Below are 55,569 nucleotides of genomic sequence, written 5' to 3'. Positions count from 1 at the left end.
GCGATCAGCTTCTTCATGTCCTTCTGGCCCAAAGCAATGACTCCGCCGTAAAGGATGGAAACGATGGAGATGGTGATCATCAGCGGCGCAAAGTACTCGCTGGCCGCGGGGGTCAGGGGCAGGCAAAAGCGCAGAAAGCCGTAGGTGCCCATTTTGAGCAGGATGGAAGCCAGGAGCACCGAGCCCGCGGTGGGTGCTTCCACGTGGGCCGCCGGAAGCCAGGTGTGGAACGGAAACATCGGCACCTTGATGGCAAAGGCCAGGGCCATGGCCAGGAAGGTCCAGAACTGGAAGTTGAAAGCGTATTCATGGGTCATCAGTTCCGGAATGGAGAAGGTCCCGGTGTTCACGAAAAAGGCCACGATGGCCGCCAGAAACAGCGTGCTGCCGGCCAGGGTGTAGATGAAGAACTTCAAGGATGCGTAGCGCTTGTTCGGCCCGCCCCAGACCGCGATGAGCAGGAACATGGGGATGAGCATGGCCTCCCAGAAAATGTAGAACAGCACGAAGTCCAGGGCCGAGAAGATGCCCACGCAGGCCCCGATCATCAGCAGCAGGCAGAAGTGAAACTCCTTGACCCGTTTGCCGATGTACGACCAGGAGCACAGCACGCAAAGGGGCAGGAGCAGCACGGTCAAAAAGATCATCAGGATGCTGATCCCGTCCACGCCCACATGGTAGTTCATGTTCCAGGCCGGTACCCAGGGCATGATCTCCACGAACTGGAAGTTCGCGGTGGAAAGATCAAACCGGAACAGCGGCGCGGCCAAGCCCATCTCGATCAGACCCACGACCAGTGTGTACAGGCGGACGGTCCGCTCGTCGCGCAGAAAGAACAGCCCGACGGCGGCCAGCAGGGGGAAGAAGATCAGGGCGCTGAGAACGGGGAACCCGGATTCAGTCATGTCGCGGCACCTTGGTTTAGGGGATTTATGGGAAGCATGGGAAGCATGTGTCCTTTAGAAGAGATACCAGACCAGCAGGGCGATGCCCGAGGCCAGGGCGATGGCCAGAACCAGGTAGTCCTGGAGGCGGCCGGTCTGGGCCGAGGTCAGGATGCCGCCGGTTTCCCGGGTGCCTTGGGCGCTGTTGTCCAGGACGAAGTCAATGCCCATCTTGTCGAACCAGGAAGTGATCCGGCCCAGGAACAGCAGTCCGACCAGGCCCACGCGCTCGTAGACCTCGCTCCAGAAGGCGTCGATCACGGCCAGGGGGCGACTGACCAAGGCCAGGAAGGCGCGGCCCAGGTAGATGTACAGGGTCTCGAAGTCCAGGTTGCGCTGGGCATGGGGCTTGAGCACCCCGCGCATGACCATGAACCCCAGGCCGGTGAAGCCCAGCAGCATCAAGGTCATCAGCACCTTCCAGGACGACCAGGGCTGGAAGTCGTACGCGCCGGGATAGGGCAGGAAGCGGTACAGCAGGTCCGGATACAGGCCCTGGGCGATGCAGAGCACGGCCGCCGCGCCCATGGCGATGTACATGTTCACCGGAATGGGCCTCAGCGGCTTGTCGTAGGTCGGCTTGCCGCCCCAGAAGGCGAAGTAGGGCAGTTTCAAACCCACGGAAAGAAAGGTGCCCACGGCGGCCACTTCCATGAGCATACCCAGGAGCACTTGGTGGTCGTTGAAGGCCCCGGCGATGGTCATGGTCTTGGATACAAAGCCGTTGAAGATGGGCATCCCGGAGATGGATAGGCCCGCGACCACGTAGGCCAACATGACCAGGGGCAGGCGGCCGGCCAGTCCGCCAAGTTCGTTCAGCTTGGCCGTTCCGGCGGAATACAGCACCGCGCCCACGCTCATGAACAGCAGCCCCTTATAGAGGATGTGGGCGTAGGCATGGGCGCAGGTGCCGTTCAGCGTCATGGCCGTGCCGATGCCGATGCCCGCGACCNNGTCGCCCACGACCTGGTAGCGGAGCAGGATTCCGGCCAGCATCATCAGCCCGCCGATGGTGTGGATCACGAAGTAGCGGATGCCCGCGCCCACGGCCCTGGGGTTCTCCTTGGAGTTGAACCAGATCAGCAGGGTCGAGGCCACGCTCATGATTTCCCAGAAGATGAACAGCGTCAGGTAGTCCCCGGCAAAGACGCAGCCAAAGGCCCCGCCCACGTAGACCGCCGCGGCCACGTGGTGGCGGATCTCCTTGAGGTGAAAGGCGTAGATAAAGCCGATCAGGGCCTGGATGGCGAAGACGTTGGCAAAGATCAGGGACAGCCCGTCCAGGCGGCCCAGGGAGAGCTCCAGCCCCAGGTAGCGCAGGTGCAGATGATCGCCCGGAGTGGCCGAGAACACGGCGATGATGGCCAATATCGGGGCTAAAGGCAGCAGCCAGCGCCACCAGGTCACTGTGGTCCGGGCCAGGAGCAAAAGGACCAGGCCCAGGCCGAAGAAGGCGATGGTCGGGTGGAAGAAACCCGTTGCAATATTAGTCATGGATGTCCTCGGGAGCGCCGATCAACGGAGCGACGATGCGTTTCATCACAAAGGCCATGGCCACGGCCAGAACGAACCCGAATCCGGCCCAAAAGCCCGGATACACTTCCCAAGCCACGTGCGGGTCATAGGGGCCGATGAAGAAATTCAGGCCGACAAGGACCGCGAGAACCGCGAAAAAAAGCAGCTTGAACAGCCCGGACAGGGAGCGCAGGGTCGCGATCAGTTTGTTTTCGTGAAGCGTGGTATGGTCTTGCATAAGCGACTCCTAGAACTGGGCCATGGCCTTGATGAAGCCCATGAAGGTGTCCGGGTACAGGCCCAGGAAGATGGAGATCAGGGCGGTGAGGAACAGGGGCACGACCATGGTCAGGGGGGCTTCCTTGTAGTCTTCCAGCCGGACGCCCGGGGCCGGGGCCTCGAAAAAGGCCTTGTAGATGATCGGGCCGAAATAGCTGGCATTGAGCACGGTGCTGGCCATCAGGGCGATCAGGATCACGATCTGCCCGGCGTCCAGGGCCCCGTTGGCCAGGTACCATTTGGTCACGAAGCCGCTGACCGGAGGCGCGCCGATCATGCTCAGGGCAGCCAGGGAAAAGGCCCCGAAGGTCCAGGGCATCCGTCGACCCATGCCCGAAAGCAGGCTGATCTTCTTGACGTGCGTGGCCACGTAGATCGCCCCGGCGCCAAAAAACAGCGTGATCTTGGCAAAGGCGTGGTGGGCGATGTGCGTGGTGCCGCCCATCACGGCCATGGGTGTGAGCAGGGCCACGCCCAGGATCACGTAGGACAGCTGGCTGACCGTGGAATAGGCCAGCCGGGCCTTGAGGTCGTCCTTGGTCAGGGCGATGCACGAGGCCACGACAATGGTGAACGCGGCCAGGTAGGCCGTGGGAATGCCCAGGTAGAGCACGTCCATGGTTTCCAGGCCAAAGGCTGAGAGAATGATCCGACAGACGCAGAACACCCCGGCCTTGACCACGGCCACGGCGTGCAGCAGGGCCGAGACCGGCGTGGGCGCGACCATGGCCGAGGGCAGCCAGTTGTGCAGGGGCATGATCGCGGCCTTGGCCAGACCGGCGATGAACAGCACGTAGGTCACGGTCACCGCGACGGGGTTGGCGTCCGCGGGGAAGATGCCGTGGACCACGTCGGTCAGGTTGAAGTCCAGGCTGCCGGCCAGCACGTAGGTCATGATCATGGCCGGGAGCAGAAACAGCTTGGAGGTACCCATCAGGTAGACCAGGTACTTGCGGGCCCCGGCAAAGGATGTGTCGTCCTGGTGGTGGGCCACCAGCGGGTAGGTGAACAAGGTGATGACTTCGTAGAACAGGTACAGCGTGAAGATGTTCGCGCTGAAGGCCACGCCCAGGGCCCCGAAAATGGCCACCGCGAAGCAGAAGTAGTAGCGGGTCTGGGCGTGTTCGTTCAGCGAACGCATGTACCCGATGTTGTAGCTGGTGGCCAAGATCCAGAGAAACGAGGCCACCAGGGCGAAGATCAGGGACAGGCCGTCCACACCGAACTTGACCGTGACCCCGGGGATCAGGGTGAACAGGGTGTAGGTCCAGATCTTGCCGTCCAGCACGTCCGGCACAAAGGACAGCACCGTGGCGAAGGTCAGAATGCCCGCGGCAAAGGACACCGCCTCCCGGTTGTTGGGGTTGTGTCGGGCCAGGACGATGCCCAGGGGCGCGACCAGGGTGATGAGCAGAGGGATGAGGATTTTGGCGCTGACCAATATCTCGGGCATGGCTTAGCCTCGCAGGGTGCGCAGGCGCGCGCTTTCAATGTGGCCGTAGCGCTTGGCCACGACAATGATGATCGCCAGAACCAGGGCGGCTTCGGCCGCGGCCAGACCCATCACGAACAGGGCCGCGGCATGGCCCACGGTGCCCGAGGCGTCGGTGAGCTGGCCCGAGGCCACGATGCTCAGGCCCGCTCCGTTGAGCATCAGCTCCACGCTGATCAGCATGCCCACCAAGCTGCGCCGCCAGATCACGCCGAACAGGCCCAAGGCCAGCAAAAGCAAACTGACCAGTTGAAACATGGTAAGCGCCGTCATTGGCCTTGTCTCCTTTCAAAGGCCAGAAGCACCGCTCCGGCCATGGCTACGGTCAGGACCACGGAAATCAATTCAAAGGCCAGAAAGTAGGGTTCGATGAACGTCCGGCCCAGGTCCATGAGCACGATCTCCGTGGGATGTTCATGGGAAGCCAGAGGCTGCCAGCGTAGCACCCGGGCGATGAGCATGGTCGGAGCCAGGGCCGCGACCACGCATCCAGCGCCCACCCACCAGGGCCGACCCGACTGCTCCTCCCCGCCCACCGGCGGCTTGGTGAGCATGATCGCGAAAAAAATCATAATGCTCACCGCGGCCACGTAGATCAGAATCTGCATCAAGGCCATGAACGGTGCAGCCATCAGCAGGTAGCAGCCCGCCACCCCGAACAGCGTCAGCACCAGGCCGACGAGGGCACGGACCAGGTTGCGGCTGAAGACAGCCAGCAGGCCGCCGAACAAAATGATCAGCACGTAGACGCCGAAGGCGACGTAGGCGAGAATTTCCATCACTTCTCCACCTTCTCTGTTTTTGGGTCTGTTTTGGAGTCTGTTTTGTGGTCAGGCCTGTTATCTGGATCGTCATCTGTTTTGGGAACTGGCTTGGGACTGGCCCCGGACAGGCCTTCAGCCTGCCCGCGCAACCGGGCCAGCAGGTCGAACTGAAAATCCTTGCGATCAAAGCCAGCCTGATAGATTTCATTGGAAAAACGCAACGAATCCGCCGGGCAGCTTTCCACGCAGGTTCCGCACAGGCTGCACAAGGAAAAGTCGTAGGTAAAGGAGGCTGGATTCTTGGGCGCGGAGGGCTTCTTAACCTTTTCGCCCCGGGCTTCGGCTTCTTCCATGGCTTTCTTCTGTTCCGGGGTCGGTTTGGGAGCCTTTTGCTTGACCACGGTCAGACAGGCGCTGGGACAGTTCATGGCGCACATGCCGCAGGAAATACACTTGGGTATCTCGGGTGCATCATCCTTGCCGGTCAGTTCAACATGGCCGTGATAGGTCCGCAGATTGGCGTCGTCCACGGTGGCCCGAGGATAATGCACCGTCACCTGGGGCCGGACAAAAGCCCGGAAGGTAACGCCCAAACCTATCGCCAGGCTCCACAGGCCTTGCAGCGCCTTTCCGAATTCACGAATCATGGTCATCAGGTCACCATCTCAGTTTGCCATCAAAGTTTGCCATCAAAGCTTGCCATCAAAGCTTTACAAGCACGAGGGTCACGACCAAGTTGATCAGGGCCAGGGGCAGGAGCCATTTCCAGCTCAGGTTCAAAAGCTGGTCGAAACGCACCCGGGGGTAGGTCCAGCGGAACCACATCATCACCAGCAACAGCAGATAGACCTTGGCCAAAAACCACCAGACGCCCGGGGCAGCCGGACCGTTCCAGCCGCCCAGGAACAAGGCCGTGGCCACGGCGCAGACCACGATCATGTTCGCGTACTCGGCCAGGAAGAAGATACCGAAGCCCATGCCTGAGTATTCAGTATGGAAGCCCGCGGTCAGCTCGCTTTCCGCCTCGGGCAGGTCGAAGGGAGCTCGGTTGGTCTCGGCCAGGGCGCAGACGAAGTAGATGAAAAAAGCCACTGGCTGGACCATGATGTTCCACTGCCACGGCCAGGCACCCTGCCCGGAAACTATGGTTGACAGATTCAGCGAGCCGTACTGGAAGGCAATGGCCAGCACGGCCAGCAGCAGAGGAATCTCGTAGGCCACGGACTGGGCCACTGCTCGGGCCGCGCCCAGGAGCGACCACTTGTTCTCCGAACTCCACCCGGCCAGGCACAGGGCCAGGACGTTGATTCCGGCGAAGGCCAGAATCAGCAACAACCCCAAGTCCAGTTCCATGGCCGTGAGGATCGGGCCGAAGGGAATGGGCAGGAACAGGACGAAGACCGGGGCGAAGGAGATGATCGGCGCGGTCCAGAACAGCCATTTGTCCGCTCCCCGTGGGGTGATCAACTGCTTGCCCACCAGCTTCAGGGCGTCGGCCAGGGGCTGGAGCAGGCCGTGAGGTCCGACCTCGAAGGGCCCGGGCCGACGCTGAATGTGCCCGGCTACTTTCCGCTCCAGGTAAACCAGGACCAGGCCGTTGAGGCCCACGAACCCGGCCAGCAGGGCCAAGGCCAGGAAGATGGTGAACAGTTCAAGAGGCATGCCGAAAGGAGGAGTCATGGGATCACCTGTCGATTTCCGGAATGACCATATCCAGGCTGCCCAGAATGGCCACGGCGTCGGCCAGCAAGGTGCCCCTGGTCACTTCGGCGAAGAGACTCAGATTGGAAAAACCCGGCGCGCGCAGCTTGACCCGGTAGGGCGTAGCGCTGCCGTCACTGACCAGATGTACGCCGATCTTGCCGCGCGCGCCCTCCACCGCGAAATATACTTCACCCTTGGGCGCTTTCCATTTGGGTTTAGGTGCGTTTTTGACCCAGAAATCACCGTCAGGCAGCATGTCCAGGGCCTGTTCAATGATGTCCAGGCTCTGCTCGATTTCAGCCATGCGCACATTGTACCGGGCCATGCCGTCGCAGTCGTCGTCAGTGGGGATGCTGAAGTTCAGCTCGGGATAGACGGAGTAGGGCTCGGCCCTGCGCACATCGTAAGCCACGCCGGAGCCGCGCAGGGTGGGACCGGTGGCCCCGTAGCGCCGACACATCTCCACGGAGATGTGTCCCACGCCCTCCAGGCGATGACGCAGGATCATGTTGCCCGTGACCAGATCGCGGTACATGGGCAGCCTGGAGCGCAGATGGAGCACGAAGTCCCGGATCATACGCTGGGCCGTATCGTCCAGGTCCGCCGCCACCCCGCCGAGGCGGTAATAACTGTAGGTCAGCCGGGATCCGGTGGGCCGCTGCAGGATGTCCAGGATTCGTTCCCGATCGTCAAATCCGTACATGATCGGGGTGAACGCCCCCAGATCCAGCAGGAAGGCCCCCCACCAGAGCAAGTGGGAACTGATCCGGTTCAACTCGCAGGTGATCACCCTGATGAACTCGGCTCGACGGGGCACCTCGATCCCGCCCAGCTTTTCCACGGCCCCGGCCCAGGCCCAGTTCCAAGCCAGGGCATGCAGATAGTCCACCCGGCCCATGTTGGGCATGTACTGGTAGTACGTCTGCTCCTCGCCCATTTTCTCGTGCATCCGGTGCAGATACCCCAGCACCGGCTCGGTGCGCAGAATATACTCGCCGTCCAATTCGAAAATGACCCGCAGCACGCCGTGGGTGGCCGGGTGCTGCGGCCCCATGTTCAGGATCATGGTATCCGGCGAGCCGCCCTTTTCGAAATGATTGGTGTAGAAATCCCCACCGAGATGGAATCGCCCTGGAGACGCGGAACTGGTCATGGCAAGCCTTTGTGTTGGTATGCGCTGTTCAGATTCGTTGGAGTCGACGCGGAGGACAAAAGCGCCTCACGTGGCGGAAACCTCGTCGCTCTCGTGGCCGTCCGCCGATCCCGTAACGTCGGAAGGCGTGCCTGGGGCTTCGCTCTCCTCCGCGGCCGCGAGAAACGCGGCCACATCTCCGGCTTGCGGCCCTCCTTCGCCGTCGGGTACCAAGTCCGTCAGGCTCTTGAGAGCCTTGTCGCCCTTACGCAACGGATGAAACTCAGCGTCCTCGGCGGCCAGCAGCAAGGGCGTCATGTTCTCATGTCCGGCGAAGGTCACGCCGAAGAAATCCCGGCATTCCCGCTCATGCCACGAGGCTCCCTGATAAATGTCCGAGATCGTCGGCAGTTCCGGGGCATCCTTGGGTATCAACACCCGGAGGGCGATCCTGCCCGGTGCGTCGAAATGATCGAAATGGTACACGCCGAGAAACCCTTCCGAAACCTCCACCACGGAGACGTCCTCCAGAAAGTAGGCCTTTCCAAGAAGCTTGGCCGCCGCGGGTCGCAACTCTTCCGGAGCAAGGTATGCGGCAAGAGTCAGGCCGGACACGTTCGGGGAGCATTCTTCCAGACGCAAGACCGGCACGTCGCGCAACGCATCAAGGGTCATCGGACACCTCCCTCGACGACGGCCGCGCCCACGGGCTTGGCCACCGGCCACCAGCGCTTGCCGGTAATTTTTTCCTGAATCAGGAACAGCCCTTCCAGCAGGGCCTCGGGCCGGGGCGGGCATCCCGGAACGTAAACGTCCACCGGGATGATCCGATCAACCCCTTCGACAACGTTATACTGGCCCTTGAAGTTGAACGGCCCGCCGGAGATGGAACAGTTCCCCAAGGCCATGACCCATTTCGGCCCAGGCATCTGTTCGTACAACCGGACCACTGCGGGGGCCATTTTCTTGGTCACCGTCCCGGCCACGATCATCAGGTCGGACTGCCTCGGGGAGGGACGGAACACCTCCGCGCCGTAGCGGGCTATGTCGAACCGGGCCATGCCCACGGCCATCATCTCAATGGCGCAACAGGCCAGACCGAAGGTCATCGGCCAGAGGGACATGGACCGACAGACGTCGAAAATCTTTTCCAGGGGGGCGATCCGGATCGGCGCTTGGTCTTGGCCCAGATCGGCTCGCTTCAGAGAGAAATCCGTCTCGGCCATGAGAACACTCCTTTGCGCCAGAAATAGATAATGGAAATTCCGAGAATAAACAGGAAGATGAACAGCTTTATCAACGGCAGGAAACCCTCGGAGTGTGGATAGTAGGTGGCCACCGGAAACAAATAGAGGATGTCCACCTCAAAGGCGAGAAAGATCAAAGCATAGAAGTAGTAGTTGACCCCGAAGCGGGTCCAGGCGCTGCCCTGCGGCGTGATCCCGCATTCATAGGGCATCGTGATATCCCCGCCTTTGAACCGGGGAGCGATCAGGCGGGAGATGAGCAGGGGCCCCGCGGCAAACAGAACGCCCGCCAAGAGAAAAACGATCAAAGCCAAGTGAAACCAAGTGAATACCATGGGGTTACCACCTTTGGGCAGGGATCAAAAAAAATGAAAAACGTCTTTTCCAGAAAGGTGAAAAAGAGGACTACCTCAAGAAGAAAAGAAAAATAACACAAAAAAACAAACTTTTACGACAGCAGCTTTTAGGCATACATCATTATGTTTGTTATATTTTCCCTGCCTTCATACCAGCTAACAACAATTTGTCAACAAGGCGTGATTATTTTGTCTTGTTGACTTTTTGACACAAGACGGCATCCGGAAAAACACGGATAAGGGAGACGTACAAGGATTTTTCGGACGGAAGAGGCGGTGTTGGAGGAAAAGCGAAAGGAGGAATATCTTTGATCAGGATCGTGTGAGACGGGCTGTTTTGATCGAACTTATCCAAGCGGCCAGAGTGCTTAAAACCAAGACCAGAGGCCAATACCACGTCGGTTCGAAAACCATTTGCTTGACTCCGATCACTGCAGCGAACAAGGCGAAGAGGGTCAAGGCGGACCAAATCGTCAGTTGCAACTCCCAGCCAGAGAGCATGGCTGGGGATTGGCCGCGACGATCAAGGCCGAAAAGGCGGTAAGCCGCAAAGGCACATATCCAGAGGCAGATGATTATGGCCCAGAGCACGTCGCCGGGGTAATGCGAGCCATGGAATACCCGACCGACCCCCACCATGCTTCCCCAGGCCAATGCCAGCAGCAGCACCGACCATGCGAGGGATCGTCGCGAAGCGCACCAAAGGCATACGGCCATTGGGAGCAAAAACATCGCGGTGGTGGTGTGCCCCGACGTGAAGCTGCCCTTGCTCATCGCCTCGGAAAAACCGTACGGCCCGATCAGCCAGATTGAGGAATAGTCCTGGTCTCCGCGAAGAACGTCCTGGGGCCGAGCCCGTCCAAAAAAGGCCTTCAGGCCGCGATTGGTCACGAGAAAGAGCAGCATGCACGCCAAATAGTATCCGGCAAAGAGCCGGATGCCGGAGGCCTTTGGCCCCCAGAACGGCGTCAAGGCGCTAAAATAGACGGCCAAAACCAGAATGAGCGTCGCGTAGGTCAGATCCTGAGCGCCGGGCGATTCTCCCTGAAACAGAGATCGCGCGGCCACGTCGTTCCACCATTGCAGCAAAATGGATTCACGGGACAGCTCCAGGCCCCAGGCCGTCACGGCCAGATCTCCCCGAAAAAGAGGGATGCTGAGCAGCCCCCCGATCAGCGCACTTGCCCCGACCCACCACCAAAGCGGTGAGGACGTGAGTTGCCCCCAAAGCTTGGGCCGATTCGAAGCGACCTCTCGGGTATTAACCATGATCGATGGGAAAAGACCTAACGGCCTCGCAAGAAATCAAACGGATTGTCGGGCATCACATGCCAAAGCAGACGTCCCCCGGCCAGAAAGCCAAACAAGAGATTTCCCATCCATGCGCCCAGAAAGGGAGAAAGAAAACCACGTTCCCCCAGGGAGACCCCGAGTACGAAGAGCACGTAATACACGAAAACAATGGCCAGCCCCAGGGCGATGTTCAGGTAGACGCTGTCGAAAATGGTATACAGCGCCAGAGCGATGAGGGCCATCATCAGCAGGGAGAAGGCATAGGACCACTTCATATGCCAGGCCGTACGCAGCCGTTCCACGTTGGAACCGGTGCCCTCCAGGTAAGAAATGATCCGCCCCAGCTCGAACAGTGAAAGCGCGGCGGCCTCGAATCGGGTTTGCAAGACGCCGAAGACCTCAAGATCCTGAGAGATATCCAGCCTCAAGGATGCTTCTTCCCTAACCTCAAAGGTAAGCGTTTCGTAGATCCGAGGTTCGTGCAGCTCCCAGCCCGTACCCAGAATGTCGAACCGACTCGCGACGATAATCCGTTGCAGCGTATTGCCCTCGCCGTAGACATAAACCGTGATGTCCCGGCCACGGCGTTGCTCCGGATACGCCCCGTCGACGCTGACCACGTAGGTGCCACTCAGAAACCAGATATCGCGCAATTCCACTTGCCCAGCCTCTTCCTTTCGCACCTGCTCCGCCCAGATGCGGTCCATGGCCCGCTGACCGGCCACGCCTAGGGCCTGAGCCAGGAAAAGTTGCGCGAAACACCAGACCAAACCGTATACGGCATAGAAACGAACCAACGCCGTATAGGAAACCCCGCCGGACTGAAGGGCGAGCAGTTCCCGGTGGCGAACCAGCAGTCCGATCTGGACGATCAGGGAGACCAGGAAGGCCGCCGGCAGGATCTGCGAAAGAATCAGCGGCAATTTAGCCAGAAAAAAACCGGCCATGGTGCCCACGCCCACACCGGCCTGGACAAAAACGTCCAGGTTTTCCACCAGGTCCTGAAGCAGGTAGATGCAGATCCCGACCCCGAGACACAACCCGTTCAGAAAAAGATTCTGAACAAGCAGATAGCGTTGCAGCGTGCTCAATCGATAGGCGGTCAAGCGACGGAAAACGTCGCTGACGAAAGGGGCGATGGAAGGCCGCGTCGGAGGAGGGAGCTTGACGTTTCGAGAAGACATATGTTCACCCACGGCTAATCAGCCTTCTTCAGAAACCAGATCTGAAGATGCGCGATCCACTCGCCGATACGTAATCCCCGCTCTTGGGCGGCGAACCAAATCCCCAGGCCGGCTACGGCCCCGAAGAGCAGCATCTGCCCCCACAGCGGCAGGTAGGCGGGCACGATGCCGAGTTCCGCGATGACGATGCCCGTGGAGAACATGCCGTAGAACACGAAAAATACGGCCATGATCAGAATCATGGCGTACTGGCGCTTCAAGCCTTCGAAGGCCTGGGCCAGGGGAATGGCCAGCAGCCCGAGAATCAGGCAGGCCATGGGCACGACCCAGCGTTTGTGGATTTCCACGGCCACCCGGTTGGCGAACTCTTCCCCACGGACCTCCACAAGATCGGGCATGGCGGACCATTCCCGAAGTTCGCTCCAGGACATCTCCTTAGGCCGGGCTTCACGCTGAGAAATTCCCATCAGCAACTGATCAAGATCTAAGCGCACCAGGTACGTGTCGAAACGCAGCTCAGTAATGGCATTTTTCTGCATGCGGTAGATCCGTCCGTGCTCCAGAGCGAACAGTATGCGGCCTTCCCTGGGCTCGGTAACCACGTAGCCCACGGGAGCAACGATCACCGCCGTGATTTCCGGACGGGTCTGGTCCTCCACGAAAACCTGACGCAGCCGCTGGTCCGCGTCCACGTTCTTGGCGTAGATGGTCAATCCGGGAAAATCTTTGTGAAAAATGCCCGGCTGGAGGACCATTTGGGTTTTGGAGTGGGCCAGGTCCAGGGCGGTGCGCCGGAAGTTGTCGAAGCCCCAGGAAATACCGCCCAGGCTGATCACCAGGGCCAGGACCGAGGCGGCGAGGGAGAAAATGATCGGTGCCGGAAGAATCTGGTACAGGCTGACGCCGCCGGATTTGAGGGCGATGAGTTCCCGATCGTTGCTCATCCGCAGGAACACCAGAAAGATGCTCAGCAGGCAGGCCACCGGGATGAGCATGAACAGAAAAAACGGACTCAGAAAGACGAACAGCCGGAGGATGTCCAGGGTGGACACCTGTTGGTGCAGAAACAGCTCGCGCAACTGGAGCAGCCGCCCGACCAGAAGCAGGGAGATCAGGGCGGACCAAGTCAGGAAGAAAAGAAAGCAGATTTCCTGGAATACCCGTTTCTGAAGCAAGGTCCAGCGATGGGGCAGATAGGCGGAAAGGTTCAAGACGACTCGCTCTCCCCACGGCCCACGGAAGGCGCTTCGGCTTGAAAAAAACGTTCCAAAAAACGCCCGTCGCCAGGCCCCAGGTTGAAGCGCATCCCGGCTTCAGCCAGCAGCGAGGCCAAGGAACGCCCGGGATGATCCCGACGCGTTTCGTCGATCCAGGCCACGGCGCGCTGGATCGGTTCGGTCATTTTGATGTCGTTCATTGCCATCCACCTGCTCGGTGTTCTCGCCAGGGCCGGATACAGAACCGGATCAGCAACGGCACTGGCTGTTTCTCGTCGGAAGGCAGAACCTACAACAAGCCCCCGGCGATGACAACGCGGAGTCCATGAAGGGTCAGGGGAAATCTGTCTTATCCGAATCCAAATCGCGATCGAAATCGGAATCGGAATGAAGAAAGCCTTGTATCACCTCGTGATTACGCCATCTATCTGGATATTGCGTTCGATTGCGATTACGATTTCGATTTCGATCGCGATTGTCAGATAGCAGGTGGGTGGGGGCGAGAACAAACCTGCCCGGCGTTGCCCGCAATCCCTCCTTGCCTGGATGTCCGCTCTTTGCTATTCGCGGGTTTCGTTTCATCGTTCCCCATATGGGACGGGCATCATGGAGGTGCGCCGCGACATGGACGGGACAACCAAAACCACTCAACAAGGAGCTTAACGTATGGCTAAGGGATCGCGTTTCGGCGTTTTGGCGGGACTTTTAGCGGCACTGGTGCTGTGCCTGACCCTCAGTGGACCGGCCTGGGCCGAAAAGACACTGGTCAACGGCATCGATTTCGGCTTTCCGCCCTTCGGCTTCGTGGACACCCAAGGCAACCCGGCTGGCTTTGACGTGGACTCCGTCAATTGGATCGCCGAACAGATGGGTTTCACCGTGCGGCACCAGCCCATGGACTGGGACGGAATCATCCCGGCCCTGAACACCAACCGCATCGACTTCATCGCCTCGGGCATGAGCATCACCGAAGAACGGATGAAGGTCGTCAACTTTACCATCCCTTACTACGAAGTCACCCAGGTTCTGGTGGCCAACGAAGCCGAGGAGACTTCATTTGAAGAGATGTTCACCACCGGCAAAAAAATCGGCGTGCAGCGGGGCACCAACACCCACACCCTGCTCATCGACAAGGCCAAGGAGCCGGGCATGAACTTCGAGATCGTGGCCTACGACTCCACGGACCTATCCATGCAGGACCTGCCCATCGGACGCATTCACGCCTCGGCCATGGACAGTTCCATTGCCCGTGAAATGAAGAAGGGCCGGGCCTTCAAGACCATCGGCACCTTCGATGTCCCCGCGGACGGCTACGGCTACGCTGTACGCAAGAACGACACCGAACTGCTGAACACGCTCAACGAAGGCCTGAAGAAGCTAATGGCTGATCCGTACTGGGTCGAGCTGAAGCAGAAATGGGAACTTGAGTAACATCCCCTGATATCACGTCAAGGCTTGGGGGCGGCTTGTAAGCCTCCCCCAAGCCTTTTTATCCCCAGAATCGACCACCGGACGGCCTCGTCGAACAAGCCCCCACTCTGATGGATTTCGCCAAAGTCATGCCCGTGCTCTGGGAATCCTTGCCCTATATCCTGGGCGGGATCACCTGGACCCTAACCCTTGTCTTCGGGGCCATGTTCCTCGGCCTGTGCCTCGGCATCCCGCTGGCCGTGGGTCAAGTGTACGGGTCAAAAACCATCCGTCGTCTGGCCGGCTTCTATGTCTGGCTGTTTCGTGGGGTGCCCATCCTGGTCCAGCTCTACCTGTTCTACTTCGGCATCCTGGCCTACCTCAGCCAGGTTCCCGCGCTATCCGGCCTGGGACTGGACAGCGCCTTTCTGGCGGCCCTGGTGGTGCTCAGTCTGACCAGCGCGGCTTATCAATCCCAAATTTTTCGCGGCTCCATCCAGTCCCTGCCCGAAGGCCAGCTCAAAGCGGCCCGTGCCCTGGGCATGACCGACGGCCAGGCCATCCGGAGCATTATCCTGCCTCAGGCCCTGCGGCTGTCCATCCCCGGCTGGTCCAACGAATACTCCATCCTGCTCAAGGACTCTGCTCTAGCCTTTGCCATCGGGGTGATGGAAATCATGTCCCGGACCCGGACCGTGGCCGCCCTGACCCATGAGCCGCTGCCCTTCGCCCTGGTGGCCGGAGTGCTCTTCTATATCCTGACCCACCTGGGCGTCCGGGCGCTGAAGACGCTGGAACGAAAGGTGCGGATTCCCGGTTACGCCCGGCAAGGAAGCATGTCATGACCACGCAGCAACCTGTTCTCCGCGTCGAAGGCATCCATAAGACCCTCGGCGATCAACTCGTCCTGGATGACGTCTCCCTGACCGTGAATCGGGGCGAGGTAAAAATCCTGATCGGCCCCTCGGGGTCCGGCAAGAGCACGCTGTTGCAGTGCCTGAACTTTCTGCACTACCCGGATCAGGGCCGGATTTGGCTGGACGGACGGGAATTCAAGGCCGCCGGTCGCAAGGATTTGTGCGCCTTTCGTCAGCAAGTGGGAATGATCTTCCAGGATTTCAATCTGTTCGACCACCTGACCGCGCTGGACAACGTGCGCATCGCCCTGATCAAGGTCAAAGGCGAAGCCAAGGCCAAGGCCACGCACCGCGCCAAGGAAGAATTGGCCCGGGTCGGCCTGGCGGACAAGATGGACCTGTATCCGGCCCAACTGTCCGGAGGTCAGAAACAACGCGTTTCCATGGCCCGTGCCCTGGCCATGGACCCCAAGGTACTGCTCCTGGACGAACCTACCAGCGCTCTGGACCCGGAACTCATCGGTGAGGTTCTGGCCGTGATCCGCTTCCTGGCTTCCGCCGGCATGACCATGATCATGGCCACCCACCAGATCGCCTTTTCCGCGACCATGGCCCACGAGTTTCTGTTCATGGAAAAGGGACGGATCGTGGAACGCGGCAGCCCGGCGCACCTGCTGGCCCCCGGGGCCTCGTCCCGGACCATGGCCTTTTGCGCCAAGATCAATGAACTCTCCGGTGACCTGGGCGCGGCAGAGCGCAGTTGCGCGTCTCCAAACGCAATCCCGGCCGGCAACCCAGAGGGCGGACGCGGCACGACATGAGCGACTACTGGCATTTTTTCTTGACCGACGTGGCCCCGGCCCTGAATCAGGGCCTTTGGGTCAGCGTGGCCGTAATCGTGCCCTCGGCCTTGCTGGGCTTGGCCCTCGGCGTCCTGGTGGGTTCGTTGCGGGTCTATGCCCCTGCTCCGGTCCGCTGGCTGAACGAAGCCTACGTGTCCGTTTTCCGAGGCACTCCGCTGGTGGTACAATTGTTCTTCTGGTACTTCGCCCTGCCCCATCTGCAGATCGGCGACGTACGTATAGTGCTTTCCCCCATGTCCGCGGCGATCCTGGGCTTCACTCTGTGCAGCGGGGCCTATCACTCCGAATACATCCGGGGCGCCCTGCTCTCCATCCGCCACGGACAGATCAAGGCCGCCCAGGCCCTGGGCATGACCAAGACCCAAACCGTACTCTGGGTGGTCCTGCCCCAGGCTCTGCGCCGGGCTTTGCCCGGGTGCGGCAACGAGATCATCTATCTGATCAAATACTCGTCCCTGGCCTCCATCATCACCCTCAATGAACTGACCGGTATCGGACGGACCATTGCCAAGCAGACCTGGCGCAACATCGAGGTCTTCGTAGCCCTGGGCCTGTATTATCTGCTGCTGGTCACCCTGGCCACCCTGCTCTTGCAGTATGTCGAGCGCAAAATGGAGTTGCCGGGATTCGAACAATCCAGGGGATAAGCGCCTATCCGTCCCGCCGCCAGGAATATCCTTGCCTTCCGCCCAAAACCAGGGGCACTAAACACTTCCCGGAGGTTTCATGCCCGAGGATCCGCTTCTCCGTTTGCCGCGACTCTATGCGGACATGGAAAACCAATACGCCAACATCGCCGCGACCATCGGCCTAACCTGCGCCGACTGTCCGGACAACTGCTGTACCAGCTATTTTCAACACCACACCCATGTGGAATGGGCTTATCTCTGGCAAGGGCTGGCAATACTCCCGGAAGCGCGATTGCGGGAGATCCGATCACGGGCCGCCCAATACGTGGACCAAGCCAGGGGGATGCTGGCCGAACAGCGAGCTCCGGACATCATGTGTCCCCTGAACGAGGACGGGCGGTGCATCCTGTACGCGCATCGGCTGATGATCTGTAGGCTGCACGGCGTGCCCAACGCCTTCACGTTGCCCAACGGGGTCGTTAAGGAGTTTCCCGGGTGTTTCCGAAGTCAAGAGTTGGCGGCAGGCAGCACTGGTTTGCCCAAGCTGGACCGGACGGACTTTTACCGTCTCCTGGCGGAATTGGAGATGGATTATCTGCGGAGCATGACCCAAAAACCCGCGAAAGTTCGATTAACCCTGGCCGAAATGATTCACCAGGGTCCGCCGATTTGAGGCACGGTGCGATGGTGGGATTTGCGAAGGAAGTGAATATGGAGACATCAAGGACGAGAAGTCCAGCACGCTCCGTACGGCTTCCGAGGACTGGAGGCTCCCCAACGGAACCTCAAGCATGCCCCTCAGAAGCCGTGCGGGCGAGGGTCAAGACTCAAGACTGGCCCCGGACACGGCCTGGACGATGTCTCCCTTGGCATTGTAGACCGACGTGGTTTCCATGGCCACGAGCTTGGAGATGACAGTAGGGTCTTGCAGCACTTGTCGCTGCAAGCGGGCTTTCCGGATGTTCTTCATGGACTCGGCCTGGGACTGTCCTTCCCGAGAAACGGTTTCAGCCGGCTGTGCTTTCGGGATTTCCATAACAGCGGGGTTGATCTTAGGCATTTCCATAATTCGCCTCCTTTTCCTTTTTTTCTGGGGTTTGTTACCTACTATATCGACCAAATCGCAAACATCTTTAGGGAGATTTAGCATTTTTTTCCCACCCGGCCATGGTGTTTTTTTATTTTGCACGAAAAATGCCAACCAAGTGCCGAACTGACAGTCAAACCTTTCCGGAGCTTCTCATGACCACGACTATTGAACACCGCCCCATCCAGACCCTTGAAGAATTTTACCACCTCATGAACCAGACGGCCCTTGTCCGACGCAAGGCCGCTCAAGACGCCCTGGCCGGACGGGAACCCGCGGAATCGGATATCGCCTCACTGCGTAACGCCCTGGAAAGTTTGAAGCAGATTCCGAACACTGACTCGGAAAAACCTTTCGAACGACTGCTGCGCATGGACGACGACAACGCGGTGACCGTTGACCTGGACTACGAAATCACGGAGCTGGCCAGGGACGTGATGTTCTTGGAATTGGGCGAGACGGCTCTGAAACTGGTCATCGAGGATCAGACTCCGGGCCTGCTTTCCCAGGCCGATCAATTAGCCCAACGACTGACCAAGGCCTTGGGCGCCGCGACCTTACGCTGCTTCATCACGGACCGCGACGGCACGGTGAACAACTACTGCGGCCGCTACCGCTCCTCGGTTCAGGCCGTGTACAATGCGGTCTTCCTGACCCGCTTCGCCCGAAGCCGCGCCACCTGGCCCATCGTGGTCACCTCCGGCCCGCTGTCCGGCCCCGGGCTCCTGGACGTCAGCGTCGTTCCGCCAAAGACCTACGTCATGGCCGCGTCCAAAGGCCGGGAATACATGGATCTGGCCGACGCTTACGGCAGCTTCCCGACCTCTGAGGATCAAAATCGCGTACTGCAAAATTTGCACAGCGATCTGGGCAGCCTGCTGGAACGCCCTGAAAACCGAAAATTCGGCCTGATCGGCTCAGGCCTGCAGGTAAAATTCGGCCAGCTCACCGTGGCCCGCCAGGACATTTCCGGGTCCGTCCCCGAGGCCGAATCCCTGGCCTTTCTGAGGACCGTCACGGCCCTGGTGGAACGCCACGACCCGGACGGCCACGCCCTGCGCATCGAGGACACCGGCCTGGATATTGAAATCATCCTGACTATCGGCTCCGGCGAAGAGCGCAAGGACTTCGACAAGGGCGACGGGGTGCTGTTTCTGGACCAAGCCCTGGGGCTGAACCTGGACAAAGGCCCGCATCTGGTCTGCGGAGACACCTTTTCCGACCTGCCCATGCTCCGGGCGACCCTGGAACGCTGCCCGGACACCCACGCCGTATTCGTGACCCGCAAGCAGGAACTGCACAAGGCCGTCCTCGAACTCTGCCCCAAGGCCAGCCTCGTGGCCGAGCCGGACATCCTGGTTCTGGCCCTGCACGCCCTGTCCAAGGTTTCCCAGTAAAACTGCCAAAAAAAGAACACCCTCATTTCCCAAAGGAGACCCACCCCATGGCCCTGAACAAGGAATTGCTGGACATCCTGGCCTGCCCCAAGTGCAAGGCCGACGTGACCCTGACCCCGGCCGAGGACGGCCTGACCTGCACGCCCTGCCGGGTCGTCTATCCCATCAAAGAGGAAATCCCGATCATGCTCATCGAAGAGGCCGTCCCGCTGGCGGACTGGGAAAAGGGCGTCCGCGAACAGAGCAAGGGGACGAATATTAGGTAAGCCTTCTTGCGTACATCTGACGACGAGCGGAGTTGCCTGGAAGACGCCATGAAGCATGTGACGCATCTACCTCCCGACATGCCTTCAGACGCAACGCATCACCCCTACGGAGGGAAACCATGACCAAACTTCCTTTTTGGATCGGATTCGGGGACATCCATGAACAAACCGGCAATGTCCGCCTGATCCCTGAATTGGGCGAGGCCGCCGCGGTCCTGGTCAGCGGCGACCTGACCAACCGGGGCAAGAAGCCCGCGGCGGAGCGCATCCTGGAGCAGATTCGAAAAATCAACCCCCGAATCTACGCTCAGATCGGCAACATGGACTATCCGGAAGTTGAGGATTTTCTCAACGCACAGGGCGTGAACATCCATGCCCGCGGACAGGACCTGGGTCACGGAGTCGGACTGATGGGTGTGGGCTACTCCAACCCCACGCCTTTCGGCACGCCGGGAGAGGTTTCCGACGACCAATTGGCTGTTTGGCTGGCTCAGGCCCATGAACCGGTCAAGGATCTGCCGCACCTGTTGCTGGTGGCCCACAACCCGCCCTTCGACACCGCAGCGGACAAGGTCGGCGGCAAGACCTCCGTGGGCAGCCGGGCCGTCCGGGCCTTCATCGAGAAGGTCCAGCCGGAGGTCTGCCTGACCGGGCACATTCACGAAGCCCGGGCCGAGGACCGCATCGGCAAGACCCAGGTAATTAACCCAGGCCCCTTGGCCGGAGGCGGCTACGCCCTGATCCGGCTGACCGCGACCGGACTGCGCGGCGAGTTGCGGATGATCGGCCAAAGGTCCTCATAGCGATACATCATGAAGCTGTACTCATGGAACGTCAACGGCTTCCGAGCCGTGCTGAACAAGGGCTTTTGGGACTGGTTCCATCAGGCCGACGCCGACGTTGTCGGCCTGCAGGAAATCAAGGCCACGCCGGACCAACTCGCCGACCAGGATCGGCAAGCCTCCGGCTACTTGGACTACTGGAACCCCAGTCAAACCAAGAAAGGCTATTCCGGGGTATCCTGCTTCACCAAGGTGAAGCCCTTGGACGTGGGCCTGGAACTGCCCCACGAGCGCTTCCACGGTGAAGGCCGGGTGATCCGCCTGGAGTTCCCGGACTTCCACTTCTTCAACATCTATTTTCCCAACGGCCAGATGAGCCCGGAGCGGCTGGACTACAAACTGGGCTTTTACGATGCATTCCTGGAACACGCCCAGGATTTACGCCGCTCCAAGCCCATCGTGGTCTGCGGGGACTTCAACACCGCGCATAAGGAAATCGACCTGAAAAACCCCAAGGCCAACTCCGACACCTCCGGCTTTCTGCCCATCGAACGCGCCTGGATCGATTCCTTCATCGCCGCCGGATACGTGGACACCTTCCGGATATTCACCGCCCTGCCGGATCAGTACACATGGTGGACCTACCGCTACGGCGCCCGAAGCCGCAACGCCGGGTGGCGCATCGACTACTTCTTCGTCTCCGAGGAACTCAAGCCCGCCGTCCGCCGCGCTTGGATCGAACCGGACGTCCAGGGATCGGACCATTGTCCGGTGGGGCTGGAGTTGGAGTTGTAGTCGCTCGGCCCCAAGCCACGCCATCACGCATTCAGACGGACGGAAACCAACCGCCCCTGTTCCAGCCGATACACCCGCTCCATGTATTCCAGCCCAGCCGGGCGATGGGTGATCAGCAGCACGGAGCGGCCTTGCATCAGGGGGCGCAGCTCCGTCCACAACTCGGCCTCGGTTGCGGCGTCCAGCCCTTCGGTGGGCTCGTCCAGGATCAGGATCGGGGCGTCCTTGAGCAGGGCCCGGGCCACGCTCAGCCGTCGGGCCTGACCGCCGGACAGTCTGGCCCCGAACTGACCGACCTGGGTATCCAGACGGTCCGGTAACGACGCAACGAATTCCTCCAGCCGGGCTCCGCGCAGTGCGTCCCAAAGTTCGGACTCCGCGGCCTGGGGACGCCCCAGGCGCAGGTTCTCGGCAATGGTGGCGTTGAACAGGAACACGTGCTGCGAAACCACGGCCATCCGGGCCCGGACCTCATCGCCGGACACGTTCCGCAGTTCCCGCCCGGCAAGTCGGATCTCGCCGTGGTCGTACTCCCAGAACCGCAGCAGAATCTGTTGCAGGGTGGTCTTGCCCGATCCGGCCGGTCCAACGATGCCGACCCGCCTGCCCTGGGGCAGATCCAGGTTCACGCCGCGCAGCATCGGCTCATCGCGGTCTGAAGTTCCTCCTGGATAGGTGAACCACAGATCGCGGACCACCAGATCTCCTCCCGACGGCAATGCTTGCGGCTCCATGGGCTCGATCACCGGAGGCCGGGCTTCGGTGATTTCCAATATCCGGCTTGCGGCCATCCGAATCTGTCCCCACATCCGCCACGCTCCGGGCAAAGGCATAACGGCCTCGAAGCAGACCAGGGCCAGAACCGCCAGCATGGGCAGCGTGGCCGGAGACCAGTCGCCCGCGCCAACCAGGGGGATGCCCAGCAGCAGGACCAGCCACATGGCCAGGCCCGAGGCCAGCCCCACCATGCCCTGGGCCATGCTCTCCAGCCGGGCCGTCCGGGTTTGCAGCCGGATCAGCCGGTCGTTTTCCCGCTGGACCAGTTCCCGGTATCTGGGTCCGGCACCGTAGACCAGCAACTCTTCCATGCCCCGCAAACCGTCCACCACCAGACAGCGCAGTCTGGCGGCCGCCTGCACCTGCTCCGCGCCGTCCTTTGCATCCCGATACAGGCAAAATGCCGGCAGCACGGCCCCGGCCAGCAGCCAGAGCCCGGCCACGCCCAGAGCCAGGGCCGGATCGAAGAACAGAAAAAAACCGAAGGACACCCCGGCCACGCATATCGCGGTCCCGGCGGGCAGGAGCAGGCGCAGATAGAAATTGTCCAGCAGGTCGATGTCCGCCCGCAACCGGCTGAACAAATCCGCGCTGTGCATCCCTCCTCGTCCGTTTTCCTTGCCCAGGCCGGCGGGCACGAGGGGAACCAGGCGCTCGAAAAACCGGACCCGCAGGTCAGCCAGGAGGCGCAAGGTGGCGTCGTGGCTGACCAGCCGCTCGAAATATCGCCCCACGCTGCGGACTATCGCCAGAGTCCGAATGGCTCCTGCAGGCAGGAAATAGTTGAACAATACTCCGCTGACCCCGGCCAGGGCCATGGAGGCCAGAAACCAGGCCGCCAGGGCCAGCAGGGCCATGTTGGCCAGCACCGTGACCACGGAACAGGCCAGTCCCAGAAGCAGCCAGGGCCATTTGGCCCGGGCCATAGTCAACAGGAGCCGAAAGACGCGCATCACCCACCGTCCCGGCGTGTTTCTGAAGGACACGCATCCTTCGGCCGCGTGAGCTCCACCACCACGTCCGCGAACTCCCGAACCCGCGGATCATGCGAGACTATGACCACTGTCCGTTTGCCTGAAAGTTCGCCCGAAACAACACCGGACGCTTTGCCCAACGCGGCCAGCACCATCTCGGCACCATGGTCGTCCAGGTGCGCCGTGGGCTCATCCAGAAGCAGCAACGGGACGGGTTTGCCCAGAGTTCTGGCCAAGACCCGAGTCAGGGCCAACCGCTGGCGCTGCCCGCCGGACAACCCGGCCCCGCCTTCGCCCACACGGGTTTGCCAGCCTTGGTCCATGGCGACCAGATCACGGTTCAAGCCGGTCAGCGCGGCGACCTTTTCCAGGGCGTCCCAGTCCATTGCCTCCGCCACCTCAGGCTGCCCATCCGATCCGGAAGAACCGCCCAGCAGCACGTTCTCCCACATCGTGGTCGGCGCGATATACGAATTCTGGGGCATCCAGGCCACGTGCCGCAGCCAGTGTTCCAAGTCCACTTCCGTCAGGTCCGTCCCGTTGACCAGAATGCGTCCGCCTTCCGGGCGGGCCGTGCCCAGAAGCAGCCGCAACAAAGACGTCTTGCCCACGCCACTGGGACCGATCAGGGCCACGCGGCTTCCGAATGGAACGTGCAGGGAAAACCCGCGCAGCACTGGTTGGTCCGGTGCATGGCTGAAGTCCAGATCCTGAATGTCCAGTTCCATGACGGACCATTCCGGGCAGCGCCTTGTCGGGCGTTCAGATACCTGAGGTCGCTCGGCCAGCAGAGCCGTCAGCCCCTCGGACGCGGCCATGGCCGAAAGCCGGGAGTGATAATGAACGCCCAGGGTACGCAGGGGAAGATAGAATTCCGGGGCCAGCAAGAGGATGAAGAACCCGGCCTGGAAGGCCATGCTCCCGGAGAGCAGCTTAAAACCGATGATCACGGCCACCACGGCCAGGCTGACCGTGGAGAAGAATTCCAGAACCAGAGCGGAGAGAAAGGCGATCCGCAGCACGGACAGGGTGGATTCCCGGTAGTCGTCGGTGATCTCGGCGATGATTCGGGCTTCCCGGCGAGTGGCGTTGAACAGCCGAAGCGTGGTCAGGCCTTGCAGACTGTCCAGAAACCGGGCGCTGAGCAGCGCCAGCCGCCGCCATTGGCGCTGGTTCAGCTTCTCGGCCCGGGAGCCGATCAGGAACATGAACAGGGGAATGAACGGCGCGGTGAACAGCAGGATCAACCCGCTGACAAAATCCATTGGGAAGACGAACGCCAGGACAGCCAGAGGCAGCAACGCGGCCAAGGCGGCCTGAGGCAGATACCGGGCGAAATAGGCCTCCAGCCCTTCGATCCCGTCCACCACATGATGGGCCAGATCGCCGCTGGAACGGCCACGCAGCCGTTCCGGACCCAAAGCCGCCAAGTGGTCCATGACCCGCATCCGGAGCTGCCCCTTGACCCGCATCGCGGCCTGAACCCCGAACTGCTCCCCGCCCCAGACCAGCCCGGCCCGGACCAGCATCAGCAGCGGCAGGGCCACCAGCGCCCCGAAAACGTCCTCCAACGCGGCCGCCTCAAACAGGACCTGATGCACCACCCAGGCCAGCAATCCGGCCTGAACAATCAGCAAAACCCCAGCCGCCGCCCCAAACCCGATCCCGGCCATCAGCAGCCCGCGCACCAACCGCGCATTCCCTAGCAACCAGTCCTTGGGGGCCGGATGGCTGGTCTTGGTGTGTGTTCTGGATGCGATCACGAGGGGTCAATTTTTGGACGGGGCCAGCAACGTGAACTGGCATCAAAGGACATGATCCAGTTCCGCAAGCAATTCACCAGATAGCGTTTATGGTTCAATCTCCCCATCCAGATTCAGTAAATTCAACTTTGGAGCTAGAATTAGCCGAGATACTGACGCTTTTCCACGCCTGACGCAATTCCATCGCGGCCATCCAATCCAACCAATCGTCTTCCAGGGAAAGATCAGCTTTCTCCCTCAACATCGCGCTGAATCGTTCAAAATCACAGCCATGCTTGCTTTCCATACCCTGTATTGTCGACTCACAGTCTCGAATCTTTTGCAGGACAAAATCCATGATGATATCCGCCTGGGCTGTTTTTCATCCTTACAACTCACGCCCCCGCCACCTGCCCGGGCAACAGCGGCGGCATGGGGCATTCCAGGGCGTCGCTCACGGCCCGCAGGATTTCGGCCTGGGCCATGGAAACCTGGCCGTCGGCCACGATGACCGTTGCGCAGGCCGTGATCAGGTCGCGCTTGGAGGTTTCGCGCAGGCGGATCAGCTTGTTCAGGGCCGCATCCAGGGCCTGAATGCCGCACTGCTCCCGGGAGCGCAGCCCCAGGCCGGGCAGGCGCAACTCATTGGCCCCGGCTTCGAAGGCCATGGCCGTGTCTTCGGGCCGAGCCCCCACATGGGCAAGGGCGGAGAGGATCAGCGAAATCTGGTCCACGACCTGGTGCAGGGCCGCGTGACCAAAAGCCGAGTTCCGACCCGGCACGAAGGAGGGCTCCAGGTGGCGGAGTACTGCTCGATGTAAGGCCCATTCAAACAGCCCGACCCGTCCGTCGGCCTGAATCATTCCCTGCAGCGCGGAGCGAAACGCCGGATACCGGTCAAAGGGCATCCGACGCAGGGCCGGGAAGCAGATATCCAGCAGTGGCAAGCGCAATTCTCTAGGCAGCTCCACACGAGCCAAGTCGGCCACCTTGCGCTCCAGGGCCGGACCGAAAATATTGTCCAACAACGCAAATTGCGCCTTGGCCACGCCCTGCTCCCGACTGAGCAGCATGGCGAACACCACCCAGTGGGCCTGGGCCGTATCATGGGCAGCGTCCAGCAATACGGGAGGAATCCGCTCCCGGAGCCCCCGGGCATGGGCCACATGGACATCATCCAACCGTCCCACGGAGGCGGTCAGGTCAACCGCCGTCGGCGTACCGGACTGGACAGCGGATCGCGCCGAAGGGCTTGGTCGTCCCTGGTACTGTTCTCGAGTCAGACTGGAAAAACCGAACTCATTGGCGGGCGCGCCCGTCGCGGTTTGAACCCGTGACCGGGGAAAGTCCGAGATGACCGGATACGTTCCGTCCCAACCCGGCTCCACCCGCCGGATGCGTTCCTCCAAGGGCGGATGGGTGGCGAACAGGGAGGTCATGAGCACGTTCACGCCCTGGGCGAAAAACATGTGGCTGGCCTGGGCCGCGTTGGCGTGCTCCAGGCGCGAGCCCTGGGAGATCGCGCCGATCTTCTTCAGCACCCCGGCCATGGCCCGGGAGTCGCGAGTGAACTGGACCGCGGAGGCGTCGGCCAGATACTCCCGTTGCCGGGAGACCGCGGCCTTGATCATGCTTCCGAAAAGCATCCCCAGGGAGCCCACCAGGATGAACCCCACGCCCAGCACCAGGGGCAAGGCAGCCCCTCGACGATCCCGGGACCGCCCGCCATAGACGGCCATCCGCAGGATTACCCGTCCGGCCAGCCCCAGGATGATCAGCCCGTGGATCACGCTCATCAGCTTGATGTTCATGCGCATGTCCCCGTTCAGGATATGGCTGAACTCGTGCCCGATCACGGCCTGCAACTCCGAGCGGGTCAGCATCCGGGCCGCCCCGCTGGTCAGCCCCACCACCGCGTCGCCGGGGTTCTGGCCCGCGGCGAAGGCGTTGATGCCGCTCTCCTGGTCCATCATGTACACCGGAGGCACGGGCAGACCCGAGGCGATGGCCATTTCTTCCACCACGTTGAGCACCTTGCGCTCATCCGGGTTGGCACTGTCCGGCATCACCAGCCGCCCCCCCAGCAGTTCGGCCACCGCGGCCCCGCCGCGCCGAAGCTGGACCATCTTGAAGATGGTCCCGAATCCGATAATGGCCAGGATCAACGCACCCAGCATGGCCAGCAGGTCGGCCATGCCCTTGAACTCCAGCCACGCTTGGGCCGCATTGGGTGCGTCGGTCAGGATCAAGAGATAAATCAGGGCATAAACCGTGAACACAATGCCGATGGTGGCCAGAATGAACAGCACCACCAGCACCGCGCTCTTCCGACGCGCCTTTTCCTGGCTCTCAAAAAAGTCCATGGTGTAACCAGCCTATAAGTGTGTTCAAAAAGCCCTCATCCAGCAGTTCAACGGACTGCTAAAACTGCACCTTGGGCGCTTCCCGATACTCCCGACCCTCGAACTCCAGCAACGTAGCCTGCTCGAACCCGAACATCCCGGCGAAGATGGTCTGGGGAAAGGACTCCCGGTAGGTGTTGTAGTTCATGACCCCGTCGTTGAAGGCCTGTCGGGCGAAGGCGACCTTGTTTTCCGTGCTGGTCATTTCCTCGCTGAGCTGCATCATGTTCTGGTTGGCTTTCAGATCCGGGTAGCTCTCCACCAGGGCGAACAGCTTGCCCAGAGCCCCGGACAACATCCCCTCGGCCCCGGCCAACCCGGCCATGGCCGCGGCCTGCCCCGGATTGGCCGACGCGGCCTGCATGGCCCCGTAGGCCTGGTTCCGGGCCGCGATCACGGCTTCCAGGGTCCCGCGTTCATGCGCCATGTACGCCTTGGCGGTCTCCACCAGATTGGGAATCAGATCGTAGCGCCGCTTGAGCTGCACGTCGATCTGGGCAAAAGCGTTCTTGTACCGGTTCCTGAGGGCGACCAACTGATTGTAGATGCGCACCACCAGAAAGCCCAGGACGACGAGCACGACCAGGACGACGATCAATGACGTGGACATTACGGATTCTCCTGTTTGAAGGGCGAAAAGGAAGTGGAAAATGGAGCCAAGCAGCTGCTTCGGCCAACACCTAGGAAGTTGATGAAAACGCCGGGATTGTCAACGGCTTTGAGCATATAGTGAAGCAGTTGCTCCGCGAAAAGGCTCAAGAAATGGCTCGTCACAGCCAAATGACCTTAATGACGCACTCACCGCGAAGCTGCTTGACGGCCCAACTTCAGGGGCCTAAAGTCGGGGTTGTATTTTGGCCTCTCAAGACAACCAAGAAGGAGGATAAATGCTTCAAGCCAAATTCAGCCTGGACAAGCCGCAACACCGTTTCATTCAGAAATACAGAGACTTGGGATTCAAGGACAAAAGCCAGATGGTCCGGGTTGCCCTGGACCGCCTGAGCAACGACTTGGAGCAGCAGCGGCTGCGGGAATCCGCGGCACTGTATGCCGAGGTCCATGCCCAGGATACGCAAACACGTGAATGGAGCGATGATGTGGTGGCAAAGTGGCCGGAGTGATGCTTTTGAAACGAGGGATGGTCATCGACGTCAACCTCGACCCTGTCAAAGGTTCGGAGACCGGCAAGGTTCGCCCCTGCGTCATTGTCACCAACGATACCTATAACGCCCGCGTCCCGGTGATTCAGGTCACTCCAATCACGGCGTTCACCGAGAAAAAAGGGCGCATCGTCACCAACGTGACCATCGAACCCACGGAACAAAACGGACTGTCCAAGCAATCCGTGGCCGACTGCCTGCAAACCCGGCCCATCGATCATCAATCTCGTTTCGTGGCCGTTCGCGGCGAACTGGCCGCGGAGGTTATGGCCCAGGTTGATCAGGCTTTGCGGCGGGTTTTCAGCCTGGCCTGATCGCGATTTCCGCTCACCTCCCTCACTCCACCTCGTACCGCTTCACCGAACTTTCTCGAAAACCTGCCCTTCCAGAAACGACCGCAACCCCTCCACATATCCCGCCCCGGAACTCAGAAAACCCGAGTTGTGGCCCCCGGAAATTTCCAGGAACATCTTTGGTTCGGGCGCGGCGGCGTACAGGGCTTGGCCATGGGCGTAGGGAATGATTTCGTCTTCCGGGCTGTGCACCACCAGCACCGGGGCATGGACATCGCCCAGCCGCCCCAGGGTGTTGTAGCTGTATTTGGCCAGCCAGCGTACCGGAAGAAAGGGATAGAGCCGGGCGGCCATGTCCGGCAGGGAGGTGAAGGTGGATTCCAGAATCAGGGCTCCCGGAGGTTTTTCTTGACCCGCGTGGGCGGCCAAATGTCCGGCCACGGCCCCGCCCAGGGAGCGGCCGAAAACAATGATCCGCTCGGGCTCGACGCCTTTTTCTTCGACCAGAAAGGCCCAGGCCGCCTGGGCGTCCAGATAGGTGCCGGACTCGCTGGGCCGTCCCTCACTGCGCCCGAAGCCGCGGTAGTCGAAGATCAGCACGGACAGGCCCAGGTCGCGGAAGATGCGGATGGAGTCCAGGCGATGACCGATGTTTCCGGCGTTGCCGTGGCAAAAAAGCACCACGCCACGGGCGTCCTCGACCGGAACGAACCAGGCGTTGATGTTTACTCCATCCGAGGTGGACAGCGTCAGGTCGTCATACTCCCAGCCGGCGTCCGCCGGGGTCAGGGAAATCTCAGCCGTGGGGAGAAAGACCAGGGCGTCCTGGCGGACGAAGACCCATCCGGCCAGCCCCAGGTAGAGCAGAAGCAAAATAGCGGCGATGGTCAGGGTGGAATGCATGGCCGACTCACTAATCGCAGGGTTTGTGGGGAAGGCCCCGCCGTAGTCCGGATCCGTCCAGGCGGTTCGCCCAGTATTCGGTACAGAGATCGAAAAGCCGCCAGGCCTCCAGATCGGCCCGTTCGAACAATCGCGACCAGTTCACGGCATGGAAGTTTCGCCAGAACTCCGCCCGCCCGGTACGTTTTTCACTGAAGAAATCAGGCTCCCGGTCCAGCTGCGCGTAGCACAGATTGAGCAGAACCGAGAGATCCAGCACCGACGGATGGTGCAGCGCGCGGACCAGAGCGTGGGCGGCACGCCCCTGGACCAGTCGGTTGACCAGGAGTTGAACGGACAAGGCTGCGTGGACATCGCCGCGCCGCAGGCCGACCTCCCCGGCGAGGCGATGCAGCACACTCACTCTCTTGGCCGGATAGGGCCAGATAATCCGCGGATAGCGGCAGCAGCGATTGATTTGTTGGTCCAGAGCCGTTTCCACCAGCCGGTGAAGGGCGGTGCTCTGTCCGGTGGAAGCCTGGCCGGGACGCTTGCCGGACAGGGCGTCCACCACGGGATGCATGACCCTGTCCAGGGCCACATGGGACAGGTAACCCAGGACAAATGCCTTGTCCCGTCCGGACTCCTCCTCCCGCGCCCAGGCCGCCATGCGTCCGAAGGACTCGGTCCGGGTCCGCGGATCCGACCCGTGCAGCACCAGGGCCATCCGCCGCCCGCGAGAAAGGGGGTGATAGAAAAAAGCATCCGGGATGATCGAGCCCAGGGAGAAGAACAAAGGATGGGCTTGTATCAAATCCGTCGAAAAATGGTCATCAACAGCGTTTTTCGATGGATTCCGAGTCTGTTTCCAAAGCCGCCGAGCGAACCAGAGATGGGTGTTTTCCTTGGGCATGCGATACCTCCACGACGCATGGAGATGACGGTTCTCGACGCGTCGCAACGACGTGTTCCATTCGCACGGCTGGGCGGGTGCGCGTCAGGTCAGCAAATGCAGTCCGTACTTTTTGGACAACAGAGCCTGAAATTCCGTCACGGTGGCGAAGCAGGCCTTGAGCCTCTTTCGCTCCGCCGCGGAAAGCCGGTCCGGCATGATGAGATTGTCCGGCTTGTCCTTATTTTCGATCATTTCGGCCTGATTTCCGGTGCGCAGAACGTGAAAAAAAGCATAGGCCTTCCGCAACCTCGCTCCAAATCCGACGGACAAGGCCCCCGCCTCCAGCAGGCCCGTGATTCGTTCCTCGGTGGAGGTGAGCAAAACGCCGTGCTCCGCGGCCAGGGTTCGGATTCCCTGGGTCAGGGGGAAAATTCCGCCTTTTTTTACGTCCAGCCCCCCCTTATGTGCCCCGCTCTTCTGAACGACGAAATTGTTGAACAAGCCCAGGGGCGGGCTGAAGCGCACGGCTTCGCGGGCCAGGTAGCGCAAGATCAGAGGACGTTCGGCGATCCGCCGGAACAAATGCCGCCGGAGCTTCCAGCCCGGTTCCGGGGCTCCGGCCACGGGGCGCGTGTCCAGCAGCACGGATATCTTGAGAATGCCCTGCTCATTGATCTCGTCGGTCATGCGGTCCACGGCCCGTTCCCAATCGACGGCGCTCAAACGCCACTGCGGGGCGTTGATCATCACCCCGTGAGGACAGGGAGGGACGCCCAGTTCCAGCAGGATCCGGACGAATCGATGGGCGAAGACCTCGAAAAAAATCGCCGCCTCGTCCCCCTCTTCATCGTCATAAACCAGGGCATTGTCCTGGTCCGTGGCCAAATATTGCTCCTTGCGCCCCTCGCTACCCAAGGCCAGCAGACAAAAGGCCGCCGGAGGCGGTCCGGTCCCGGCCAAAACCAGGTCATGCACCCGGATCAGAATCTTGTCGCGCAAATCGGCGATCAGCCGACCAAGGGCGAAGACTTCATCTCCACCGTCGGAGAAACGGCCAAGGCAGTGGACCGCGGAACGGGCCGCGAACTCCTGGACCGAGCCGAAGGCCCGTGCCAGGTCCGCAAGGTTCTCGGCCCGGGCGATTTCTCCGGACAAGCTGTCCGGATCATCGCTCCAGGCCGAGGGCCGTCGTCGTTTTTCGTCGCGGTCTGTGGGTTCGTGGGTCATTCAGCTCCGACGCCAAGATAGTTCCTGATCTTCTGTTCCTCGTACCTGCGCGACGCTTCCGGATCGGGCCTGAGCTTGGAGCCCAGATATCCGGCCGCGAAGGCCGCGGTCATGGAGATGATGGCCGGGTTGCGTAAGGGGAAGATTGCCATGGGATTATGAAGGATGTCCACCCAGACCGTGGGGCTGATGATGATCAGGCCTACGGCCAACGTGGTGCCCGTGCCGATGCTCAGGGCCGCGCCGAAGGTGGAAAAGTTCCGCCAGAGGATGGACAGCAGCAGGGCCGGGAAGTTGGCGCTGGCCGCGATGGCAAAGGCCAGGCCGACCATGAAGGCCACGTTCTGGCCCTTGAAGGCCAAGCCCAGGGCAATGGCCACCACGCCCAGGCCCAGAGTGGCGATCCGGGCCACCTTGACCTCCTCTTCCTCGGAGGATTTCCCTGAGCGGAAGACGCTGACGTACAAATCGTGGGACAGCGTACTGGCCCCGGACAGGGTCAGCCCGGCCACCACGGCCAGAATGGTGGCGAAAGCCACGGCGGCGATGAAGCCCAGAAAGACGGTTCCTCCGGTGGCCTCGGCCAGCAGCAGCGCGGCCATGTTACCGCCGGAATCCATGGCGGCGATGACGTCCTGGCCCACGATGACCATGGCTCCGAAGCCGATGGTGAAGGTCAGGATATAGAAATAGCCGATCAATCCCGTGGCGTAGAACACGGATTTCCGGGCCTCCTTGGCGTCGGGCACGGTGTAGAACCGCATCAGGATGTGCGGCAAACCCGCCGTGCCGAACATCAGGGCGATGCCCAGGGACAAGGCGTCCCAGGGATTGGTCACCAGCCCGCCCGGAGACAGGACCCCGTCGCCATAGGTCAAGGCCGCCTGCTTGAACATCTCGCCGTAGCTGAACCCGAAGTGAAGCAGGATCAGAAAAACCATCAGCGTGGCCCCGCCCAGCAGCAGGACCGCCTTGATGATCTGCACCCAGGTCGTGGCCAGCATGCCCCCGAACAGCACGTACATGATCATGACCATGCCCACGATGACCACGGCCAGCTCGTACGGCATCCCGAAAATCAGCATGATCAACGAACCGGACCCGACCATCTGGGCGATGAGGTAGAAGCACACGGTCATCAGGGACCCGATGGACGCGGCGATGCGGATCGGCTTTTGGGACAGCCGATAGGCCACCACGTCCACGAAGGTGTATTTCCCGAGGTTGCGCAGCGGCTCGGCGATCAGGAACATGATGATCGGCCAGCCCACCAGAAACCCGATGGAATAGATCAGGCCGTCGTATCCCCGCAGGGAGACCAGGCCGGCAATGCCCAGAAACGAGGCCGCACTCATGTAGTCGCCGGCCAGGGCCAAACCGTTCTGCCAGCCGGTCACGCTTCTGCCCGCGGCGTAGAACTGGGAGGCGGAGCGGCTTTTCTTGGCCGCGTAATAGGTAATGACCAGGGTGGCGCAGATGAAGAACAGGAAAAAGACGATAGACGTGATGTTAGGCTGGCCGATGGAGGTGGCGATCTGGTCCATGTTAGTCCCTCCTCATGCTTTTCAACACGTCCTTGACGGACTTGTCGTAGGAGGAGTTGGCCCAGAACACGTAGACTCCGGTCAGGGCCCAGGCCAGGACAATGAGCAGCATCCCCACGGGAATGCCGATGGTCAGATGTTCTCCGATCTTATACGCCAAAACGTCCTTGGCAAAGGCCAGGACGAGAATGAATCCATAGTACGCGACCAGCATGATCGCGGCCAGGGTGAGGGAAACCTTCCATTTGCGGACGACCAGTTTCTGAAACATTTCGGCGTCCAATGAGCCTTTGGGACGATCGGTGGGCATGGGCAATCTCCTTGAGAGGTGAAATTCGAACGGGATTGTTCGCGAATCAAAACCCGCGAACCATGCAACCCCTTGTTCAATTTTGCACATGCTCCTCGCCGAACGGCTCGATTGGGAAGGTCAGGGAACAGGCGAGAGGATGCCCCTCCTTGTTTGGTGTCGATGCAAAAGCCGAATTCGGACCATACTCCAGGACTCAATGCAAAAAATCCGTCATTTCAATTCATCGGACTTCTGGATCGTCTGATCCAAAGCCCGTTTCAGGCTCTGGAAATCAATGGGTTTCGGGACGTAGTCATCCATTCCGGCATTCAAAAAGCGTTCTCGATCTCCGGCCAAGGTGTGGGCCGTCACCGCGATGATCGGGATGTTCCTCTTTGCTTCGAAATCCGGTGAGGTGCGGATGGCCCGCGTCGCCTCCAGGCCGGTCATGACCGGCATCTGGATGTCCATCAGGATGCAGTCGACGTCCCGTTGGGAGAGCAGATTCAAGGCTTGCCGTCCGTCTCCAGCCAGGATGGACTCATGCCCGGCACGCTCCAACAGCTTGGCGATCATGAACTGATTCAAGGGATCATCCTCGGCCACTAGGACGCGCAAGGAGCGTGCCGTTTTCCCGGCCATTTCCGTCCGACGGACGCCTTGGAGGGAGACTCCCTCCGGCAACCTGAACGGAAGGGCGACATGCATCGTCGTTCCCTGCCCCGAAACATTTTCCACGCACATGTTGCCCCGCAACAGGGCCACCAGACGGCGCACCAGGGCCAGTCCGAGCCCCGCGCCCTGATACGCCCGGGTGTAGGAACCATCGGCCTGGACAAAAGGCTGAAACAGGTGCTCCACCATCTCATCGCGGATGCCGATGCCGGTATCGGAAATGGAAAACAAAAGACGCACGTCGCCGAATCGGCCGGGGGGCAAGGCGCTGATATCGACGCGGACACGGCCTTGATCGGTGAATTTCAAGGCATTGCCCACCAGATTGAAGAGTATTTGGCGCACCCTGGTCACGTCGCCGATCAGCCGAGAGGGGATTGAGGAATCAAGGTCGCAGTTGAGCGGAACGCCCTTTTCCCGGACCTTGAGCATGAACAGCTCTTCAACGGAACCGCAGATTTCCTCGATGCAAAATTCGACTTCATGAATGGCCAGCTTGCCCGCATCCAGGCTGGACAAATCCAGAATATCGGAAAGCAGCCGGGTCAGTCGGTGGGCCGAGGTTTCCCCCAGCCGAATAAACTCTTTCTGGTCCTCGTCCAGGGCAGTGGAACCCATAAGCTGCATCATGCCCATGATGCCGTTCAGTGGAGTGCGAATTTCATGACTCATGTTGGCCAGAAACTCTGACTTGGCGAGATTGGCTGCCTCGGCCGCCACCTTGGCCCTGACGAGCTCCTGCTCAGCTTCCTTGCGCTTCAGGTATTCGCGTTTTTTTTCCAGCATGGAGACAATCGCCGGTCCCAGACGCAGGACGCGTTCCTTGAGAATATAATCCCAGGCCCCGGCCTTCATGCACTCCACGGCTGTTTCCTCGCTCAATGCGCCGGTAATCAGGATGAACGGCGTTTCCGGAGCCTGCTCCTTGGCAATGGTCAGGGCGGCCAGGCCGTCGAATTTCGGCAGATTGTAGTCCGACAGAATAACGTCCGGCTTAAAGGATTCAAGGGCATCCAGGTATGTTTCACGATTGTCCGCCAGCAGAAAGTCCGCGGAGGGAAATGTCTTGCGCACCTCACGCCGGACCAGTTCGGCATCGGCCTCCATGTCCTCGACGAGCAAAAAACGAATCGATTGCATATCTCCATCCATGATCATTTGAGCGGTTGGTTCAGCATGAGCCAGTAAAACCCGAGATGATTCATGGCGTTAAAAAAATCATCAAAATTGACCGGCTTGACCACATAGCTGTTGGCGCCAAGGTCGTACGCGGCCTGAATGTCCGGATCCTGGCTGGAGGACGTGACCACGACCACGGGGATGGACTTGGTCTTCGGGTCCGCCTTGATCGCCGTAAGCACTTCCAGGCCCCCGACCTTGGGCAGTTTCAGGTCCAGCAACACGATTTTCGGTTGGGCGCTGGGCTCAAGCCGGGCGTACGCGCCGCGGCGAAACAGAAAGTCCAGGGCTTCGGCGCCGTCCTCCACATGGTGCAGCCTGTTGGCCAAGTTGCGTTTTTTGAGCGCCCGGATGGTCAGCTCGGCATCCTGGGGATTGTCCTCCACAAGAAGAATGTCCACGGCCTGGGGATGATTCACTCCGTCTCCCTCCCTTTTTGCAGGGCAAAGCGGAATACCGCTCCCTGATCAACCGCGCCCTCGGCCCAGACCCGACCCCCATGACGGGAAATGATCCTCTGAACCAGGGCCAGGCCCACTCCGGTGCCGGGGAACTCCCGCTCCGTGTGCAGGCGCTGAAAAACGGCAAAAATTTTATCCACGTATTGCATCTCGAAGCCCGCCCCGTTGTCGCGCACGCAGTAGACGACCTCGTCCTCATGATCGGTCGCGTCTACCGTAATCCTGGCCTGTTCCTGATTCGACGTAAACTTGACCGCGTTGGAAAGCAGATTGGTCCAGACTTGGCGCAGCATCTTGGGATCACCCATGGCCGGAGGCAAGGCATCGCGGTGAAAAGCAATGCGCTCGCGCTCCATGGGCGTGGTCAGTTCCTGGTACACTTCATCGACCAGAGCCGCCATGTCCACCGCGGTGATCTGAAGCGCGGCCCGGCCCAGGCGGGAAAAAGCCAACAGATCGTCAATCAGCTGGCCCATCTTGCGGCTGTTGGCGCTGATGATCGCGCAAACCCTGTTGCCCTCGGCGTCAAGCAGCGGGGCATGATCTTCAAGAAGGATTCGGGTAAAGCCGTCGACGGCTCGCAACGGGGCGCGCAGATCGTGGGAGACCGAATAGCTGAAGGCTTCCAGTTCCTTGTTCGATGCTTCCAATTGGGCGGTACGTTCAACCACCCGCTGTTCCAGTTCGATGTTCAACCTGCGGATTTCTTCCTCGGCCAGCGTCCGCTCGGTGATGTCCAAAACAATGGCCAGGATGACTCGCTTCCCATCCATCTTGATGGCGATCAAACGAACTTCAACGGGATATTGCGTGCCGTCCTTACGAATATGCGCGCTTTCAAACGTCATGGAGGCATCATAATCCATTTCATGCCAGGCACTGACGATCTCATCCGTCAGAGCACCGCTGGGAGCGATATCGCTCACGGCCATGTTCAACAATTCCTGCCTGGAGTAACCGGTGAGGCGGCTGGCGTTGTCATTGACGAAAACAAAACGCCCGTCCGTATCGTGGGCCATGATCCCGCTGGGAATTTTTTCCAAGATAATTTCCAGACGTTCGGTGATTTCCCTGATCTTTTCCTCGGCCTGTTTGCGCTGAGTGATGTCGCGAACAAAGGCAAGTGATGCCTGACGGCCTTCGTATTCGATATTGGCGGCGGTAATCTCCACATGAATGCTCGTTCCATCGATGCGCAGCATCCGTTGTTCACGTATGGGAACGACTCCCCCCCCGGAGCCCAGGTCCACGAGACGCTGGCGGACCACTTCCCGGTCCTCGGGATGAACCAGATCCAGCGAGTCGAGTCCGACAATCTCCTTTTCCGTTGCCGCCCCCAGTAGTTCAAGTCCCGCCGGGTTCATGAACAGAATTTTTCCGTCCGCCTGGACATACACACCCTCCGGAGCCATCTCCACCAGTGCCCGGTACCGCTGCTCGCTTTCCCTTAAGGCGCTCTGGACGGACTCCTTTTGGGCAATTTCCTGGGCCAAAAGTTCCAGGGAGTCCCTGTCCTTCTGGACCAGCTTCCGGATATTCACGGCCATGGCGTTGAAAGCCCGGGCCAGAATGCCGATTTCATCGTTGCCGGAGCGTTGGATGCGGTGGTCCAGCCGGCCCTGCCCCATGGCCTGCGCGCCCTGGACCAGGGAATTGATGTCCCGGGTTATGTTCCGCGCCACCAGGAGGGTTGCGCTGACGCTGATCAGGATCAACATGATGCCTATTGCACTGACGGCGCTTGAGCCGCGCTGCTGGATGCGCAGGGCATTGTTCTGAGCCTGATGGGCAATGATGAATGCCTTGGAAATCAGGTGCTGCGAGTCCGTTCGCATCCGGGCCGCGATCCGCTCCCCGATCAGCTCCAGGCGCTGGGATTCCAGTTCCGAAGCGCTTGGAGCATCCAAAGGGCTCTGTTGCGCGGAGGCTTGGTCCAGGGCCTCAAACGACTTGATCAGCGATTGGAACGTCAGGGTCAGACCGCGGATTTCCGAGTGGGAAGCCGGGTCGGTCAGGATGGTCGCGATCCGTTCGGAACGGGACCGCCACTGAATTGCCATGCGCGGCTCCCTGTGGCTGATGTAGGATTCGGTGAGCAGGGTCAGTTCCGTAATGGACTGAGCAACCTCCTGGGCCGCTTGGGCCTGGCGCAACTCGGTCTTCAATTGGCCTGCAAAGATCAGGGCGAAAACCACCAAGGCCGTGATAACCAAGGTCAGCAGCCCCGCGGTGGAAAAAAGCTTGGCGCGAATAGTCATAAGATGACGGGCATACGATGAAGGTCATTGGATGATGGTCAGGCGTTCAGGATTGACCCTGTTCAGGGGGCCGATATCGAGATATTCATGGAAATTCGGAACCGTTGTCGCGTCGGCCCAGCCGTTGCGAATGATCCAGCGGGCTTGGTCCTCCATGGTCGTCAACAAGCCTTCGCTCAAGGATACCCAAAAGGTCACGTCGTTCCAGACCCGGGCGATCACCTCTGGTTCCATTCGGGCATATTCGGCATGGATGGCAATGGCCGACTCAGGCTGAGCGAGCAGGTAGGTTTCCGCCATGAACAACGCGCGCAGGAAACTCTCCAGGACTTCCGGCTGCCGTCCGGCGAATTCCTTCATGCTCACGGCCAGCCAGGCATTGTGGTAAAACAGGTTCAGAGGCAGGCTCCGCCCCTGCTCGCCAAGCCGCAGCTCCGCCTCGCCCACATGGGGTTGCCAGGCAAAAACAGCATCCACATCACCCTGCACAATGGCCTCCACCTGAGACAGCACGTCCATATCCCGCAATTCGATCTCTGAGCGATCAATGCCGTGGGTCGTCAAGAACAGATCCAGCAGGAAGTCGATGCTCGTCCCCATGGGCACGGCCACGGACTTGCCACGGATGTCCTCAGGGCCTTCAATACCCCGGTCCGTACGGACCAGAACCTGGGATATATTGTTGGCCAGAACCATGTCCGAGATAATCACGAAGTCTTCTCGCTCCTCGTCGGTGTATTTCCGTTTGTCAAAGGCCGAATAGACCAGGGGCAGCTCCGCCACCATGGCGATCTGGGCGTCCCCGCGCAAAAGGTCCTGGAAGTCTTCCACTCCGGCATTGTTGATGATCAGCTCGACATCAAGGCCTTGCTCCTGAAAAAAGCCGAGCTTGTGGGCCACGAAGACCGGAGCGCTGCCGACATACTTGGAGGCGGCCACGGTCAAAGGCGTAAGTTCGGTCTTTGAAAGACGATCCGGCGCACGATCACAGGCGACCAGGCACAGGGCGACCATCATGATCAAAAACCCCGGGATGAACCGGGATGCGGATGCCGGCATTATTTTTCTCCTCGTGGGAATGACGTCATGTGACATCATCACAAAAGCCCCGCCTAAATGAAAGGTTTTCATTTCTGGTTTCAACTCATGCCAAAATCAACAACCTCTCGCAAGAAAAAAGACGAAAAGCATCGTGCATAAACAGCAACGCCCCCTTCACGCTTGGATCGCGGGAAGGGGGCGTTGCTGTTTCAGAATTGATGTAGAACGCTGGCTAATGATCCACGGCCGCTCCGGCGCCGCGCGACGAACGGATTGATTCCACGAGGTCTTGTATCTTTTGGGGCAAGCGGAGAAACAGCGATGGGAAGGAAGCGGGGAAATAAAGGGGGCACGAAAAAGGGATGCAGATTTGACCAACCTGACCTCAATGAGTACTGTTGGTCAACTTGCTCAAGCCTGAAGAGGAGTCCGTCATGATTGTCAATGTTTCCGAAGCAAAGGCGAACCTTTCCAAACTGATAGACATGGCCTACCACGGTGAAGAGGTCATCATTGCCAAAAACAATCTGCCTCTGGTTGAGTTGCAACTGCACAAGCCAAAGGAAAAACGCAAACTCGGCCTGTTGGCGGGCAAAATCCATATTCCCGACGATTTCCTTGAGGAAGACGAGGAAATCAATGCCATGTTCCACGGAGAACGGCTGTGAAAATTCTGGTGGACACCCATATTTTCCTGTGGATGTTATCCTCTCCAGAGAAACTCAAACAAAATCGAAAATTTGCCCTTGAATCACGTGCGAATGAAATTTTCTTGAGCGCCATGAGCATCGCGGAGATGATGATCAAGCATTCGATAGGAAAAATAAATATTAATTTCGACGCAATAGAAATGGCGAGCGCGATGCGTGTTGAAATTCTGAACTTTGCCGGGCGGGAAGCCATGCTTCTGGGTCAATTACCGTTCCATCATCGTGATCCTTTTGACCGCATGATCATCGCTCAATCCCTGGTCCACGGCATCCCCGTCATGACGGATGATCCAAAGTTTCATCTCTATGATTGCAGGGTGATCTAGCGCGGGCCATGCCCCCAACCCAAAAAAGGTCAGCGAAGCGCCCGCACGAGATCTCGCTCAACGCTCAAGCAGGGCGCAAAGGTCGCTGGGGAAAAAACACAAGGATTGCGTGTCACTGAGATCTCAAAAAAACGCCCCCTTCCCGCTTGAATCGCGGGAAGGGGGCGCTGCTGTTTCAAGTTTGACGAATTACGTTGATCAGTGATCCACGGCCGCTCCGGCGCCGCGCGGCGAGCGGATGGACTCCACGAGGTCTTGGATCTCCTGGGGTGGGGCCTTGGTCATGGAGGAGACGATCTGGGCCACGGCGAAATTCAAGAGCATGCCGATGGTCCCGATGCCTTCCGCGGTGATCCCGAAGAACCAGGGGTCCACACCGAAGAACCGGGTCTGGATGATGTAGAACATGGTGAACCCGATGCCCGCGGTCATCCCGGCAATGGCTCCTTCCTTGTTCATCCGCTTGGAGAAGATGCCCATGATGATCACCGGGAAGAAGGACGAGGCGGCCAGACCGAAGGCAAAGGCCACGATCTGGGCCACGAATCCTGGTGGATTGATGCCGAAGTACCCGGCGATGACCACGGCCACGCCGATCATGATCCGGCTGACCAGCATGCGCTGCTTTTCCGTGGCCTGGCGGTTGATCATCCGGTAGTAGAGGTCGTGGGACACCGAGGACGAGATGACGATGAGCAGGCCCGAGGCCGTGGACAAGGCCGCGGCCAGACCTCCGGCCGCCACCAGTGCGATGACCCAGTTGGGCAGGTTGGCGATTTCCGGGTTGGCCAGCACGATGATGTCCCGGTCAATGTACAGCTCGTTGGGGTTGTCCGTGGGGTCGTTGGCCACCAGCCGCTGCCCGTGGATTCCGATCTCCCCGGTGAATCGCGGAATTCCGGCAAAGGGAGCCCCGCCCCGGAATTGCATTATGCCGTCGTCGTTCTTGTCCACCCAGGCCACCAGTCCGGTCTGTTCCCAGTTGGTGAACCAGGTCGGGGCATCGGCATACGGCTGCTCGTTGAGGCTGTCGATGATGTTGTACCGAGCAAAGGCGGCCACGGCCGGAGCAGTGGTGTACAGGATGGCGATGAACAGCAGGGCGTAGCCCGCGCTGATCCGGGCGGCCTTCACGCTGGGCACGGTGTAGAAGCGGATGATCACGTGGGGCAGTCCGGCGGTGCCGACCATCAGGGCCATGGTAATGCAGATCACCGAGAGCATGTTCATGTTCCCCGGACCAAAGGCCGAGGTGTATTCACGAAACCCCAGGTCCGTGGCGATATGGTCCAGGGCCGAAAGCAAGTACTGTCCGGCATACTGTCCCTCGGCAATGGTCGAGCCAAAGCCCAGTTGCGGGATGGGATTGCCCGTGACCTTTATGGAAAGGGCCACGGCGGTGATCACGAAGGCCGTGATCAAGACGCAGTACTGGGCCACCTGGGTCCAGGTGATGCCCTTCATTCCGCCCAGGGCCGCGTAGAAAAACACGATGGCCATCCCGATGAACACCCCGGTGTTCACGTCCACTTCCAGAAACCGGCTGAACACGATGCCCACGCCGCGCATCTGGCCGACAACGTAGGTGATGGAGACGAAGATGGCGCAGATCAGGGCCACCAGCCGGGCCGTGCTCGAGTAGTAGCGGTCGCCCACGAAGTCCGGCACCGTGAACTTGCCGAATTTGCGCAGATACGGGGCCAAAAGCAACGCCAAAAGCACGTAGCCCCCGGTCCAACCCATCAGGTACACGGCTCCGGTATAGCCCAGAAAGGAGATCATCCCGGCCATGGAGATGAACGAGGCCGCGCTCATCCAGTCCGCGGCCGTGGCCAGGCCGTTGGCCAGGGGCGGCACCCCGCCGCCGGCAACGTAAAACCCCTTGGTGTCCTGCACGCGGCAGCGCCAGGCAATGGTTAAATACAACCCGAATGTTATGAAGACCATGATATAGGTCCAGGCTAAGATCGACATGGGATGCTCCTCGTGTTCGTCCATGGCGCACCGGCTAATGCCGGATCATGGACATGAATGCCAATGAATACCGCTACTCTTGTACGTCGTATTCCTTGTCCATCTTGTTCATCAGATAGCAGTAGACAAAAATCAGCACGACGAAGACGTAAATCGATCCCTGCTGGGCGAACCAAAACCCCAGCGGAAACCCACCCAGGCTGATATTGTTCAGCGGGTTCACCAGAAGTATCCCGAACACATAGCCTACGACGGCCCAAATCCCCAGAAGAATGGCGATCAATCGCAAGTTCTTCCCCCAATACTCATCCATTCGTGTCTTCATGCTCCCCTCCCAAGGATTCAGGTTTTCTATACAAAAACTGCTTGAAATGGACCCCATTGCCCATTCCTTTGCAGGGCACCGCACTGTTTCAATAGTCGACTACCTGAGAGTTGAAAAAGGACCTTACTGGCAGTTCGCTCAAAAACCCCAAGTGCAAGGAGCAAGAAAAGTTCAAGATCGAAGCGTATTTATTGATACGTGAGAGTTTGAACTTTTTGCAGCGACGCAGCAATTGGGCGTTTTTCAGCGGACTGCTACACCCAGCGCCAACTCCGCCCAGCCAAGAACAGATCACGCAGGGTCTTGATCTTCCCACCGTGCAGTTTGTGCACGAAGAACAAAAACAAATACGCGGTCTGCATGGCGTCCTGCAGGGCGTTGTGCTCGTCGAACAGGGGCAGGCCGTATTCCTTGCTCAGGTCCGTCAGGGTATAGGAAACGTTGAGGTTGTAGCGGTCGTAGTAGTTCTCCCACTGCGACTCCTTGTACAGCATGGCCAGCCGCATGGTATCCAGGCAGGGGTTGTGCAGGGCCCCGCCCAAATGCTTCTTCAAGGCTCGGTTCACGAAACCGATATCCAGTCCGATATTATGGCCAACCAGCAAGGCTTGCCCGCAAAATTCCGCAAACTCCGGAAGCACGGTCTCCAGTTTGGGAGCCTCTTCGGTCTGGCAAGGGGTGATCCGGTGGATCAAGGTGCTGCTTTTGGGAACGTATTGATCCGGTTGAATACAGGTGTAAAAGCAGTTCTGCAGATCGATGCGCATTTCCCGGATACGCACCGCGCCGATGGACACGACCTCGTCCCGTCGCTCGTTCAAGCCGGTCAATTCCGTGTCGAAAACCACGAACTCGTACTCCGTCAGGGGCTTGTCCTGGCTGAAAGCGGAGAAGTACTCGCGGTTGGCCTTGAGCAGGGCATGTTCATCCCGGCGGTTCCAGGGCAACGAAGGCCACCAGGAGAAGAGGCTTTGCAGTGGGTGAATCATGGTCAGCATATGCATTACGGCAGGTTAGACGTTGAGCATGAAGGCCGACTTCAAGTAGTTCTGCAGACTGGTGATCACCGAGAACGCACCTTTCAGGGTTTGTTTTTCCAGGTCGGTCAGTTCCGCCGGATCGACGAAGTTGTTCGGGGTCTTGCCCCCCTCCAGCAACTTCAGTTGATGCACCAGCCGGAGTTGCATCAGAAATTCATAAGCCTCTCGGGCTTTGCGGTAGAGCTCCTCGGGGATATGCCCGCCGTCGGCCACGGCCTTGAGCCTGCGCAGGGTGTTCGTCTCTTGGTTGCCGTGGCGCAGGGCCATCAGCCTGGCGAAGTCCCAGAAGGGAACAAGGCCTCTGGCCTTGAGATCCAGCCGGTTTTTGTGCTCGCCGTCGCGTTCCACGATGAAGTTGCGAAAAAATGAGAGCGGAGGACGGGAGGTGAAGCAGTCCTGGGCCAGATGCCGAAAAAACAGTTCCTTGCCTTGCAAGGTCTTGGTCAGGTGATCCCGCAATTTTTCGGCCAGGGCCTTGTCGCCGTAACCGGGCCGGAAATCGAAAAAGATCGTGGAGTGCAGAACTTCCTGAGGCTCGGGCACGCTGACCCAGCGATCGAAATTGGCCCGCCACGCGGAATACGGCAAACGCCACTTGGGATTGGAGGCCATGATATCCCCCAGGCACCGGGGGAATCCGCATTTGACCAGATGTTCGATGGCCTCTTCAGCGAACTTGGTAAAGTACGCATCAGCCCGCTCTGCTTCCTGCACGTCCCGGGGATCGGCGTATACCAGGGCGTTGTCCTGGTCCGTGCGAAAGGTCTGCTCCTTGCGGCCCTCGCTACCCATGAGCATCCAACAAAAGGGGACGGGCGGCGGACCGAGCTGCTCCTGGAGCAGGGTCAGCAGGCGATCCAGGATCAAGTCGTTGAGCACCGTGATCACCCGGGTGATGTTGTCGGCCTTGCCGCCTTCCTCGATCAACGGACGAACCACCTGGGGAACATGCCTGGAAACCTCGTGTATGCCCTCGAAGGTCCGTTGAGCCATGATTTCCCGGAACAGATACAACGGAGACTGGCCTTGGAGCACCATGATGTCGTGACTCGTGACCACGCCGACGATCTTGCCCCCGTCCTCCACGGCCAAATGGTGAATCTGGTGGGTCATCATGGCCAGCAGGGCGTCGAAGCAGACAGCGTCCGCGGGGATAGTCCGCACCGGGGAACTCATGATCTCCCGAAGCGGCGTGCGGTATTCCAGCCCCTTGGCCACCACCTTGGACCGCAAATCCTTGTCCGTGATGATCCCGCGGACGATGCCCTTGGCATCCTCCACCAGCAGGGAGCCGATCCGGTGCCGGGCCATGTATTCGGCGGCTTTTTGCACGGAATAGGTACCCGGGGCGGCCTCCACGTCGCGCTTGATCATGTCCGAGACCGGAACGCTGAACAGAATCAGCGAGCCCTCGCCCTTGGGCGTCAGCCGTTGCCGACGCAGCTCGGTAAAGGACTTGTGGATGTAATTTTCGGAAAAGGATTTCAGATAGTATTGCGCCAGACGGGGATCGTTTGTGACCAAGTTCAAAAAGGTCTGCTTGTTCAACAAGAAGCAGAAGGTATCCTCCAGCGCCTCCACGGTCATGCTGGCCTTGGCGCCGCGGATAATGCCCAAGGCCCCGAACACGCCGCCCTCGCCGCGAAAATCCTTCAGGCTCACCTCTCCGGATTCATCCTGCAAATAGAGCTTCACACCGCCTTTTTGAATCAGGAACAAATGGGCGATATCCGAGACCCCTTGCGTCAGGATCACCGTCCCCTTGGGGAAAAAATCCAACGCCGCGTCTTCGGCCAGTTCCTCCAGGGCACCAGGACTCAGTTCGTTGAACGGCAGGGTCCGTTGCAGAAATTCCAGGACAACGCCGGGATTGAGCGAGTGGCTTTGTGGCGCCTTGACGGTGAACATTTCCATAATCTCCTGGGATTCTCGACCGGCACGCCGTGGTGAGTGCTCCTCGACGCTGTTCTACAGTTGCTGCTCTTCCGTTCAGGTTCTTTCCGGTCAGTTTTTGTTTACTTGGTGTTTTTTACCAAGGCATTCGATTTTAGGTCAAAGGCGGAAAAAAACCGTCAACAAGCACAGGGCCGAAAGACAGGCCTTCCGCTCCGCTCTCCCAAACCGCTGAACCGGAGTATTCCGCCTTTCACGAATCATCCGGAACCCCAACCGCGACACAAGAGCCGGTGTTGCCCGTGCCCGCGAAACATGGCAGATTCCAAACGTCGTTCGTCAGATGATACGAGCCGTTCACGTCCCGTATCCATCACGAAAGCCCTTCCCGGGTTCACCATTACGCCTATCGCTGGACACCCTCATGCCCATAGCCGATCTGAACACCTTGGACATCCTGATCCTGATCATCCTGGGATTCACCATGATTCGCGGCCTGTTCCGGGGATTTATCGGTGAAATTTCTTCCGTCGCCGGCCTGATTGCCGGATTCTTCCTGGCCAACAAATACCACGCCATGCTCCTGCCCCTGGTGGAGAGTATTCTCCCGGATCGCGGCACTGCTCAGTTGATCAGCTACGCCCTGGTCTTCTGCACCGGTTTGGTTGGCGTCCTGATGGTCGCGGCTGTCCTGCGGCATCTCTTGAAGGTCGTCCTGCTGGGCTGGGTGGATCGCTTTGCCGGGGGCGTGATTGGACTATTGAAAGGCGGACTGATCTGCGTTCTTCTGGTCCTGGTTCTGACCACGTTTCTTTCGCCAAAAGCCGATATCCTGGCCTCCTCCCGGATGGCCCCCCAGGTCAATCGCTTCGCGGCCATTCTGGCGGATCTGCTGCCCAGGGAGATGCGTCGGGAATTTGAGGAGAAGAGCCAGCCCTTGCGCCAGACTTGGCGCGAAAACGTTCAGGAACGGTTACCAGTCCGTTGAAAAACTCCCAATTGCAGCGTCGCCGCAAAAAGCTCAAACTCTCACGTATGAAAAAATACGCTTCGACCTTGAGCTTTTTTTGCTCCTTGCACTTGGGGTTTTTGAACGGCCTGATAGATAAAGAATTTTTCAGCACCCAATTATCCGGTAGACAGAGAGAACAGCGATAATGAACAACGATCATATGGCACTCCAACGCCTGCGGGACGTGCTGGAACGACTGCTCGGCCCTGAGGGCTGCCCCTGGGACCGGGAGCAGACCCCGCCGACCCTGGCCGACTATCTGGTGGAGGAAGTGCATGAACTGGTGGACGCCATCCGCTCGAACAAGCCGGACGACGTTCGCGAGGAACTGGGCGACGTCTGGTTCCTGCTGCTTTTCGTGACCCGGCTGATGGAACAAGACGGCCACTTCACCCTGGAAGACGTCCTGGATCAGGCCTCGGCCAAGATGGTCCGACGTCATCCCCACGTCTTCGCCGACGCTTCCTTCGCGAACCTGGACGCCCTCTGGGCCAACTGGGAAAAGGAAAAAAAGAAGGAAAAGGCCGACCGCGGCCCCTTCGAAGGCATCCCATCGACACTGCCGCCCCTGTTGCGGGCCTACCGCATCAATTCCAAGGCCGCCCGGCTGGGCTTCACCTGGACGGATGCGGATGGCGTGCGGGAACAGCTGAATCAGGAATGGCAAGAATGGCACGCCGCCCAGGTTGAAGACGGCGATTCAACCGAAAAAGCCCTGGACGAATACGGCGACTACCTGTTCACCCTGGTGGAATACGGACGACGGCAGGGGCTCAAGGCCAACGAAGCCTTGGACCGGGCCAACCGCAAATTTCTGGACCGCTTCGCCAAACTCTCCCGGCTGGCTGAAGCCCGGGGAATCGACCTGGAAGGACTGGACCTGGATTCCTGGAACGCCCTGTGGAACGAGGTGAAACAGCGCCATGAACCAAGCCAAGATTGACCAAGTCCTCGGCCTCTGCGCCGAACTGTCCGTGGAAGAACTGGAGCAGCTCTCCAAGGACCTCAAAAAACTCCTCTTCCGGTGCCGGGTCCAGGACAAGATCGACCTGCGCCGTGAAGATGTGGCCCAGCGCCTCAGCGAGGCCATGGATCACCGAATGGATAAAACCGGGGTGGAATGAACAACGGCGTCCACACCCAACGAAACAGCTCAAGCCGGGAGATAATCCGCGTCACCCTTGCTCCGCTTCCTGAACAATCCGGGCGACGACCTCCTCGGGAGTCAACCCCGCCGTGTCGATGATCACGGCGTTGTCCGCGGGCTTGAGCGGAGCGATGGCCCGGTTGCGGTCCTGATCGTCGCGTTGGCGCAGATTGGCGATCAGAGCGTCCAGATCCTCGTCAACGCCCATTTCCTTGAGTTGCAGCCAACGCCGCCTGGCTCGCTCCTCGGGCGCGGCTTCCAGAAAAAATTTGTACCGGGCCTGGGGAAAAACCACGCTGCCCATGTCCCGGCCTTCGGCCACCAGGGAGGTTCCGGCTCCAAGACGCTGCTGGGCATGCTTGAGGATTTCCCGAACCACGCCCACCCTGGCCAGATTCGAGGCCCACATCCCGACCTCTTCTTGCCGGATTTCCTCGCCGAGCGGCTCCCCATTCAAAAGCAACGCGGCCTGGCCGCCCCGCCCTCGCAGGGCGAATTCCAGCCCGGTCAAGCGGTCCCGCAGGACGTCCTCATCCCAAGTCCAGCTTTGCGCTCCCAAGCCCAGAGCAAAAGCCCGAAACATGGCCCCGCTGTCCAGGTAGGCGATGCCCAGCCGATCAGCGACCATTCTGGCCACGGTTGTCTTTCCCGATCCGGCCGGTCCGTCCAGGGTGACGACCAAAGGCAGTTCAGCGAGACCTTCCGAAGTCCGCTTAAGGTTATGTTCAGCCATGAAGCACGGCCTCCAGTTCCCGGACGAAAATCCGGTTCTCCTCTTCCGTTCCAACGGTCACCCGCAGATACTCCTCCATTCCGTAACTCTTCAGCGGCCGGATGATCACCCCTTGCTCCAGGAGTTTCTGGAAGACGTCCAAGGTGGACATGGCGGCGTGGCCTAGCCTAAAAAGCAGAAAATTAGCCTGCGAAGGAAAGACGCGGCAGCCGAGGCTGGTCAGTTCCGTCGTCAGCCAAGCCCTTCCGACCTGAACGCAATCCAAAGAGGCCTGGACGAAATGAACGTCGCGCAAAGCGGCCAGACCGGCGATTTCCGCGAGAATGTTCACGCTGAAGGGCGGCTTGACCCGAATCAACGCATCCGCCAGCCAGGGCGGCATGACCCCGTATCCCAGGCGTAACCCCGCCAGCCCGTACAGCTTGGAAAAGGTCCGCAGCACGACCACGTTGGGAAAATCGCGCAGCCGAGACAGCAGGGAGTAATGGTCCATGGGCGAGGCAAAATCCATGTAGGCTTCGTCCACCACCAGCAATGTCCGCGACGGGAGTCGGCGGGCGAGAATTTCCAGTTCCTGGACCGGAGGGGCGTATCCCGTGGGATTGTCCGGGGTGGTCACGAAAACCAGGGCGGTTTCCTCGGTCACCGCGCGCAGCAAGTTGTCCCAGGGGAAGTGATAATCCTCGCCCAGGGGAACGGTTCGGATCTCCACGCCGCTGAGCTTGGCCAGCAGGCGGTACATGCTGAAGCTGGGCTCGAAGATCAGAATGTGATCACGACCCGGTCGGGCCGCGACCCGGATCAACAGGTCAATGATCTCGTCCGAACCATTGCCGGCCACGATCCATTCCTCCGGCACGTCCAGATGCGCCGCCAAAGCCGCACGCAACTCCGGACTGCCCGACCGGGGATACCGGAACACTCCGGCGGCGTGATCTTGCAAGGCCTTTTGAACCAACGACGAAACGCCCAGCGGATTTTCGTTGCTGGCCAGTTTGATTACACGGCTGAGGCCGTATTTCTCATGTATCTCATCAATGGAAAGCCCCGGTGTGTAGGGGCTGAAGTCCTGAACTTCAGGACGAAGAAAGGGTTGCTGTTGCACGATGATTCCTCACGATCGATGATGACAAAAGCCTCGGGATCAGGGAGAGCGCATCTCCCCAGCCCCAAGGCTACAGGCGAACCGGAACTTGTCAGGCGCGCTTTCCAATATACGAGGTCCAGCCGCTTTTCAGCGGCCTAACGGTTTCCAACAGCCTTACAGGATACTGGGCCGGATAAATATAAGTAGCTCTTCTTTTCTTTCTTCTGTGATTCTGCTCTTGAAAAGAGCCCCCAGGCCAGGAATGCTGGCCAACCCAGGTACGCGATTCTCTCGCTGACCTTCCGCGGCCTTGAACACGCCGCCCAAAACGATTGTTTCCCCGTTGTTGACGATTAACTTCGCCTCAGCGGACTTGGTGTCGATGTTCTCCCCCATCGGCACGTCGTCCTTGACGACAAGATCCAAAATGAGCTGATCGTCTGGGGTGATTTGCGGCGTGACGGACAATTCGAGAACCGCGTCTTCAAAATCAGGCTGGGGATTGCCAGCGTCGTCGAGCACGTTCACCCGCACACGGGTGCCTTGCTTGATCACCGCCCGTGAGTTGTTCAATGTCACGATACGCGGGCTGGAGACGGTCCTGGACTCGCCCTGCAGCTCTCCAAGCTGCAACTGGACGTCCAGGGTGAACATATCCGGCCCCATGAGTTTGGAAATAAAGCCTCCGATCCCAAATGAAGGGGACATGGGAATCGGCGTATTGACCAGGTACCCAGTCTGCCCGACGCCGCCCTGGTTGATCGGGATTCCTCCGCCGGCCGCGCCATAAACGCCTCGGTAGTACTCCGTCGTGACGCCTTCAATGCCGCCTCCCCAGCGCAGCCCCATGGCGCGTTGAAACTCATCCGACGCATAAACGACCCTGGCCTCGATCATTACTTGTCGTTCGGGCTGGTCCAGTCTGTCGATGATTCCCTGAATCTGCCGGATGCGCAACGGAGAGTCCGTCAGGATAAGCGTGTTGGTCCGTGGGTCGAAGCTGAGCCTGCCCCTGTCGCTCAGAAAGGGTCGCGTCCTGGCGTCCATCTCCGCCGCGGTCGCGTAATTGATCTGAATGTAGGCCGTCTGCAACGGTTCCAGACGTTCGATGGTCTCCTGGGCCTGCATGGCCGACTCCCGAGCGCGGCGACGTTGTTCCCGTTCGCTCTCCAACTGCTGGGCCGTGCTGATGCGCAGGATGTTCCCTCTGACCACCATTCCCAGATTGCGCTGGACAAGCACGAGATCCAAAACTTGATCCCAAGGGACGTTGTCCAGCTTCATGGAAATCCGTCCCCCGACTCCGGCGTCCAGGATCAGATTATACCCGGCCACCTCGCCGATGAGCCGTAGCACGTGCTCCACTTCGGCGTTCTGCAAGTCAATGGAGATCGGGGCCCCGACGTACTCTTCGCGCATGCCCGGAAACAGCGCCTCTTCCTCGGGGAAACGCGTTTCCAACGCATCCTGAAGCGGACGCTCTCGCGATTCCGGACGAGCCGTCGGCACGGCGGAAGGCTTGGCATCTTCCGCATGGGCCTCGACGTCCACAAAATGCAAGACCAGTCCTTCCGGCACCTTCTCGGGCTCGATGTCTACCGGGCCGGTGGCGGTCAATATCAACTCCCCGCCGTCGACCGTATTCCGCAGTAATCCTGTTTTCACCGGATGCCCGAAGGCGTGTAGCTGGTGCAGTCGGGCAACGGCAGCCGGCATGACGACATCGGGAAACAGTATCCGAATTTGGCCCGGACGAGCTGAAACGGATCGCCACGTCAGTTCGCCGGTCGCTTCCAGGCGGATGCCCACGACGTCGCCGACTTGGAAAAACGTCGCTTGGCGTATGCCGGGCCGTGAATCAACCGGCCGTGATTCACCAACGAAACCCTCGATCGGTTGCGTCACTCTCGCATCGGACGACACTCTTTCCTCGGGTACGGGCTCCGGAGCGATTGCCTCGGCACCGATGGAAGCGCTCCCCAAAACCGTCACCAGCACGAACATGATCGCGCCGTAAAAGATGAGCAACAGTCGGTTCTTCCGCCGTCCTCTCGTTCGAATCCTTATCGCTTTCCGGGCGCTACCCATGATCATCTCCCTCGCTTGGATGCAGCTTGAGGATCACTTCCCTGACCTGCTCGCGACCAGCGATGTCCAGGCCATGTTCCTCGATGATCACCTCATTGGCGGTGATCCGGCGGACTTTGCCGCCGTACCGTCCCACGCCCACTCCGGGCCGGAGCACGAATCCCTTGCCGTCGGGCATCTCGACCATGGCCAGAGCCTGGTCGGGACGATCCACGGCCCAGACGATGCCGATCACCCGCAACTGGGTCGCTTCGACGCGCTCCAACGGGGTCAACGCCCTGGCCGAAACCTGGGCTCGAAACGACTCTTCCGGCGGGGCAGGGCGGACGAACGGGCGAAACGGGTCCGGCTTGCCTTCCGGGCGGAAGGCGTAGCCGTCCGGGGTGCGCAACCAGTCCGGAAGCTCCAGGGAGGTGCCCATGAACAGCTCCTCCACCCCGTTGCCCTCCTCTTCGACCGCCCAGCCGTTGTGTGGCAAAACGAGCAGAAAAAAAAGCATCAGCACCAGAAAGAAGGCCGGAAACAGTCCAGCAGGAAACCACAGAAGGCCCAACCGGTTGCGTGGAAATCTTCTCCGTGCACCGGCTGACCGACTTGTCTGGGATACATCCTGCTGCGTGGGCGTCATGGAATCTCTCGGCGAAAAGCGCCGGACTATCTGCGCCGCCTGGCTGGTTGCTGCTGGCTTTGCTGTTCCTGCGCGGCCTTGATTTCCTGCTCGGTCAGGGCCCGGTAAACCTGGATGGTGCTTTCGGCGTTCAGGATAACCGGGCCGGTTCCGGCCGCGGCTGTGGGCTGCAAACGAAGGCGATCCAGGCTGACCAGTCGATCCAGCCGGGCCATGCGGTCAAAAAAAGTGATCAGGTTATGGAACTCGCCGCGCATGCGTAACTGGACCTCTCGGGAGGCGTAAAAATCGTGCTGAACCTCGCCGCCGGGCTGAAAGAGCATGAACTCGACCCCCACGTCCATGCCCAACCGCTCGATGGCGGCCAGAAGTCGTTCACGTTCCTGGGCGTCCTCGGGCAGCAGCATCTTGGCCAAAAGCAACTCGTACTCCCGGGCCTCCATTTCCTCCTCCAACTCCGGCAGCCTGGCGGCTAACCGGCGATTGGCGGCAATGGACGTTTCCAGGTTCCGGATATCTTCTTGCAAAATGGTCTTGCGCTCAAGATTGGGCATGAGCGAAAAAAAGGCGTAGCAGCCCAAGGCGACGACGACCAAACCGATGAGAATCCCCAGCTTATGCAGCTTGCTCAGGTTCTCCAGCCGTTTGACCAAAGCGCGACTATCCATGGTCGGCCCTCTCCAGGAAATAGTCGGCCGGCGGAGGACCGAAGGTGACCCGGAAATGAAACTCCACCAGGGACAGGCCCTGCACCTCTCGGCGCAGGGTGCGTTCCGTCACCACGCCGCGGACAAAGGCCGATGTCCGGAGGATTTCCACGTAGGCGGCAAAGGACTGGTTGTCCATGGCCACCCCTCGCAGCTGCAAAACCCCGTTCTTTTCAAGGTGAAAGGTCTCGAACCAGATCCGCTCTTCCGGCAGCAGGGAAATCAATGCGTCCACATAGCGCACCGGCAGGGTCTGGATGCTTCGGATATCCGTGATGATCCGGATTTTCGACTCGATGGACTTCAGCTCGTTCTCCATTTGCCGGACCCGGGCCACCTCTGCCGTCAAGACCCGGTTCTCGGCCACCCTGGCTTCATGAACGCGTTCCAGTTCCCGAACTTCGGAGCTGATCCATAAATGGGTCAATAAAATCGCGCCCCCGACGAGCACGAAGGCCAGCGCCAAAGCGCCCAGGTCCAGGCGCAGGGTGGAAATCCGCGGACGTTTCTCCGGAGGGAGGAGGTTGATGCGGATCATGGAACCGCCTCCCGCAGGGCCAACCCGGCGGCCACGGCGTATTGCGGCCCCACGGCGCGAAGATAAGCCGCGTCGAACTGGGCCGGGTCCGGCTCCAGCTTGCGCCAGGGATCGAGGTGGCGCACGTCCAGTTCCAGCTCCCGACCCAGACGACCGGGCAGCCCGGCCAGCAAGCTGCCCCCTCCGGACAAATACAGGGTTTCAGCGGGTTTGGCCTCCGGCACCGAACCGAGATAAAATCCGATCAGGCGCCGCACCTCGCCCGCCCAGGAGACCACCGCGTCTTCCAGTTCATCCACGACCACGGCCTGTTCCGTGGGCGGCAAGTCGCCCGGGCCGTTGATCTTCAATTTTTCGCATTCCGCCCTGGACCGGTTCAATAATTTCGCCAGCCGGTCGGTCAACTGAAGGCCGCCGAAGCTTAATTCACGGTGAAAGACCAATTGCTTGTTCCAGACCACGCAAAACACGCTCAATTGGCCGCCGATGTCCAAAATGTACTGGGGACGGTCGATAAGTTCCGGATAGTTGAACTCAAAACAGTTGTTCAGGGCAAAGGCATCCACGTCCATCACCCGGACTTCCAGACCGGCCCGTGTCAGGATGCTCAGCCGATCCTCCACCTCCCGCTTCTTGCTGGCCACCAAAAGCACGTCTACGGTCCCCTCCTTGATTCCGGGACCGAGGTTCTGGTGGTCGATATACACGTCCTGCAGATCGAACGGGATGTACTGCTTGGCTTCCTTGGCCAGAAAATTTTCCATGTTCGCCGCGACCTCGGAAGCAACGTTGACCTTCTTGACGATCACGGCATGTCCGGTCATGGCCGAAATCACGTCTTTCTCGCGAATCCCCAGATGTCGCCACAGCTCGGCCAGCCGATCAGCTGCTTTTTCACCTTTATCCATGTCGCCGACGGCCAGGGGAATGCGGCCGATTCGACTGAGGACCGGCTTGCGACGCCGCAACCCAAGGGCCACGACTTTGATCCAACCGCTGCCCAGGTCCACTCCGGGAGGAGGACTTTTTTTACGCAGCTCAATGGTAATGGCCAAGGGCGGATCTCCGTTCGCTTACCAGTCCGTTGAAAAACTCCCAATTGCTGCGTCGCTGCAAAAAGTTCAAACTCTCACGTATGAATAAATACGCTTCGACCTTGAACTTTTTTTGCTCCTTGCACTTGGGATTTTTGAACGGACTGCCAGATAAGGACTTTTTCAACACTCAGTTATGTCGGCGATGATCGGTCCGGGAAGCAAGACGATCATTTTCCGGGGAAGTCCACGGGACAGAAGGGCCGCAAGGTCAAGACGGGGCAGTTGGCGGTTTTGACGACCTTCTCCGCCACGGAACCGAACAGTATCCGGTCAATCCCCTTGCGGCCGTGGGTACCCATGATGACCATGTCCACGCTTTCCTCGTCCGCGCATTTCACGATTTCTTCCGCTGCATACCCGCTGACCACGCGCCCGGTTACGGTGACGTCCGGCAGGTACTGCGAAATAAAGGCCTCCATGCTCTGTTCCGCTCCGGAAACGATTTCCCCGACGAACGTTTCAATGGAGTTGGGCGGGACGTGAAAGCTGACGTACTGGTTCAGCGACGGTGCCGAGTACAACAGAATCACCTCCGCACCGAAGGCCTTGGCCAAGGAATGCGCATACCCCGCCACCATGGGGCTGACTTCTGAAAAATCAATGGCGCAAAGAATCTTTTTCATGTCCACCATCGTCATATCCTCCCGCGGATTGGGTGAAGAGCAATAACCTTAAACGAAAATCGGCGACAATCGCCGCTTCTTCAATGCCATGTGTTTATGGTTCTGCCAAAGTGTTAAATAAATGGCAAGGATGGGGAGCCACCCTTAGCTTCCGATGGAACGACACAACTCCCCAATCAACTGGTTTTCTTGACCATCCACCAAGCGCCTCCCCGAAGCACTCGCTGCAGCCGCTCCGGATGTGCTCTGAATCCGTTTTCCAAAACCGCATCCGAACTTGCTGTCTGAGGTTGATTTTCGGACAAACGAGGTATGGCCCAAAGAAAAAAAAAACGGTAGAAGCACAATCGCCTTCAGATATCATCTTGCTTTGACTCCGGACCCTCGAATATCACCATCTCATGCGCCTAATCGACTATGAACACTACATAAAAAGCGAATCAGCGGCCCGCCGCTATCTGTTGAAATATTGCTGGAAAAACCACCAGCGGTTCTGCCCGCGCTGCCGACAACGCAAAAACTACCCCCTGACCGATGGTCGGCGGCGATGCGCCCAGTGTTCCTACACCTACCACGATTTCAGCGGACGCTGGATCAACAATTGCGACCTCAGCTGCCGGAACTGG

General features: G+C 59.8%; 60 protein-coding genes (2 of these 60 running past the window's edge). 17 read left to right on the top strand and 43 right to left on the bottom strand.

What is annotated here, in order from left to right:
* The 16 genes from GY33_RS0111930 to GY33_RS0111855 all read right to left on the bottom strand — a co-directional run.
* Window positions 1–905 carry the 5' portion of a complex I subunit 4 family protein gene (locus GY33_RS0111930; protein WP_031387556.1) on the bottom strand. Its footprint begins 640 nt before the window's first position, so the window shows 905 of its 1,545 coding nt (coding positions 1–905); its start codon is at window positions 903–905; its stop codon lies off the left edge, out of view.
* 54 nt (window positions 906–959) lie between these two features.
* Entirely contained in the window at window positions 960–2,438 is a 1,479-nt protein-coding gene (locus GY33_RS0111925) for a proton-conducting transporter transmembrane domain-containing protein (protein WP_031387555.1), read from the bottom strand.
* Window positions 2,431–2,697: a hypothetical protein gene (locus GY33_RS0111920; protein ID WP_031387554.1), complete on the bottom strand. Its 267-nt coding sequence runs from the start codon at window positions 2,695–2,697 to the stop codon at window positions 2,431–2,433. The genes GY33_RS0111925 and GY33_RS0111920 overlap by 8 nt, the downstream gene beginning before the upstream one ends.
* Before the next feature lie 9 nt (window positions 2,698–2,706).
* A complete protein-coding gene (locus tag GY33_RS0111915; RefSeq protein ID WP_031387553.1) occupies window positions 2,707–4,191 on the bottom strand; it encodes a monovalent cation/H+ antiporter subunit D family protein in 1,485 nt (494 codons plus the stop codon).
* A 3-nt stretch (window positions 4,192–4,194) separates the two neighbouring features.
* Window positions 4,195–4,503 carry an NADH-quinone oxidoreductase subunit NuoK gene (gene nuoK, locus GY33_RS0111910; RefSeq protein WP_031387443.1) on the bottom strand — a complete coding sequence of 103 codons (309 nt, stop codon included), beginning with the start codon at window positions 4,501–4,503 and terminating at the stop codon, window positions 4,195–4,197.
* The gene (locus GY33_RS0111905; protein ID WP_031387552.1) at window positions 4,500–5,009 is read right to left on the bottom strand and encodes an NADH-quinone oxidoreductase subunit J family protein; all 510 of its coding nucleotides are present in this window, start codon (window positions 5,007–5,009) and stop codon (window positions 4,500–4,502) included. Before GY33_RS0111905 ends, nuoK begins: the two co-directional genes overlap by 4 nt.
* Window positions 5,009–5,647, bottom strand: coding sequence for a 4Fe-4S binding protein (locus GY33_RS0111900; RefSeq protein WP_035271907.1), 639 nt, complete (start codon window positions 5,645–5,647; stop codon window positions 5,009–5,011). The genes GY33_RS0111905 and GY33_RS0111900 overlap by 1 nt, the downstream gene beginning before the upstream one ends.
* 49 nt (window positions 5,648–5,696) lie before the next feature.
* On the bottom strand, window positions 5,697–6,674 hold the full coding sequence (nuoH, locus tag GY33_RS0111895; RefSeq protein ID WP_051822562.1) for an NADH-quinone oxidoreductase subunit NuoH: 978 nt from the start codon (window positions 6,672–6,674) through the stop codon (window positions 5,697–5,699).
* A 4-nt stretch (window positions 6,675–6,678) separates the two neighbouring features.
* Window positions 6,679–7,851, bottom strand: a complete 1,173-nt coding sequence (locus GY33_RS0111890; RefSeq protein ID WP_031387549.1) for an NADH-quinone oxidoreductase subunit D — start codon at window positions 7,849–7,851, stop codon at window positions 6,679–6,681.
* A 66-nt stretch (window positions 7,852–7,917) separates the two neighbouring features.
* Window positions 7,918–8,505 carry an NADH-quinone oxidoreductase subunit C gene (locus GY33_RS0111885; protein ID WP_051822561.1) on the bottom strand — a complete coding sequence of 196 codons (588 nt, stop codon included), beginning with the start codon at window positions 8,503–8,505 and terminating at the stop codon, window positions 7,918–7,920.
* Window positions 8,502–9,056 (bottom strand): NADH-quinone oxidoreductase subunit B, encoded by a 555-nt coding sequence (locus GY33_RS0111880; RefSeq protein WP_031387547.1) that lies wholly within the window; start codon window positions 9,054–9,056, stop codon window positions 8,502–8,504. The genes GY33_RS0111885 and GY33_RS0111880 overlap by 4 nt, the downstream gene beginning before the upstream one ends.
* Complete coding sequence (locus tag GY33_RS0111875) at window positions 9,032–9,412, bottom strand: NADH-quinone oxidoreductase subunit A (RefSeq protein ID WP_031387546.1); 381 nt, start codon at window positions 9,410–9,412, stop codon at window positions 9,032–9,034. The genes GY33_RS0111880 and GY33_RS0111875 overlap by 25 nt, the downstream gene beginning before the upstream one ends.
* Window positions 9,413–9,745: 333 nt before the next feature.
* Window positions 9,746–10,702 (bottom strand): phosphatase PAP2 family protein, encoded by a 957-nt coding sequence (locus tag GY33_RS19890; RefSeq protein ID WP_084185127.1) that lies wholly within the window; start codon window positions 10,700–10,702, stop codon window positions 9,746–9,748.
* A 17-nt stretch (window positions 10,703–10,719) separates the two neighbouring features.
* Window positions 10,720–11,910 (bottom strand): LptF/LptG family permease, encoded by a 1,191-nt coding sequence (locus GY33_RS0111865; protein ID WP_051822560.1) that lies wholly within the window; start codon window positions 11,908–11,910, stop codon window positions 10,720–10,722.
* A gap of 14 nt (window positions 11,911–11,924) precedes the next feature.
* Window positions 11,925–13,121, bottom strand: coding sequence for an LptF/LptG family permease (locus tag GY33_RS0111860; RefSeq protein WP_051822559.1), 1,197 nt, complete (start codon window positions 13,119–13,121; stop codon window positions 11,925–11,927).
* On the bottom strand, window positions 13,118–13,327 hold the full coding sequence (locus GY33_RS0111855; protein ID WP_084185135.1) for a hypothetical protein: 210 nt from the start codon (window positions 13,325–13,327) through the stop codon (window positions 13,118–13,120). The genes GY33_RS0111860 and GY33_RS0111855 overlap by 4 nt, the downstream gene beginning before the upstream one ends.
* Before the next feature lie 466 nt (window positions 13,328–13,793).
* Here GY33_RS0111855 and GY33_RS0111850 point away from each other — a divergent pair, with 466 nt between their 5' ends.
* The 5 genes from GY33_RS0111850 (at window position 13,794) to GY33_RS0111830 (ending at window position 17,559) form a co-directional block, all read left to right on the top strand.
* Window positions 13,794–14,558 (top strand): ABC transporter substrate-binding protein, encoded by a 765-nt coding sequence (locus GY33_RS0111850; RefSeq protein ID WP_031387541.1) that lies wholly within the window; start codon window positions 13,794–13,796, stop codon window positions 14,556–14,558.
* Between the two features lie 110 nt (window positions 14,559–14,668).
* Complete coding sequence (locus tag GY33_RS0111845) at window positions 14,669–15,382, top strand: amino acid ABC transporter permease (protein ID WP_152555178.1); 714 nt, start codon at window positions 14,669–14,671, stop codon at window positions 15,380–15,382.
* Entirely contained in the window at window positions 15,379–16,215 is an 837-nt protein-coding gene (locus GY33_RS0111840; protein ID WP_051822558.1) for an amino acid ABC transporter ATP-binding protein, read from the top strand. Before GY33_RS0111845 ends, GY33_RS0111840 begins: the two co-directional genes overlap by 4 nt.
* The gene (locus GY33_RS0111835) at window positions 16,212–16,904 is read left to right on the top strand and encodes an amino acid ABC transporter permease (protein ID WP_031387538.1); all 693 of its coding nucleotides are present in this window, start codon (window positions 16,212–16,214) and stop codon (window positions 16,902–16,904) included. The genes GY33_RS0111840 and GY33_RS0111835 overlap by 4 nt, the downstream gene beginning before the upstream one ends.
* Window positions 16,905–16,983: 79 nt before the next feature.
* Complete coding sequence (locus GY33_RS0111830; protein ID WP_031387537.1) at window positions 16,984–17,559, top strand: hypothetical protein; 576 nt, start codon at window positions 16,984–16,986, stop codon at window positions 17,557–17,559.
* A 147-nt stretch (window positions 17,560–17,706) separates the two neighbouring features.
* On the opposite strand, the gene GY33_RS19235 is transcribed toward GY33_RS0111830, so the two are convergent.
* Window positions 17,707–17,952, bottom strand: a complete 246-nt coding sequence (locus tag GY33_RS19235) for a hypothetical protein (RefSeq protein ID WP_235185511.1) — start codon at window positions 17,950–17,952, stop codon at window positions 17,707–17,709.
* 176 nt (window positions 17,953–18,128) lie between these two features.
* Between GY33_RS19235 and GY33_RS0111820 the strand changes: the two genes are divergently transcribed.
* From GY33_RS0111820 to GY33_RS0111805, 4 genes are all read left to right on the top strand, one after another.
* Window positions 18,129–19,370, top strand: coding sequence for a hypothetical protein (locus GY33_RS0111820; RefSeq protein WP_031387536.1), 1,242 nt, complete (start codon window positions 18,129–18,131; stop codon window positions 19,368–19,370).
* A 47-nt stretch (window positions 19,371–19,417) separates the two neighbouring features.
* Window positions 19,418–19,636, top strand: coding sequence for a Trm112 family protein (locus GY33_RS0111815; RefSeq protein WP_031387535.1), 219 nt, complete (start codon window positions 19,418–19,420; stop codon window positions 19,634–19,636).
* Window positions 19,637–19,755: 119 nt separating this feature from the next.
* Window positions 19,756–20,439: a metallophosphoesterase gene (locus GY33_RS0111810; protein WP_031387534.1), complete on the top strand. Its 684-nt coding sequence runs from the start codon at window positions 19,756–19,758 to the stop codon at window positions 20,437–20,439.
* Between the two features lie 9 nt (window positions 20,440–20,448).
* Entirely contained in the window at window positions 20,449–21,213 is a 765-nt protein-coding gene (locus GY33_RS0111805; protein WP_031387533.1) for an exodeoxyribonuclease III, read from the top strand.
* Window positions 21,214–21,236: 23 nt separating this feature from the next.
* Here GY33_RS0111805 and cydC read toward each other — a convergent pair whose 3' ends face one another.
* The 5 genes from cydC to GY33_RS0111780 form a co-directional block, all read right to left on the bottom strand.
* Window positions 21,237–22,976, bottom strand: a complete 1,740-nt coding sequence (gene cydC, locus GY33_RS0111800) for a thiol reductant ABC exporter subunit CydC (protein WP_235185510.1) — start codon at window positions 22,974–22,976, stop codon at window positions 21,237–21,239.
* Window positions 22,943–24,727: a thiol reductant ABC exporter subunit CydD gene (gene cydD / locus GY33_RS0111795; protein WP_152555177.1), complete on the bottom strand. Its 1,785-nt coding sequence runs from the start codon at window positions 24,725–24,727 to the stop codon at window positions 22,943–22,945. The genes cydC and cydD overlap by 34 nt, the downstream gene beginning before the upstream one ends.
* Before the next feature lie 94 nt (window positions 24,728–24,821).
* The gene (locus tag GY33_RS0111790; protein WP_031387530.1) at window positions 24,822–25,064 is read right to left on the bottom strand and encodes a hypothetical protein; all 243 of its coding nucleotides are present in this window, start codon (window positions 25,062–25,064) and stop codon (window positions 24,822–24,824) included.
* Between the two features lie 37 nt (window positions 25,065–25,101).
* Entirely contained in the window at window positions 25,102–27,069 is a 1,968-nt protein-coding gene (locus GY33_RS0111785) for a M48 family metallopeptidase (RefSeq protein WP_031387529.1), read from the bottom strand.
* A 58-nt stretch (window positions 27,070–27,127) separates the two neighbouring features.
* The gene (locus GY33_RS0111780; RefSeq protein WP_031387528.1) at window positions 27,128–27,718 is read right to left on the bottom strand and encodes a LemA family protein; all 591 of its coding nucleotides are present in this window, start codon (window positions 27,716–27,718) and stop codon (window positions 27,128–27,130) included.
* 277 nt (window positions 27,719–27,995) lie between these two features.
* On the opposite strand from GY33_RS0111780, the gene GY33_RS0111770 reads away from it, so the two are divergent.
* Entirely contained in the window at window positions 27,996–28,229 is a 234-nt protein-coding gene (locus GY33_RS0111770) for a hypothetical protein (protein ID WP_031387527.1), read from the top strand.
* Window positions 28,229–28,582, top strand: a complete 354-nt coding sequence (locus tag GY33_RS0111765) for a type II toxin-antitoxin system PemK/MazF family toxin (protein WP_200874865.1) — start codon at window positions 28,229–28,231, stop codon at window positions 28,580–28,582. Before GY33_RS0111770 ends, GY33_RS0111765 begins: the two co-directional genes overlap by 1 nt.
* Before the next feature lie 42 nt (window positions 28,583–28,624).
* On the opposite strand, the gene GY33_RS0111760 is transcribed toward GY33_RS0111765, so the two are convergent.
* From GY33_RS0111760 to GY33_RS0111720, 9 genes are all read right to left on the bottom strand, one after another.
* Window positions 28,625–29,464 (bottom strand): alpha/beta hydrolase, encoded by an 840-nt coding sequence (locus GY33_RS0111760; protein WP_031387525.1) that lies wholly within the window; start codon window positions 29,462–29,464, stop codon window positions 28,625–28,627.
* 10 nt (window positions 29,465–29,474) lie between these two features.
* Window positions 29,475–30,356 carry a zinc dependent phospholipase C family protein gene (locus tag GY33_RS0111755; protein ID WP_031387524.1) on the bottom strand — a complete coding sequence of 294 codons (882 nt, stop codon included), beginning with the start codon at window positions 30,354–30,356 and terminating at the stop codon, window positions 29,475–29,477.
* A gap of 84 nt (window positions 30,357–30,440) precedes the next feature.
* Window positions 30,441–31,565: a putative nucleotidyltransferase substrate binding domain-containing protein gene (locus GY33_RS0111750; RefSeq protein ID WP_051822555.1), complete on the bottom strand. Its 1,125-nt coding sequence runs from the start codon at window positions 31,563–31,565 to the stop codon at window positions 30,441–30,443.
* On the bottom strand, window positions 31,562–33,109 hold the full coding sequence (locus GY33_RS0111745) for a sodium:solute symporter family transporter (protein WP_031387522.1): 1,548 nt from the start codon (window positions 33,107–33,109) through the stop codon (window positions 31,562–31,564). Before GY33_RS0111745 ends, GY33_RS0111750 begins: the two co-directional genes overlap by 4 nt.
* Window position 33,110: 1 nt before the next feature.
* Window positions 33,111–33,419: a DUF485 domain-containing protein gene (locus tag GY33_RS0111740; protein ID WP_031387521.1), complete on the bottom strand. Its 309-nt coding sequence runs from the start codon at window positions 33,417–33,419 to the stop codon at window positions 33,111–33,113.
* Between the two features lie 213 nt (window positions 33,420–33,632).
* Window positions 33,633–35,216, bottom strand: a complete 1,584-nt coding sequence (locus GY33_RS0111735) for a hybrid sensor histidine kinase/response regulator (RefSeq protein ID WP_051822554.1) — start codon at window positions 35,214–35,216, stop codon at window positions 33,633–33,635.
* A 14-nt stretch (window positions 35,217–35,230) separates the two neighbouring features.
* A complete protein-coding gene (locus tag GY33_RS0111730) occupies window positions 35,231–35,674 on the bottom strand; it encodes a response regulator (RefSeq protein ID WP_031387519.1) in 444 nt (147 codons plus the stop codon).
* On the bottom strand, window positions 35,671–37,974 hold the full coding sequence (locus tag GY33_RS19885; RefSeq protein WP_051822553.1) for a PAS domain S-box protein: 2,304 nt from the start codon (window positions 37,972–37,974) through the stop codon (window positions 35,671–35,673). Before GY33_RS19885 ends, GY33_RS0111730 begins: the two co-directional genes overlap by 4 nt.
* Window positions 37,975–37,998: 24 nt before the next feature.
* Complete coding sequence (locus GY33_RS0111720; RefSeq protein WP_031387517.1) at window positions 37,999–39,033, bottom strand: ABC transporter substrate-binding protein; 1,035 nt, start codon at window positions 39,031–39,033, stop codon at window positions 37,999–38,001.
* Between the two features lie 416 nt (window positions 39,034–39,449).
* On the opposite strand from GY33_RS0111720, the gene GY33_RS0111715 reads away from it, so the two are divergent.
* Both GY33_RS0111715 and GY33_RS0111710 read left to right on the top strand, forming a co-directional pair.
* Window positions 39,450–39,683, top strand: coding sequence for a type II toxin-antitoxin system Phd/YefM family antitoxin (locus GY33_RS0111715; RefSeq protein ID WP_031387516.1), 234 nt, complete (start codon window positions 39,450–39,452; stop codon window positions 39,681–39,683).
* The gene (locus GY33_RS0111710) at window positions 39,680–40,051 is read left to right on the top strand and encodes a type II toxin-antitoxin system VapC family toxin (RefSeq protein WP_035271899.1); all 372 of its coding nucleotides are present in this window, start codon (window positions 39,680–39,682) and stop codon (window positions 40,049–40,051) included. Before GY33_RS0111715 ends, GY33_RS0111710 begins: the two co-directional genes overlap by 4 nt.
* 198 nt (window positions 40,052–40,249) lie before the next feature.
* On the opposite strand, the gene GY33_RS0111705 is transcribed toward GY33_RS0111710, so the two are convergent.
* From GY33_RS0111705 to GY33_RS0111690, 4 genes are all read right to left on the bottom strand, one after another.
* The gene (locus GY33_RS0111705) at window positions 40,250–42,025 is read right to left on the bottom strand and encodes a sodium:solute symporter family protein (protein WP_031387514.1); all 1,776 of its coding nucleotides are present in this window, start codon (window positions 42,023–42,025) and stop codon (window positions 40,250–40,252) included.
* A gap of 73 nt (window positions 42,026–42,098) precedes the next feature.
* Complete coding sequence (locus GY33_RS0111700; protein ID WP_031387513.1) at window positions 42,099–42,350, bottom strand: DUF4212 domain-containing protein; 252 nt, start codon at window positions 42,348–42,350, stop codon at window positions 42,099–42,101.
* 254 nt (window positions 42,351–42,604) lie between these two features.
* Entirely contained in the window at window positions 42,605–43,348 is a 744-nt protein-coding gene (locus GY33_RS0111695; RefSeq protein WP_051822575.1) for a 3'-5' exonuclease, read from the bottom strand.
* A gap of 15 nt (window positions 43,349–43,363) precedes the next feature.
* Window positions 43,364–45,298 (bottom strand): DUF294 nucleotidyltransferase-like domain-containing protein, encoded by a 1,935-nt coding sequence (locus tag GY33_RS0111690; RefSeq protein WP_031387511.1) that lies wholly within the window; start codon window positions 45,296–45,298, stop codon window positions 43,364–43,366.
* A 409-nt stretch (window positions 45,299–45,707) separates the two neighbouring features.
* On the opposite strand from GY33_RS0111690, the gene GY33_RS0111685 reads away from it, so the two are divergent.
* The 3 genes from GY33_RS0111685 to GY33_RS0111675 all read left to right on the top strand — a co-directional run bounded on the left by GY33_RS0111685 (window position 45,708) and on the right by GY33_RS0111675 (window position 47,419).
* Complete coding sequence (locus GY33_RS0111685; protein WP_051822551.1) at window positions 45,708–46,271, top strand: CvpA family protein; 564 nt, start codon at window positions 45,708–45,710, stop codon at window positions 46,269–46,271.
* Between the two features lie 169 nt (window positions 46,272–46,440).
* Window positions 46,441–47,238, top strand: coding sequence for a nucleoside triphosphate pyrophosphohydrolase (gene mazG / locus GY33_RS0111680; RefSeq protein WP_031387509.1), 798 nt, complete (start codon window positions 46,441–46,443; stop codon window positions 47,236–47,238).
* Window positions 47,219–47,419 carry a hypothetical protein gene (locus GY33_RS0111675; RefSeq protein ID WP_031387508.1) on the top strand — a complete coding sequence of 67 codons (201 nt, stop codon included), beginning with the start codon at window positions 47,219–47,221 and terminating at the stop codon, window positions 47,417–47,419. Before mazG ends, GY33_RS0111675 begins: the two co-directional genes overlap by 20 nt.
* Before the next feature lie 51 nt (window positions 47,420–47,470).
* Here the strand turns inward: GY33_RS0111675 and cmk are convergent, their stop codons facing one another.
* From cmk to GY33_RS0111635, 8 genes are all read right to left on the bottom strand, one after another.
* A complete protein-coding gene (gene cmk / locus GY33_RS0111670; protein WP_051822550.1) occupies window positions 47,471–48,175 on the bottom strand; it encodes a (d)CMP kinase in 705 nt (234 codons plus the stop codon).
* The gene (gene hisC, locus GY33_RS0111665) at window positions 48,168–49,280 is read right to left on the bottom strand and encodes a histidinol-phosphate transaminase (RefSeq protein WP_035271898.1); all 1,113 of its coding nucleotides are present in this window, start codon (window positions 49,278–49,280) and stop codon (window positions 48,168–48,170) included. Before hisC ends, cmk begins: the two co-directional genes overlap by 8 nt.
* 156 nt (window positions 49,281–49,436) lie before the next feature.
* Complete coding sequence (locus tag GY33_RS0111660; protein ID WP_031387505.1) at window positions 49,437–51,290, bottom strand: type IV pilus secretin PilQ; 1,854 nt, start codon at window positions 51,288–51,290, stop codon at window positions 49,437–49,439.
* Between the two features lie 52 nt (window positions 51,291–51,342).
* Window positions 51,343–51,978, bottom strand: coding sequence for a pilus assembly protein PilP (locus tag GY33_RS0111655; protein WP_084185122.1), 636 nt, complete (start codon window positions 51,976–51,978; stop codon window positions 51,343–51,345).
* A gap of 26 nt (window positions 51,979–52,004) precedes the next feature.
* On the bottom strand, window positions 52,005–52,646 hold the full coding sequence (locus GY33_RS0111650) for a type IV pilus inner membrane component PilO (protein WP_031387503.1): 642 nt from the start codon (window positions 52,644–52,646) through the stop codon (window positions 52,005–52,007).
* A complete protein-coding gene (locus GY33_RS0111645; RefSeq protein ID WP_031387502.1) occupies window positions 52,639–53,223 on the bottom strand; it encodes a PilN domain-containing protein in 585 nt (194 codons plus the stop codon). The genes GY33_RS0111650 and GY33_RS0111645 overlap by 8 nt, the downstream gene beginning before the upstream one ends.
* Complete coding sequence (pilM, locus tag GY33_RS0111640; RefSeq protein WP_031387501.1) at window positions 53,220–54,278, bottom strand: type IV pilus assembly protein PilM; 1,059 nt, start codon at window positions 54,276–54,278, stop codon at window positions 53,220–53,222. The genes GY33_RS0111645 and pilM overlap by 4 nt, the downstream gene beginning before the upstream one ends.
* Before the next feature lie 209 nt (window positions 54,279–54,487).
* On the bottom strand, window positions 54,488–54,952 hold the full coding sequence (locus GY33_RS0111635) for a universal stress protein (protein ID WP_031387500.1): 465 nt from the start codon (window positions 54,950–54,952) through the stop codon (window positions 54,488–54,490).
* Window positions 54,953–55,344: 392 nt separating this feature from the next.
* Here GY33_RS0111635 and GY33_RS0111630 point away from each other — a divergent pair, with 392 nt between their 5' ends.
* Window positions 55,345–55,569: the start of a transposase gene (locus GY33_RS0111630; RefSeq protein ID WP_031387499.1), read on the top strand. It continues 633 nt past the right edge of the window; the window shows 225 of its 858 coding nt (coding positions 1–225); it begins with the start codon at window positions 55,345–55,347; the stop codon falls past the right edge of the window.

The sequence above is a fragment of the Desulfonatronum thiodismutans genome, assembly GCF_000717475.1.
GTDB classification, from domain to species: domain Bacteria; phylum Desulfobacterota; class Desulfovibrionia; order Desulfovibrionales; family Desulfonatronaceae; genus Desulfonatronum; species Desulfonatronum thiodismutans.
The sequence above is the reverse complement of the archived record's forward strand: the minus strand, read 5'-3'. Positions and strand labels throughout refer to the sequence as shown.

Excerpts from the sequence above, each read along its gene's own strand:
- GY33_RS0111900 (WP_035271907.1), bottom strand. The coding sequence starts at position 5,647 with ATGACCATGATTCGTGAATTCGGAAAGGCGCTGCAAGGCCTGTGGAGC.
- GY33_RS0111830 (WP_031387537.1), top strand. The coding sequence starts at position 16,984 with ATGCCCGAGGATCCGCTTCTCCGTTTGCCGCGACTCTATGCGGACATG.
- GY33_RS0111885 (WP_051822561.1), bottom strand. The coding sequence starts at position 8,505 with ATGACCCTTGATGCGTTGCGCGACGTGCCGGTCTTGCGTCTGGAAGAA.
- GY33_RS0111785 (WP_031387529.1), bottom strand. The coding sequence starts at position 27,069 with ATGGACTTTTTTGAGAGCCAGGAAAAGGCGCGTCGGAAGAGCGCGGTG.
- GY33_RS19235 (WP_235185511.1), bottom strand. The coding sequence starts at position 17,952 with ATGGAAATGCCTAAGATCAACCCCGCTGTTATGGAAATCCCGAAAGCA.
- GY33_RS0111645 (WP_031387502.1), bottom strand. The coding sequence starts at position 53,223 with ATGATCCGCATCAACCTCCTCCCTCCGGAGAAACGTCCGCGGATTTCC.
- GY33_RS0111890 (WP_031387549.1), bottom strand. The coding sequence starts at position 7,851 with ATGACCAGTTCCGCGTCTCCAGGGCGATTCCATCTCGGTGGGGATTTC.
- GY33_RS0111650 (WP_031387503.1), bottom strand. The coding sequence starts at position 52,646 with ATGGATAGTCGCGCTTTGGTCAAACGGCTGGAGAACCTGAGCAAGCTG.
- GY33_RS0111815 (WP_031387535.1), top strand. The coding sequence starts at position 19,418 with ATGGCCCTGAACAAGGAATTGCTGGACATCCTGGCCTGCCCCAAGTGC.
- GY33_RS0111745 (WP_031387522.1), bottom strand. The coding sequence starts at position 33,109 with ATGGACCAGATCGCCACCTCCATCGGCCAGCCTAACATCACGTCTATC.
- GY33_RS0111635 (WP_031387500.1), bottom strand. The coding sequence starts at position 54,952 with ATGGTGGACATGAAAAAGATTCTTTGCGCCATTGATTTTTCAGAAGTC.
- GY33_RS0111845 (WP_152555178.1), top strand. The coding sequence starts at position 14,669 with ATGGATTTCGCCAAAGTCATGCCCGTGCTCTGGGAATCCTTGCCCTAT.
- GY33_RS0111695 (WP_051822575.1), bottom strand. The coding sequence starts at position 43,348 with ATGCTGACCATGATTCACCCACTGCAAAGCCTCTTCTCCTGGTGGCCT.
- GY33_RS19885 (WP_051822553.1), bottom strand. The coding sequence starts at position 37,974 with ATGACTATTCGCGCCAAGCTTTTTTCCACCGCGGGGCTGCTGACCTTG.
- GY33_RS0111840 (WP_051822558.1), top strand. The coding sequence starts at position 15,379 with ATGACCACGCAGCAACCTGTTCTCCGCGTCGAAGGCATCCATAAGACC.
- GY33_RS0111720 (WP_031387517.1), bottom strand. The coding sequence starts at position 39,033 with ATGCCGGCATCCGCATCCCGGTTCATCCCGGGGTTTTTGATCATGATG.
- GY33_RS0111750 (WP_051822555.1), bottom strand. The coding sequence starts at position 31,565 with ATGACCCACGAACCCACAGACCGCGACGAAAAACGACGACGGCCCTCG.
- GY33_RS0111810 (WP_031387534.1), top strand. The coding sequence starts at position 19,756 with ATGACCAAACTTCCTTTTTGGATCGGATTCGGGGACATCCATGAACAA.
- GY33_RS0111685 (WP_051822551.1), top strand. The coding sequence starts at position 45,708 with ATGCCCATAGCCGATCTGAACACCTTGGACATCCTGATCCTGATCATC.
- GY33_RS0111740 (WP_031387521.1), bottom strand. The coding sequence starts at position 33,419 with ATGCCCACCGATCGTCCCAAAGGCTCATTGGACGCCGAAATGTTTCAG.
- GY33_RS0111700 (WP_031387513.1), bottom strand. The coding sequence starts at position 42,350 with ATGAAGACACGAATGGATGAGTATTGGGGGAAGAACTTGCGATTGATC.
- GY33_RS0111780 (WP_031387528.1), bottom strand. The coding sequence starts at position 27,718 with ATGTCCACGTCATTGATCGTCGTCCTGGTCGTGCTCGTCGTCCTGGGC.
- GY33_RS0111790 (WP_031387530.1), bottom strand. The coding sequence starts at position 25,064 with ATGGATTTTGTCCTGCAAAAGATTCGAGACTGTGAGTCGACAATACAG.
- GY33_RS0111835 (WP_031387538.1), top strand. The coding sequence starts at position 16,212 with ATGAGCGACTACTGGCATTTTTTCTTGACCGACGTGGCCCCGGCCCTG.
- GY33_RS0111855 (WP_084185135.1), bottom strand. The coding sequence starts at position 13,327 with ATGAACGACATCAAAATGACCGAACCGATCCAGCGCGCCGTGGCCTGG.
- GY33_RS0111920 (WP_031387554.1), bottom strand. The coding sequence starts at position 2,697 with ATGCAAGACCATACCACGCTTCACGAAAACAAACTGATCGCGACCCTG.
- GY33_RS0111655 (WP_084185122.1), bottom strand. The coding sequence starts at position 51,978 with ATGACGCCCACGCAGCAGGATGTATCCCAGACAAGTCGGTCAGCCGGT.
- GY33_RS19890 (WP_084185127.1), bottom strand. The coding sequence starts at position 10,702 with ATGGTTAATACCCGAGAGGTCGCTTCGAATCGGCCCAAGCTTTGGGGG.
- nuoH (WP_051822562.1), bottom strand. The coding sequence starts at position 6,674 with ATGACTCCTCCTTTCGGCATGCCTCTTGAACTGTTCACCATCTTCCTG.
- GY33_RS0111690 (WP_031387511.1), bottom strand. The coding sequence starts at position 45,298 with ATGTTCACCGTCAAGGCGCCACAAAGCCACTCGCTCAATCCCGGCGTT.
- GY33_RS0111805 (WP_031387533.1), top strand. The coding sequence starts at position 20,449 with ATGAAGCTGTACTCATGGAACGTCAACGGCTTCCGAGCCGTGCTGAAC.
- GY33_RS0111755 (WP_031387524.1), bottom strand. The coding sequence starts at position 30,356 with ATGCCCAAGGAAAACACCCATCTCTGGTTCGCTCGGCGGCTTTGGAAA.
- GY33_RS0111820 (WP_031387536.1), top strand. The coding sequence starts at position 18,129 with ATGACCACGACTATTGAACACCGCCCCATCCAGACCCTTGAAGAATTT.
- GY33_RS0111850 (WP_031387541.1), top strand. The coding sequence starts at position 13,794 with ATGGCTAAGGGATCGCGTTTCGGCGTTTTGGCGGGACTTTTAGCGGCA.
- GY33_RS0111735 (WP_051822554.1), bottom strand. The coding sequence starts at position 35,216 with ATGCAATCGATTCGTTTTTTGCTCGTCGAGGACATGGAGGCCGATGCC.
- GY33_RS0111760 (WP_031387525.1), bottom strand. The coding sequence starts at position 29,464 with ATGCATTCCACCCTGACCATCGCCGCTATTTTGCTTCTGCTCTACCTG.
- nuoK (WP_031387443.1), bottom strand. The coding sequence starts at position 4,503 with ATGACGGCGCTTACCATGTTTCAACTGGTCAGTTTGCTTTTGCTGGCC.
- GY33_RS0111880 (WP_031387547.1), bottom strand. The coding sequence starts at position 9,056 with ATGGCCGAGACGGATTTCTCTCTGAAGCGAGCCGATCTGGGCCAAGAC.
- GY33_RS0111705 (WP_031387514.1), bottom strand. The coding sequence starts at position 42,025 with ATGTCGATCTTAGCCTGGACCTATATCATGGTCTTCATAACATTCGGG.
- GY33_RS0111765 (WP_200874865.1), top strand. The coding sequence starts at position 28,229 with ATGCTTTTGAAACGAGGGATGGTCATCGACGTCAACCTCGACCCTGTC.
- mazG (WP_031387509.1), top strand. The coding sequence starts at position 46,441 with ATGAACAACGATCATATGGCACTCCAACGCCTGCGGGACGTGCTGGAA.
- GY33_RS0111715 (WP_031387516.1), top strand. The coding sequence starts at position 39,450 with ATGATTGTCAATGTTTCCGAAGCAAAGGCGAACCTTTCCAAACTGATA.
- GY33_RS0111875 (WP_031387546.1), bottom strand. The coding sequence starts at position 9,412 with ATGGTATTCACTTGGTTTCACTTGGCTTTGATCGTTTTTCTCTTGGCG.
- GY33_RS0111675 (WP_031387508.1), top strand. The coding sequence starts at position 47,219 with ATGAACCAAGCCAAGATTGACCAAGTCCTCGGCCTCTGCGCCGAACTG.
- GY33_RS0111905 (WP_031387552.1), bottom strand. The coding sequence starts at position 5,009 with ATGGAAATTCTCGCCTACGTCGCCTTCGGCGTCTACGTGCTGATCATT.
- GY33_RS0111770 (WP_031387527.1), top strand. The coding sequence starts at position 27,996 with ATGCTTCAAGCCAAATTCAGCCTGGACAAGCCGCAACACCGTTTCATT.
- cmk (WP_051822550.1), bottom strand. The coding sequence starts at position 48,175 with ATGGCTGAACATAACCTTAAGCGGACTTCGGAAGGTCTCGCTGAACTG.
- GY33_RS0111915 (WP_031387553.1), bottom strand. The coding sequence starts at position 4,191 with ATGCCCGAGATATTGGTCAGCGCCAAAATCCTCATCCCTCTGCTCATC.
- GY33_RS0111865 (WP_051822560.1), bottom strand. The coding sequence starts at position 11,910 with ATGTCTTCTCGAAACGTCAAGCTCCCTCCTCCGACGCGGCCTTCCATC.